Raw genomic sequence first — 57,671 nt, 5'->3', positions numbered from 1 at the left:
TTTTTCTAAATTTAAAATATATTCTTTCATGTAACTTGACCCCAAAACAACATTCCAAGTTTCAAGATAATTCTCGATAGGTATTAATAAAGAATTGAATTCGTTATAATATGAGCAAATAATCTTGACATTTTTTCAAATTGATATTTAAACTCTTTTATTATTAAGCCTTTTTCTCAATCAAATACCAACTAGGAATGATTTGCTTCATATCATCATACCATTCTAAAATTTCCTTAGCTTGATTTTGCATTACTGATATTTCTTCAGGTCCGTAAGGTACAGCCCAGGGAAGTGATCCAACTAAGTTATTTAGAATATAGATAGCGAGAAGCTTCCAAAATAAATCCGGAACCTTATGATCAAAATATCCATCTATCATACCAGACGCAAAAGAGGGAGAAACTTGAGCAGACCATACAATACGATTGAATTCCTCCCAAGGATCTCCCAGATCAAATCGATCAAAGTCAATGACATAAATTTTATGATCTTCACCAATCATGAAATTCCCGATGTGATAATCTCCATGTTGGAAAACCTGAGGTCTATCTTTTAACAATTCACGATTTGCATTTAAAAAATCAATAAAGATCTGACCATTTTTATATTGAACGGGACATTCTTTGTATTTGGAGATTTTGTCATCAATTTTTCGATTATAAAAGACCTCCCAATCTTCACGAACTTCTGTAACAGGGAGTGAATGAATTTTTTGAAGGATTCTTCCTGCTTCTACTCCGTAAATGTATTGTTGTTCTTTTGAAACAGTTAAAATGGTTTCTCGAGCATCTTTCCCATCTATCCATTCATGTAAAGAATGTACTTCGTCATCGCATAGTTCTATGTTAATCGGTTTACACATCGGAACTCCAAGAGAAGCTACTTTCTCCATCATATCAAATTCAAATTTTTTAGAATCTAACTTCTCCTTATCAGAAACACGCAAGAAATATTTTTGTTGATTTTGATCTGTCACACAATATTTTTTATCATCTGACCAGCCTTTATTTATGGCTATCTTACTACTAAAATCCATCAATAACTCCTCGATTAACTTTACAACATTACTATATTCTTAACTAATGAAAAGTAATTCGTAGTCCGTCCATTCTTTTACACTTCCTAAAGATACATAAATTTTGACCACGTTCTGAAATTATAATTTCTTCTTAAAGTGAATAATTCTATTTGCCTCCTGAAATCCAATATTGAGATGAAATCTTATAGAATCCGTATTCGTTAAAGTACAGTCACTTGCAAATTCCTTACATCCTTTATTTTTCGCCCATTCCTCACATTTTGTACAGAGATTTTTAGCTATATCCTTTAAACGATATTCCTCGTCGACAATAATCCCTTCTAAGAATCCAACAGGACTATATTTACAACCTTCAACATAATCGAATCTGAGTGAACATAGTGCTAGACCTACAATTGTGTCACCTTCAACTTCAGTAAAGATTGCAGTATTTTTGCCATTCGTATATCTTTTTACTTCATCAATAGCTTCTTTATCGGTCAATTGGGGCCATAATTGTTTCATTAGTTTAGCCGTTTTTATAGAATCTTTTGTTATTCCATCCATATTGATGTTCCTCCGCAAATTACAAGCAAATGTTTCGAATCATGCTGTTACTTTGTTACTCATTGATTGATACCAATACCATCCCCTTCTACTTTTCGACTGTCTCAGATCGGAAGAGCAGATCCACGCACTCAGCGGTTCGGACTTACCGTATCATTTCGTCGGTTTCCTTCCTCATTCTGCGAGTCATATACCCGAGGGCACCTTCTCGACCTTCGGTTTCACCTTGTCGCATGGGCAGATCATCTACTTCTACTTCGCTGATGCCTCGGCTCGTACAAGCAGTGATACTGCCTCAACATGAAACGAGTAAACACTAAGTACGTTAACTCAACCTGTCTGTATGTGGGAACATATCTATGAACCTTTAACGATAGCTTTAGGTTATCGTTAAAAGGTATTACCTCGGCAAACTGGAATTTTCCAGTTCGACAAGCTGGTTTTTAAGCTTTAGTTATCGGAATCCAAAGTTCCATTTTGTAGTCTTTGCTGTGCATATCACCTTCATAGTAATATTCAAAGTCAGGTTTTTCTGAATGAATATAGCCATGCTCAGGGAAGAATACTTCCATTGCATATTTCCACCCGTTATGAATGCACTCCGGAACACTTCCTACTAATTCTACAACTGCATACTCTGCTTCTTCCACTTAAAAAACATCTAAGCCCATACTTGTGGCTTTATCTACATCATTAACGATATAACCAGCCATATAATTTATTGTGCTTGAATTTTCCACATCATGACAAACGCCCATACTTTGATCGCTTCCCAAACTTGCAAGTTCATCGTGGCTATATTTTTTATATAGCTTATTCCATACACTCGGACATAATGATGAATTGATGCTTTGTTCATTTACTCCTGAGACTGCAAAGGCTTGTTTCTTTTGTATTGTAATATTCATGCTTCTTCCTCCTCTTACACTTAGTGCTAATTGCACCCGTGAGACTAATTTGAATGGTTTCCCATTTCTCACCTCCGAAGGAGTAAATCCATGAAAATTTTTAAACGCTGTTCCAAATGAATCTGATGACTCGTATCCGAATTTGAAGGCAACATCAATAATCTTTTCGTTCGTATCTTTTAATATCAGGGCTGCTTCCGTCAATCTTCTGCTTCTCAAATAGTCTGAGAGTGTTGTTTCGGTTAGAATAGAAAACAAGCGGCTGAACATCGAATAAGAGTATCCGGATAACTGAGTTACTTTCTTTTCGTCAATTTCATCATCAAGAACTGTTTCAAGATAATCAATCGTATTGTTAAACGACTTAATAATATTCATTTTGATTCCCCCTTTCTTTTGGTTTATTTTAGTATAGAGGAAGATTTCTTTTCTTACCCTACAGTATCCGTACAAATTTTATAGGCTTCATCTCATAGAAACTTATACCTTGCTAAGTTCAACAAACTGAGCTTGTTTGTCTCATTTAGCTTTCTTGGGTTTCTTTTCTGGCAGTTCCGCATACATACCTTTCAGTAGTTCAGTAATCAAATCCATATCCTCAAATCTGTCGAATGCATACATCAATGTCTTTGAACCCTCATACGGATAACGCAATTCTGAGTCTGCAAGAAGTTTGTCCGATGTCGGCGTTCTCTTTAAAAATAGTTCATTATCGCAAATGTCACCTATCAGCTTACCGTTAAAATATATAAGGTATCCGCCCATCATGGATCTTATGACAATATCACCTGCTGCGGAAAAAATCTCACGAACAAATTCATTAAATTCATTCACTATGATTACCTCCTTCAAAATCAAATATTCCTTACATTATGGCATACTCTTTCCCTATTTATCCCCAAAATTTCAGCAATCCATTTTCATCAAATTGAAAATTTGGTCCCCATGAAACTTCCCAATAGTATCCATCTAAATCCGAAAAATATGCGTGATATCCACCCCAAAAAACTTCCTGTGGCTCTTTTACAATTTTTCCACCTGCTTTTCTTACTAATGCAATTACAGTCTCTACATCTTCTTTATGTTCAACATTGTAGGCTAATGTAATTCCTGAAAATCCATTCCCTTTTGGTGGATTATTTTCATCAATATCTTTTGCTAATTGTTCCAAAGGAAATAGTTCAAACTTTGTTCCTGGAGTATCAAAAAAGCATACTGACGGATTATTTTCTCTGCAATCAGTCTTATATCCTAAACCATCTCTATAAAACTTTATTGACCTTTCCATATCTTTCACACCTAAACAAATACAAGTAATCTTGTTCATCGTTACCTCCTATGAATTCTAATTGTCACTTAATAAATTTACTTGCTAACTTGTATACTTGTTATATCTCTTTACTATTGTTTCTACAATTATTTTAACTATCTAAAAAATCTTTCAAAATTTCAAAAACTTCATTTTGATTCAACAAAATATCATCATTTTGAGGAATAGTTGATATCACAGACTCAAGTTCTATCACAAAACGGTGCATATCTGCTTTCACCGTGTCACTAGAGGTTATATTTGACAGTTTTTCACTCCCTACTAATAGAGCTGTTAATCGAGTAATATCGTTCAAATGTTTTTTTATGGCTTTACTTAAACCTTGAATACCTGTGGCAGAGCGTTCTCTCATATCCAACCAAGCTTTAGCCTTGAAAATAATTAAACCACGATTACTCAACACCGAGTATCCCTGAATGGATTCTTTTTCATGCACCAATATATTATAATAATCCTTATCCAATAATAAGGCCGACAAACTAGCATCTTCATCAAAATGTAAGGGTGTTTCTCTCCCCTCCTTCTTTAATGGGTATTCTGGTAAAATACTAAATAGTTCAATCATAGAAGGAAACTCAGGTTTATTTGTTGTAAATCGAAATAATTGCGCTTTTTCATCCTTCTGACTTCCTTGATATTCTCCCAATTCTAAAAAGTGATTCAAGGTATCATAAAATTCCTTATTTTTTAATTCATCTATGATGACCATATCATAATCTTTTGTTGTCCGACTTTTAAACCCTTGCGAGTCCAATACAATAGAGGTTGCAGTCCCTCCAATCAAAACATAATAGTCTTGAAAATTCGCAAACATTTCTTGAAAAATAGCTTTCGTATTAGCTGGCATCATCTTCTCCTAGATACTGTAATATATTATTTTTAAGTACTTCAATCTCTTCCTCCACACGTGGATCATCATCATCTTTTAAGGTCAAATAAAGAGAAATAGGATCTACAAACTGTCTATCTTGATTTTCTTTAAAATCGTTCCAAAATTCAGATACAAAAGGACTATATCGCCATATCTCTAATACCTTGCCTTCTAAAACATGCTGAGATAATGGCAAGGATAATTTATTGAATTGTCTATGTGATATGACATAGCTACTATTTTCATACGATTCAGCTAAAAAAGTCAAATAGGATAAAGCATAAGTACCACCGTATAGAAGACTAGAAGCAGATTTTATATTCTCTAGATCTACATTGGGCAATAAGAGCCGTTTTTTGATTGGATTAAATAAATAGGACTCTGATTTTAAGAATAATTCTTTCTTTGATGCAGTATAGGTGTAAAGTTTATTTGGCTTATTTAACCAATCTAAAGTTTTAAAAGTCCTCAAGCACCTATAAATCGTTGAGTTTGGAAGTCCAGTTACCTGTGAAAGCATATCAACATCTACTATTTTTTGTCCTTTTGTCAATAAAAAGGCAATCCAAGTTAATTGTTCGCTAGGTGTTAATTCTTTAGATGTTGCAACATCATCATTAGCATTCAATACTAATCCCAATGGAGGAAAAAAGAGATTTCCCTTGAAGTCTACAAAAGGAACTCTAGCTTGAAGGAGTTGTTTTTTTTCAATGTCAGATAGCTTTGAAAATACCAAAATAACGTCCATGCTAGCTTTTTCACCCATAATACGAGCTTGAGTAACAAATGAGTCTAAACTTCCTCTTCTCTTTTCTTTAATCAATAAAAATGACTCCTTATGAAACTTCATTTGGACATATTGAAATCTTTTTTCAAAACTAATTGGTAAAGTTAAAGCTATTTTCTCAACACTTACATTAATATAAAACGATTGAAAAATAGAAATTATCTTTTGAACATTCATTGTTTTTCCTTTTTATCATTTTTTACGTATTTTATCAATTTAAATGATAAAATGCAAGTTTTTTGATAATAAAAAGCGACTTACAAAAACTATAAGTCACCAAAATATTAGAAAATTTCAAGTAAAGACTCTCTGTTTCGTCGTATAAGCAAAACCCATGGCACTATCTGCCTGAGAAAACCGTCTTCCATCAACATTAGTTTCCGATACCAGAAATCAATCATCCGGATAGACCTCCTTAACAAAAGACACATGACCATAAGTAACAAAGGTCCTATGATTGTCACCGACAAATGAGATAATAACTTCAACTCTTGGAATAGAGCCTGTTTCACCACCCAGAATTGCTGTGATTGCCACCATGTCTTGAGCATTTCCCATGGTGTTGATATTAGGAATCTTTTCCCCATTTCTGCCCTTGAATTTTATTCCTAACTGCTTGATCCGAGCTGCTACTTCCCAAGTACACTAGCCATAGCATCGCCACCTCCTGGAAGCAAGTTATCATAAAGCTCCCTTCGAACACTTTCCAAAGCCTTAGAATCACTTTGGACTGCGCCTTCGCTTGCCTGACAAAAGCCCTTTTCAATCTGATAATACCACTCTATCTCTCTTGTTTGGCCTACTAGTAACTTGTCTCCTGAATTACCCTCCCAGTAGGTTAGAAATAGCTGGACGAGACACCCGTATTTCCAAAGAAATCATTAAGCCAATTGGTATAATGGGGATTGTCCTCCCCCAAAAGCTCTAGACGAGTTTTAAGAAGTGCATAAGCCACCTTGACTTTCAGCTTCATGTCCTTATGCTGTTCATCCTCCAAAAGAATCTTTATGAGCTTGTAAAAGCGCTCAGACTTTTGATATTGATTTACTGTAATCCATTTCATGAGATACCTACACACTCTTTTTCTCCAATTCACCACTTGGTTGGATTTGAACCAAGCCACTCTTTTCCAAATCAGCCATCACAGTTGTTGCTTCAACAATATCCAGGTCCATTCGTCGGACTATATAAGAAATCACGATATGATGTGATGACTGCATTTTTTCTACAAAATTTCTCCTTAAACGCAAAAAAAATCGAGAACCATATAGAATAGTTCTCGGTTGAGATATAAATATTTATTGTTGTATTCATTTATCCGATATGTGAACGATATCCACATATACATTTACTTCTATGTACCATTTTAGGACTTTTTTGATGTCAAAATTGCCTTTATCTACAAAGACAAAACGCTTGAAATAAAAGATTTTCATCCTTTTACTCTTCGCAACAACGCTACTGCCTCAGTATGATGCGTTTATGGGACTCAAATGGTTTGGGGAGTTTAAAGCTCCAGTGGAGCTTTGAAACCTCTCGCCTTGAAATGAAAAAGCGAGATGTTTAACTAAGTTTCTATAACAAACTCACATATTCTAATTGAAACGAGTGCTCACTAAGTATGTCAGGTAGTCTTGTCTGTATCTGAAAACATATTCACATACCTTTTAATGATTAAATAAGGCTATCGTTAAAAGGTATTACCTAGACAAACTAGAATTTGTTCATTTCATTAAATCAGCTATTTCTTTCTTCCCATACGCCTTTACATTCTGAATTACATTCTGTTTCCTCTTTATTGATTCAAACAATGATATATCTAGTACGTTTGCGAATTCTTCAAACTGAATCTGCCCGATTCTTCTTATTTCTTTAAGTTTCTCAGCATCTCTTACCTTTCTCTCTGCCTCACTTTTTGGGTATCCTTGCCCAAATGGCTCCGAGAAAAGAGCTTCTATTGTTCTTTCGAGATTTTCAGTACCTGACCATGTATAATCTTCACCTAATGGTAATGATATCGCATTTCCATTATTAATCTGAGCAAATAAATAGGCATCATTCGGTGTAGGTGCATACCCGCAAATGACATCAGGCATACTATTACAAACAAGCATCATTCCTTGTCCGGAAGAACAGCCCGTAACAACGAAATCAACTGTCCTACTTGCCAACAAGATACCTACAAGAATAGAAATCTCTATATACGAATATTTTTCATTTTCTTCTATCGTACAGCCAAAATTTATAACCTCAGATTTCTTTGGAGCGTACTTTACTACAGCATCATAGATTATTTGATTTTTGGGCGCTTGTGAACTTGCTTGAATAACTCCGATTCTCATACTCCCCCCTACAACTTCTAATTAATTATTTCTTTTTCTTTGGTTTTGGTGCCAGTAATTCATCATACATTGAATTGAACAAGCCTTTGTTTTCTACAGTTTATTTACTTAGCGAGTTCAACTTTTGACATCAATCCAACAAATTCACACACTCAGCGGTTCGGACTTATCGTATCATTTCGTCGGTTTCCCTCCTCATTCTACGAGTCCTATCCCATGGGCAGATCTTCTACTTCTAATTTGCTTATGCCTCAGCTCGTACAAGCAGTGATACCGCCTTAACATGATGCGTCTGTGAGACTCAAAAGGTTTGGGTGAACCTTTTGAGGATTATCTGCATTTCACTAACAAGCTTACACACTCGGCGGTTCGGACTTACCGTATCATTTCGTCGGTCCCCCTCCTCATTCTACGAGTCCTATCGCATGGGCAGATCATCTACTTCTAATTCGCTGATGCCTCAGCTCGTACAAGTAGTGATACTGCCTCAACATGCTCATTATTGTCCAAACTTATATTTAAATCTTCATCGATGATAGGAAGTTTAAAAGTAATTGATTTTAGCCATTGCCCATTCGGTTGCTTTTCTTCGTAAATTTGAATTTCAGAAATCAATGATGTAATTAACTGCCTACGCTCTACATCATTCATTACATTGTAGAGTTTATCAAAATAAATCAGAACCTTATATATATTGTCTCCTGTAAGTTTTTCAGCTTCAATAGTTTGTTTCTTTGCTTTCGCATCAATTAACAGCGACTCTAATTCTTCAATTTTGTCATACATACGATAGAGTCTATCATCTAAGTCCTGTTTTCTTCGCTTATAGTGCCTATCATCAACATCTAAATTATCGATTTCCTCAATTAGCTTAAATTTTGTGGAATGGCTTTTTCGCAGTTCTTTTTGATAATTATCTATTTCTTTTTCTATTTCAGAGGTATCCACCTTCATGTTGATTTTTTCTTGCATCATAGAAGCAAATTTGGGATTGCTTACTATCTTTATAATTACCTCAGCAACTGCGTCATCTAACAATTCTTCTCTGATCTGCTTACTGAAAGTACACTTATGACCTCTTATCATCTGCCTATGTTTACAGCCATAATAATAAAAATCTTTATACTTTGTACCATCTTTCTTTTTCTTGATACACTTGTTTCCAAACATTCCCACTTCACATATCGGGCATTTTACAATTCCTGATAACAAATGAGTTCTAACATCTTTTCCCTTATTCACATGCTCATATTTCTTTGCTTGAGATTTTAACTTAACCTGAGCAGCCTGCCACAACTCATCAGAAATTATTGCTTCATGAATACCTTCAGCTATTAAATATTCATCTTGTTCAACTTGCTTATATTCATTTCTTGTACCATGAACTTTTTCTAAAGTTCTTCTTCCAAAGGCTATCTTCCCGTTATATACCGGATTCTTTAATATCTTTCTTATAAGACCCGCATCAAATAATGGATTTTTCCCATTCTGTCTTGGAATTTTTCTTATTCCATGATTTTCTAGGTATTTAGAAAGTCCATTCGCTCCAATGGTTGTGTTAACATATTGATCGAAAATAGTTCTTATAGCTACAGCTTCTTCTTCATTGATAAACAGTTTTCCATCGACAAGCTGATACCCATACGGGGCAAACCCTCCGTTCCATTTTCCCTCTCTTGCCTTTTGAATGCGACCTTCCATTGTTTGAACACGAATGTTTTCTCTTTCAATTTCAGCAACAGCTGATAAAACTGAAATCATCAATTTGCCTGCATCTTTGGATGAATCAATCCCATCCTCAACACAAATTAAATTGACTCCAAAATCTTGCATTGTTTGTAGAGTTGATAAAACATCAGCAGCATTTCTTGCAAATCTCGATAATTTAAATACAAGAACGAAAGACACTCCATCCTTTCCGGTTTTTATATCTTCCATCATACGAGTAAACTGAACTCTACCTTCTATAGATTTTCCAGACTTACCTGCATCTTCGTATTCACCAACAATCTCATAATCATTATAGAGAGCAAAAGCCTTCATTCTTGATTTTTGTGCCTCTAAAGAATAACCGTCTATCTGTATTGATGTAGATACTCTTGTATAGAGGTATACTTTTATTTTTTCTTTTGACATAGCATTAACCTCAATATCCTTTTTTCTATATCTTTATATTTATACCAATTATGGTTTGGACTCATATATCAAGTATATTATATCACTTTTATTACTTATTCTCAATCTGCGTTTTTGCCATGTCAAATTTATTTTTACCTTCTGTACTTTTTACTGGAGTTGGATTTGGAAGATTATCTAAATCTAAAACTCCAGCATACTTTGTAATCAGATTTGCTATCAAATCAGCCAATCCATTCCAGCCATTATCCACTAATACACCCCCTCCGATTTAAATTCTTTATAATCAAGTATTATTTTTCTTACTAAGTTTTATGACATTGGTAGGTGCATTGGCTGCTACATAGGAATCTCACCTCTGCCCCTTATTCCAGACGAGGCAGCTTAAACTATTGAAGTATCATTATCACTACTTGTATCATCGAACAGATTGCCACCTCTGTTTTTTATGTATTCTTATTTACCGCTCGCTTTCTTGTATCCTTGGTTAACCCAGTATTCATAAAACCGAAATTACTTTCAGCAGAAAGGTCATGGCGTAAGTCATAATTCTCCACAAGTAGATAAAGTCCTACCTTGGTCTATTCAATTGTCAAAGAGCAATATTTGAAAGGGATTGTTTTCTTTGCATTTTCCTATTTGCCATAAGCAGGCGTATCTCTTACCCAAAAAAAGTAAATGAGGTCAAACTCCCCTTCACTTTACATAAGGAAAATTTGACCCCTTTGGTTACCGAAGTTTTAAAGTTCTTCGATATTTTTTTTTAGCTTTTCAAGAATTTTGTTTCTTCTTTTGATTAAAGCTGGATGTGTAATACTTTTGAGCTTTGCCACTGAACGAACCGTTTCATCATTGAAATATAAGCGTTCAATAATATCTCTTTCTTCTGCATTGAGCCTTGATATAGCATTTCTGACTGCTTCAATCATCATCTGTGTTTCCACAATCTTTTCTACATCAACGCTTTCATCAATAATGCTATCTGCAAAATGTCCGTCATGATCCAATGATGAAAAAAAGAGCAAGTGGTTTTTCTTATCCACCTGCTCTAAATACTTTTCGTGTTCTTTTTCTCGCCAGTAGACTTTATATATCTGCTCGCTGACTTTAACCCTTTGTCCGTTGACATAAAGGTAATATTCTTTTGACATTTTATTTCCTCCATTTCTTTTTTGTCTGCGTTTTTAGACAAAAAAAGGAGGACTTCTACACTTAGGCATACGAAGTCCTCTAAAACGGAAGAATAAGAATACTTCTTTAGCTACACTTACGTGTTTCAGCTTGTATCTGAAACAATAATCTACTATAGAGATTATTGAAAAGAGGAATGTTTTGTTTCTTTGGTATTTCTAACATTAGATGTTTAGATTCTTTCATATTTGTTTCCTCCATTTTATCAATAATCTAAATAGTCAATATCTTTATCTTCTTCATACATAATTGATTTTTATTCATTTTTTTTAGTTTCTATTCTATCAAATAGTTTGATAATCTCAGAATCCGAAAATCCTAAGGCATATAGTTTTTCAAACAATATTTTTGTTAGCCTGTTCAAATGCTGATTTCTTAACTCAATTATTTTCTTCTCACTTTCAGTAACAAAATATCCTTTACTTCCACGACTAACAATCAACCCCTCTTTCTCAAGAATTTTTAATGCTTTTTGGACGGTTGCAGGATTACATTCTTCCATCTCTGCTAAAGTCCTTATGGGAGGCATCTGTTGCCCCGGTACATACTTACCTCTTAAAATAGTTGCTCTTATCACAGATGTTATTTGTAAATATGGATACATATTCACTTAACCTTTTTATTTTTCCTTCCTCGTATAAATTTCCAATAAGCAGAATACGGAATAACCGTAGTAAACAGAAGATAATATTTATTAGCAAACATATCAGGGGTTCCTTTTGCATTGAAATGAACAGGAATTTCCTCCGGGAGAAATATGCAAATAATAAATATTACAACAATCATTAACATCAAGACCAAGACATCTTTTAACAGTCCAACTTTCATACAATTTTCCCTCCTTAAACTAAATAAAATTTGACTTGCTAACTTTTATATAAACTTCACTTGAAATAACAAGTAAAGTAACTGATATTATCTGCAAAACCGGTGTTATCGGAAGATTTAAAAACCAATTAAGAAAAATTGGTGTAATGAGTGCAATTATCCCGACAAGCCCAGACACAATAACAGGCAGGCTCTGCTTTACAACCATCATCTCGCTTTCCCATTCATAATTTGGATACTTTTTATTTAGGGAAATTCCTATCACTGTTATAAAGATCGAATAGCATATAGGAACAATTATTAGGTTAATAACTTGAATAAAGTTCATATCAAGTTTTAGCGTAAATGCAAATATGGAAATCATATACCCAATCAAATGAAGTGTAAGGTTTACAGCTATCTTGGAATTTAAGATCATTTTTACCTTAACAGGAGAGCTTTGCAAAATCCAAATGTTTTTTCCTTCTAAAGATATCGCTGAAGCTGCCGGGCAACTGAGCGAGAGCATAGATGCAATAAATAATGGAGCAAAATTTGAGAGATATTCATTTATATTTTCTATCCCTGAAGACTCTCCTATTTGTTCTACAGAATTAAAAAGCAAAAATATACTAAAAACACATAAAAGTATTACACCAAGGCCTGCATTCAAGACCGCCATGTACGAGCTTAAAAAGCGTCCCATTTCTTTTTTATACAAGGCAAGAAATATCGATTTTCTATTATAAGATTTTTTGTTATCAGAATATCTTGATGTTGTTTTAGCAAGAGTATTAAGCAATCCATACTTCATCGCAACAATTTTTACAAATATATAAAAAACTGCTGTTGAAAAAACAATAAATAATCCCATTCCAATATACATTGGAAAATTTGTGTGTTGCACGAATAACCCGGATATTGGGTACAGTTCTGTAATTTGCTTAGAAAGCATGATCTCAATGCTGTCTTCATTACCTGATTTCATAGCTGACACTGCAATATATCCAATTATGCCTATCATTGCAAATGAAAAGATTAGAGCAATAACATTTTTCCTCTTAAAATAAGATGAAACAGCCACAACAATCATTCCCATACATGCTGCTATGCACATAGGTATCAATGGAACAAAAATCATGGAGGTAAAATACAATATAATCTGTAATACATTTAAGCTTCCGTTTAACGCCCAAACAATGCCCCCCGGAAGCATAAATATGAATCCTATTAAAAAGTTCAATAAATACATAAACATAAACTTGCTACTTATAATGTCTGAGCTTTTTAAAGGTAGCGATAAAAGCGTTTCTATATCACGACTACCAAATAAAATTCCATTAGAATAAAATATTGTCAAAAATAATATTGAAAAACTTGATACCGCAACCATATAAGCCGGTATCAATTCCTGCTGTCCAACTTGTACCAGTGTTTTGGCTGTCATAATATTATAGACACAGAAAAATATAGCAAGAGTTATTATTCCAAAACTTGCAATAACAACAGAGCTTTGCTTTTTATTTCTCGGCTCTCTAATTTCGTTGATTGGAAAAAAATTTATCAATTGGGCTCTAATTAGTATCCAAATTTTGCTCATTATCTTGTACCTCCATGAAAAAAGTTTCCAAAGTTTTATCACCTTTGACTTCTTCTGTATTTCCGCTTGCAATTAACTTTCCATTTTTTATAATTGCAATTTTATTACATAATTTTTCTGCAACATCCAAAACATGTGTTGAAAAGAAAATAGCTCCTCCATCTGACACGCATTCGTGCATCACTTTCTTTAGTAGAAAAGCCGCTTTTGGATCAAGTCCTACAAAAGGTTCATCTAAAATTAGTAACTTTGGAGAATGCACCAGTGCAGAAATAATCGCTGTTCGTTGCTTCATACCATGTGAATACGAAGATATCATCCCCGAAAGATGCTTAGTCATTTCAAATAAATCACTATATTTTTGAATTCTTTCTCTGCGTATTTCAGTAGAAATTTCAAATAAATCTGCAATAAAATTGATGTACTGAAAACCCGTCATATGTTCATATAAGTCTGGATTATCCGGAATGTATGCCATCATTTTTTTACAAATAACAGGCTCCTCTTTAATGGAATGCCCATTAATCGTTATACTTCCATTCTCAAAATCATGAATCCCAACTACTGCTTTTATTGTTGTAGTTTTTCCAGCTCCATTTGCACCAATGAATCCATAAATATCTCCAGACTGTACTGAAATGGATAGGTTATCAACAACTTTTTTGTCTCCATAAAATTTGCTAAAATTATTTATCTCTAACATGCTTTTACCTCCATTGACATTTTGTCAGTTATTATTTGAAATAATACCGATAGCTTGTTTAGCATTAGCTATCGGAACATTATTATTTTTACAAACATTCTATTCTTTTTCAATTGCTAAAGAGTTTTTTTGCATTTAAGCTTTGTTCAAGCATTATCTTAAATGCGTTTAAATACTCATTGACAGACTCTTTTTTTGAATATCTTATACTTATGTTATTTGAAACAAAAACATAAGCTGTCATAAGAAATTCCGCTGTTTCAGACGGATATTTTACAAAAAGTGTTTTTTCTGATATTCCTTGGTTTATTATCCTTTCAAAATATATTGTCAGTTTTTCAATAATCTTATGGGATAACTTATCTATCATATATCGATTTTCTTCAAGATCAACTGTTTTTTGTAACTCTGTTCCCTCTGCTGAAATATTTTCCGAAGATATAATTGTGGCATCTATAAAAGCTCTAATTTTTTCAACGGCGGTTTTACCTTCATCATAGACAATAACATGAATATCTTTCAATAATTTATCTGTATATTGTTCCACAAGACAATATAAGATATCTTCTTTATTCTTAAAGTGATAGTACAGCAAGCCTCTTGATATATTTACTTTGTCAACAATATCCTGAGTTGTTGTATTAGTATACCCTTGCTCTATAAAGAGTAGCATTGCAGCATCCATAATTTCAGCACGTCGTATTTCCGGTTCTTTCACATCTCGCATTTTATCCCTCCTATTTAAAGGATATCACTCAACTGACAATTTGTCAATTGTGTTTTATCATTTCTCTTGAATTTTATGGTATAATATATTTACAATTTTAGAAAAATGCTTAATGCTTGCTTGACTTTTGTAGCAAGCACAGTAAGTGTACGGACACTTACGGAAAATTGACGAAGCAGCCCTTGGGGATCTGCTTCTTTTTTTATCAATTTTTAGCTTGTTAGGGAGAACCCTAAGACCCCGAAATACATTCAAAGGAGGAACTAACTATGGCAAATAGAATAAGAAACGAAAGACTTGAAATTAAACTAACTGAAGAAGAAAAGGCTCTTTTTGAAGAGAAAAAAAGATTTGCGAAGTGTAGAAACATGAGCCATTTCATCCGCAAATGCGTTTTGGAAAAGGAAATTTATCAAGTGGATTTAGAGCCTTTCAGAGATTTACAAGGCTTACTTTCTAATGCAACAAACAACATCAATCAGATTGCAAAGCGAGTAAATTCGACAGGTGTAATCTACAAAGAGGACATAGGTGATATAAAAAAAGAGATTGAACATTTCTCAAAAGAGCTGTGGCAAATTCATTCACTACTTCTGAAAAGAACATCTGAAACGGAAGGTGAATAATAATGGCTATTACAAAAATACACCCAATAAAATCGACTCTTAATCTTGCTATCGACTACATTGTAAATGGAGATAAAACAGACGAGCAGCTTTTAGTAAGCACTCATAAATGCCACGAATCAACTGCTCACACTCAGTTTTTAAGGACACGAAATGACGCAGGAACAAAAGGAACCGTTCTTGCAAGACATCTCATTCAATCCTTTTTACCGGGAGAAACAAGCCCTGAATTGGCTCACCAGATTGGTATGGAGCTGTGTAAAAAGATACTCAAAGATGAGTACGAATTTGTCTTATCTACTCACGTAGATAAGGGGCATATCCACAATCACATCATCTTCAATAATGTAAATATGGTAACAGGTAGGTGCTACCAGTCTAACAAGAAAAGCTACCACCAAATCCGTTATCAGAGTGATAAACTCTGCAAAGAAAATAGCCTATCTGTCATTGACGAGTTTTACGAAAGCTATAAGAAAAAATATAAGATTAACGGTAAATCTTGGTATGAAAACGAACAGGCAAAGCATGGCACTTCTTGGAAAAGTAAACTTCAATTTGACATTGATAGAATAATAAAACAGTCAAAGGACTGGGACGAATTTTTAAAGAAGATGGCTGATCTTGGCTATGAAATCAAATACGGTAAGCACATTGCTTTTAAGCCAAAAGATAAGGCGAGATTTACAAGGACTAAAACAATCGGAGAAGATTATACCGAGGAAAGATTAAAAGAACGAATTGCAGAAAGAGAGTTTATCAAGACTCCCGACGTCAAAAAACGCATCGGCAATGTTATTGACATGAACACCAATGCAAAGGTAAAGGAAAGCAAAGGCTACGAATATTGGGCAACCAAACATAACCTTCATACAATGGCTGAGTCTGTTATTTGTATCAGAGAACATGGCATTAAATCCGTTAAACAGCTTGACGAGTATATTCAAAAAGCAGCAGATGAAAGGCAAAATATACAAGAGAAAATCAAGGCTATTGATAAGGAAATGCAGAAGCTTTCCACCACTATGGAGCAAGTTCAAACCGTTAAAAAATACAGAGCGTGCTACAAGGAATATACTGCTAATCCGTCTGACAAGGCATTTTTTGAAGAGTACAAAGCTCAGATTACCCTATATGAAAATGCTCTCTCAGAGCTTAAAAAATCTTATTCCAAGCTCCCAAATTCAAAGGATATTTTAGCTGAGCTTGATAAATTACAAGAAAAAAAGAATAGCCTTATGCAAGAGTATTCTTCCTCAAAATCCACTATGGACGAGCTTTATAAGATACGAAAAAATTACGGAATTTATATGGATAAGGAGATGGAGAGATAATCTTTGTCTCCTTTTTTCGCAAATAAAAAAAGAGTCGGTGCAGTCCCAAGACCACACCGACCATAAGTTTATCTCTCTGCTTCTTTTGATGTTTCTTTCTTTTCTTTAGGCTTTTCCTTATCTTCAGCCTGATATTTTTTGATAGCTCCAAGTACAGACTCTTTCTTTTCTTCTTGCCCTTTCATCTGTTCTTTTGCCTTTAACAGTTTTGAAGAAAGTACCCTGATGTTGGTATGTTCTTTACCGTTGTCATCAACAGAAGTTCTGATTTGTCCAAAAAGCTTAACAAAATCTCCCTGCTTAAAGTCCTTTGGAATATCACTCTTTTCTCCGTATGCAGAGCAATTATGATATACTTTATCTCCTTCATCATTTTTTGAAACAACGGAGAAATTCGCCACCTTAAAGGTTTCTCCGTTCTTATTCTCCCTTTCAACTATATCGACCTTTTCTACAATATTTCCAACGATATTGACAAGGTTATCTTTTTCTGTCTGTACATAAGGCAGGTCTTTTATCTGCCCCTGTTCTCTTAATTCTTCAATCATATAGTCAAATTCCTCATGTAGCAAATTAACGGTGTCATTGTCCATATAAGCGTCATATAGCTTGTCCAAAGCACTTTCATCATTGATGCCTTTTTCCATGCTTATAATCGCCTTTACAAAGTCCTTGTGGTTATCATTTACCATATCTTCTATTTGATTTCTCATTGCTTTGTAATCCATGTTTTTATCTCCTTTCATGGCAAAAGGGAGATTGCCCTCCCCTTATCTTAAAATTTCCTGTTCTTTTGTTTTTTGCTTTTCTTCTGTTTTACTTTCATTTTGATAGGCTCTTATCTGATCTAAAATAGACGGCTTATCCTCTGATTTTTGTGTGTTTTCTTCTTTGATATGAAAATTGTCCTCCACATCATAGGTTGACTCAAAATAATCACTGTCCTTAAAGTCATTATCATATCTATCCGGAACACCGTCATTATCGAGGTCTTTTGCAAGTGGATCATAGAAGTTTCCTTCATCATCAATATCGAGTCCCGTTGCTGCTCTTAAATCTTCGGAATCAACATAAACTAAATCACTAAAAGAGGACATTTCTATTTCATTTTTCATATTCTTTAGAGCTTCATTTTCTCCCTTATTTTCGTAATCAAAGCTCTCTGTTTTGATTGGTGTGTCATCAATATACTGAGTCCATGTCTTATCCTCTAAATTCAGTTCATACTGAATACCATGCCTTTCATCGGGTGTATTGGTATAGGCGATGCCTATATGCTTCAAATCAGGGTACAAGGTATTAAATTCATCATAGCTATGATTTTCTTCGTACTCTCTATTACAGAAGTCAATGATTGCTCTTTTTACTTCTTCTATAAGCGGATTATCATTTCTCTTTTCTTCCACTTCTCCCATATCAAGGAGCTTATTTAACTCAGCAAGTCTTAACACCTTATTTTTTAGTTCATCTGCCTTTTCAAAAGGCTTTTTGAGTTCTTCTTTGGCATTTTCAAGCTGTTCTTTTGTGCTTGTAAGCTTCTCCTCCAGTCTTTTCAGTTTTTCAGGCATTTTCTCGAGGGCATTATCCAGTCTTATGATATTACCGTCTGCACTTGTGCCAAGCTCTCCTGAATGCTTTGCAGCACCATTTAAGCTGAAATTATGCTCATTGGTAAAGAAGTTATAACTGACCTCTAAATCCATATTTCTATACTTGCCTATCATCTTACTTTCATTGATTTTTATGGTCTTGATAGCTTCAAGTAGCTTTTCTCCTGCAATCTTTTTATCAAATATTCTCTCGTCTTTTATGGTAATCGAAGTAAACTTTTCCTCACCCTCTGCTTTAGGTTCTACATTTGCCATATCTTTCTTTACAGCTTCAATGAGTTTTTCCGTCCTTGTGATTTCTTCCGGATAGTTTTTTGCGACCTTATCCTCTAACCTGTAACGATTGGACTTGAAGTTTGCTTCCAGCATTTTAAGTTTTGTAACCTCATTATCCAGATCCATCTTTTCCTTGATTTTTGGATCACCTGTTGCAAGTGCTTTTATTTCAGCATAATTTAAACTGCTTTCGTCCACATCTTCCGCTACTCTGACAGGTGTTTTACTTGTCATAATTTGAGAAATGAATTTTTGCTTGTTCTCAATGGTCTGCCAAAGGTAGGCATCAAAGGTGTTCTCGGTAATGTAACGATAGATATTAACTTCTTTATTTTCATTTCCCTGACGGACAATTCTACCCGCACGCTGCTCCAAGTCGGCAGGACGCCAAGGGACATCGAGGTCATGAAGTGCAATCAGCTTGTTTTGCACATTCGTTCCGGCTCCCATCTTCTGAGTAGAACCAAGCAAAATCCTCACATCTCCTTTTCTTACCTTTGCAAAGAGTTCATCTTTTCGCTTATCAGTATTGGCTTCATGGATAAAGGCGATTTCTTCTTTCGGTATACCCATTGCTAAAAGTTTTTCTCTAATATCATCATAGATATTAAACTCCCCATCGCCTTTTGGTGTAGACATATCGGAAAATAGAAGCTGTGTTAACCTATCTTCTTTTGTCTTATCCCAAATGGCAAACACATTTTTCACGCATACATTGACCTTACTGTCAGGATTATCGGGTAGCAAAGGATTGATTAAACGCTGATCTAAGGCAAGTTTTTTACCGTCATTGGTAATCTTCAGCATATTATCTTCATCAGGTTCTACCACTCTATTTCTAACATCATCAGCTCTTTCGGATAGGCTCTTTAGAATTTCCTTTTGTTCCTCACTTGGCAAAGTCTTAATAACTTCATAATGCGCCTCAGGTGTTGGAAGATTAAGCATATCCGCTGTTTGAATATCTGCAACTTCCTTAAACATAGACATAAGCTCAGGTAGGTTGTAAAACTTTGAAAATCTTGTCTTAACTCTGTACCCTGTTCCCTCCGGAGATAATTCAAAGGCAGACTGTGTTTCACCAAAGGTAGATGCCCAGCTATCAAAATGCTCCAAATTATTTTTCTTTAGGCTTTCATACTGAAGATAACGCTGCATGGTATAAAGCTCTGTCATGGAATTTGATACAGGCGTTCCTGTGGCAAATACAATACCTTTTCCACCCGTCATTTCATCCATATATCTACACTTCATAAACATATCGGAGGACTTAAATGCTTCACTTTGACCGATACCTGCTACATTCCTCATTTTTGTGTATAGATAGAGATTTTTGTAATTGTGTGCTTCATCCACAAATAGCTTATCTACACCCAGTTCCTCGAAAGTAATAACATCGTCTTTCTTAAAATCATCATTTAATTTTTCAAGCCTTGTTTCCAACTTTTTCTTTGTCTTTTCAAGCTGTTTTACCGTAAAGTTCTGATTTCTGTCATGCTTATATTCCTCAACATAATTTATGATTTCATCAATCTGATCCTGAATATGCTTCTCTTGATATTCCTTACTCATCGGAATTTTTTCAAACTGCGTATGCCCGATTACTACCGCATCGTACTCTCCTGTGGCAATTCTTCCGATAAATCTCTTTCTGTTCTTCGGCTCAAAGTCTTTTTTATCTGCCACCATAATATTTGCCGATGGATATAACTGCATAAATTCTCTGCCTATTTGACCTGTTAGATGGTTCGGTACAACAAAGAGTGATTTACTGCACATTCCAAGCCTTTTACTTTCCATTGCGGAAGCCACCATTTCAAAGGTCTTTCCGCTACCAACCACATGGGCAAGAAGCGTATTTCCTCCATACAAACTTCTTGCAATAGCATTTCTCTGATGAGGTCTAAGCTCTATTTTAGTATTCATTCCCTCAAAGGATAGGTTACTGCCGTCATATTCACGATTTCTGATGGAGTTAAAACGCTCATTATATAGCTTTACAAGCCTGTTTCTTCTTTCCTGATCATTAAATATCCAGTTCTTAAATTCTTCCTTTATAAGCTCCTGTTTCTGTCCTGCAAGAAGCGTTTCCTTTTTATTTAATACAGAAGTTTTCGAGCCGTCCGGATTTACAATCTGGTCAAATACCTTTGTTTCTTTTAAGTTCAGTGCATCTTCAATCAGCTTATAGGCATTTACCCTTGAGGTGCCGTAGGTCATCTCTGCAAGGTCATTTCCTATGTCCCTGCTCTTTCCTTCTACATTCCATTCACTTGTCAGATTTGAAAATTTAACCTTAATATCCCATTTGGCATATCCCGGAGTTTTCAGCGTTTCAAAGATGAATTTTTCAATATCTTTTATCGGTATCCATGTTGCACCAAGTCTTACATTGATTTCACTTGCTTCAAGCTCCTTTGGCAAAACTTTTGTAAGCTCTGCCTTTTGGTATTCCAATCGGTTCATCTCATAGCTTATCAGCTCTTTTTCTTTTCCATCTTCCGCATAGCCAAGATGAGGTAGCTCTCTTTTCGTTTGTCTAAGTTTTGATAGATAACTGTCAACAATCGCAATCTTTTCTCTGATATTCCCTGATAGGTACTCATCTTTTGTTACATAGCCATATTTATATGAATTACTGTCATTTGCACAGGCAAAAGGTAAATCCCCATCCTCCAAGTTAAAGGATAACGGTCTGTAAAAGTTTTGTTCTTCTCTGATATTTAAGTAGATTTCTCCTCTAAGTTCTTCTATCAAAGTAGGTCTGTCTTTTCCTGTAAGACTTCCCATATAGTCAAAGTCCACATAACCTTTTTCAGACATAGATAACACAAGAGCTTCAAGGGAAGTGTCTACATGGTCGATTGTCTTTGCCTTTGTGATTGTTCTTTTTGAAAAAATATCTCCCTTTGCCTTAAAGTTTTCTTCTTCATCAAGGATTTCTATGGAGGAAACAAGTGGAAAATTACTATCTTCTTTTAAGACTCTGGTATTACTTAGGTTATTGACATACCCATGCTTTTTAGAAAAACTGTCATAGACTTCATTGAGCTTTTCTTGAGCTTTCTTTACCTCATCATCGGAATAGTCCTCTTTCTGCTTGTAGATAACATCTTTAAGGGCAGTATTCAGTTCAAGATAGTCCTTAATCTTTTCCTTATTCTTATCCGTTATCTCTTTCTTGACGAAAAGGGAGTTTTCTCTGTAATAGACTTCATCATCAATAACGGTATAGGAAAAGTTCTTAACATCATCCGTTGCAGGCATTGTGCTGATTTCATCATCAAGCAGTTCTATTTCCTCATACTTTGCGTTCTTTGATATTTCTGTGCCTGCTTTTGTAAGAAGTTCCTTTATGTCTGTATTTTCTTTCGGCAGGCAAGCTATTGTATTCCCAAATCTTCCAGATATTTCTTCCATAGAACCAAGCACCTGTTCAGGATGATCAACAAAGTATTTGTTATATAAAAGCCCGTTTTCATCTTCAGCAAGATGAATCCAGTCCTCATCTCTTTCTCTGATACTGTCTCTTTTCTTTAGGAATATAATATCTGAGGTTACTTCTGTTCCGGCTACGCCCTTAAAGGTATCATTTGGAAGTCTGATTGCCCCTAAAAACTCTGCTCTTGCTGCAATGTATCGTCTGACACTCTCGTCCTTTTTATCCATTGTGCCACTTGATGTAATAAAGGCGATAACACCACCATTTCTTACTTTATCAATGGACTTGGCAAAGAAATAATCGTGAATAAGGAAGTTATTTTTGTTATAATCCCTGTCATTTACCTTATATTCTCCAAAGGGAACATTACCGATAACTGCATCAAAAAAGTTATTGGAAAAGCTCGTTTCTTCAAACCCTTTAATCTGCACTTCACTTTCAGGGTATAAGAGTTTTCCAATACGACCGCTTACTGAGTCAAGTTCAACGCCATAAAACTTTGACTTACTCATTTCATCGGGAAGATTGCCGATAAAGTTTCCAACTCCCATACTTGGCTCTAAGATATTACCGCTCTTAAATCCCATACCTGCAAGTGTCTTATATACACTGTCAATCACTGTTTTCGGTGTGTAAAAAGCTGTTAGGGTAGACTCTCTTGCAGCTTCATATTCAGATGGTGATAAATTTTCCTTTAAGAAACTTCTTGCAACTTCCCATTGTCCCTCTTTACTTTCGTCAAATACATCAGCAAGTCCGCCCCAACCGACATACTTTGAAAGGACTTCCTGAGCGTTAATATCTAAATCTCTCTCACCTCTTTCAATTCTATTTAACATAGAGATTGCTTCAAGGTTGCTATTCAGTCTTTCGCTTGGAGATAACTTTTCAGGAAGTGTTTCTTCTGTGATTTTAAAGTTATGAGCCTCAGTTTTCTTTACTTCTACTCCCTCAATAGTCTTTTCATGTTTCGTATAGGTCAGATTTTCAAATAGCCTATCAAGGTCGCTTTCAAGACGATAAGGGATTACATCGGAGCCTGTTATCATACCACCAAGATATTCGGTATTGTCCTTAACCGTTACTGTCTTTAGATTATTTCCCATATCATCAAAGCGTGTGATGGTATAGTTTTTATCCTTATATTTAACTTCATCTCCAACAATAAAGTTAGGTCTTTCAAGACTTACCCGCTTTAATAAGTCCTCATTATCTTCAAAGACTACAATGGGGATTTGATGATTACCTTGTCTTACAGGATCAAGCCACAAGTCATTTCTTCCTGTGATTTCATTTTTAGAAATTTCTCTGACTTTGTATTCTTCATGATGAAAATAGACTGCATCACCTGCTTTAACTGCCAAATCATCTAAAGGGTTTTCCTCTTTTTCATTCAGCTCAACTTCTTCTCTATCCTTTAGGTAATCAAATAGTGTAGCCTGAACTGTGTCAACCCGTTTAACTTCTTCTGTTTCTTCAGGTGCTTCAAGTTCTTCTTCTACAAAGCTAAGTTCTCCATTAAAGACAGACTGAAGCTCCTGCTCATCCATCTGCTTTTTAAGTTCACTGTCTTTAAGCTCTCTAAAGGCCTTTGGGAAATCCTCTAAAATAAGCCTTTGGGCGTTTAGTTCCTTCAGCTCCTCAAGATTAAAATATCCCCATTCCGGCTCAATCCCAAGCACAAGTCCAAAGGCATCGCCGCTTTCCCTGTCATACTCCGTCATATACCAAGTCCAATTACTTCTAAACGGAATGATATATGCAGCATGAACCTCTTTATCCGCTAAAGCTACATCCTCCTGTGCGTAAAGCTCCGGCACTCTTTCAAGCATTTCATCTGTCATTAAGTTTTCAGGATCATCTTTGGAATAATATTGTGGTTCTTTTGCTTCTTCTATCTCTGAATTACCTTCTATTTTTTCCTCAAGATAAAGATTTTTAGAAAGCAGCTCATCAATATGCTTTGCCACACTTGACCAAGTAAGAAAAACATCACTGCAATCTTTCTTCTGTAATTTAAGTCCCTTAGCATCGTGCCATTCATCACTTCCCATTGCCCCTGAAACAGCATGAGAGCTTCCCCCGATGCCATACTCATCTTTTAGGAAATTAGTTTTTTCTTGAAGTGTATGGTTTTCTTTGAAGAATTTGGTGATTCGCTCTTTTCCCTTATCTATTCCGCTTCCTCTTGAAATTGCAGCAAAGACTTCATCTTCTGTAATAAATGGATTTGCTTTAGGAAGCTCTATCAGATTGGTACTATATTCCTTTCGTGGCAGCTCAAGTTCCTGTAATCTCTGATAAAGGCTATCTACCTTGTGGTAGTGAAATCTTAGTACATCTCTATTTTCTTTATATCCTGCTAAAAACCTGCTGTATTCTTTGATTGTTTCTTTCAGATACTCAGGATTTTTTAATGCCTCAGACAATTTTTTCGTTTCTTCCGGAAAGCCACCACCTCTTTCTATAAAATCAAAATATCCCTGTGCTTTTCCTTCTTCGCTTAAATCGTGATATAGATACCATAGGGATTCTGAAATTCTATCTCTTTCATAATCAAGGGATTCAGAAAGTTCTACATTTGTGGCAAACTCTCCGGTTTCCAAAAGCTCATTTATCCTACTTGCTGCATCATTCCAGCTTAAAATTTGCGTATCATCTTCTCTTGCTGAAGTCCCATAAGCTAAATGAATGCCTTTATCCGAATACCAGGAAGATACTTCTCTTTCATCAATGTAAAATCCGTTTCCGCCTCTAAATGTATCTTTGAGGTATTCTCCCAATTCTCCATTACTTTTTCCTTTAGAAAACTCTGCAATAACAGGAAGTCTACTTCCATCGTGATTTCCTCCGTTAATAAGGACAGCATCTATATCCTTCTGAGTTAATGGAATGGTAAGTCTCATCTGTCCGTAAGTATTTTCGGGTAAAGAAAAAGAAGCCTTATCAGCTTCTCTTATCTCTACCTCAGTATTATCTTTTAAATTTCCACTACTTCCTTGATCGTCATTTCCTTTAGAGCTGAAATCATCGCCCCATACTGCGGATTGTTCTCGTCCTCTATCTTCCAAGCTGCCATCAGTTTCGGTTTTTCTGTTCTCATAAAGTCCATCGCTTGTTTTTGAATATCCATCAGGTGTCCTGTCAGCTTCTTCTCCTTGTATAGATCTACTAGCATCTCGAAATGGCTCTGCTCCTCGCTCTCTGAAAGATAAGTGAGTCTCATCACTGCGTAAATCGGATTCGGGAATTCTTTCATGAAATCCGTCTGTTCCTCCAAGCTGTTTAGTGTATTCTCCCTGATTTTCTCTATTATCTCGTCCGTACTCTCCATTTCGGAGAACTCGCTCGTTTTCATTTCTTTTCTGATCATCTCGTCGAAGTACATTTTCTTCTACCTCCTCAATTTCTTCTCTAATCTTATTATATCCTGCTTCTTTACCTCTTAAAACTTCTTTGTCAAGCTCTTTACTTTTCTGAATGGTCGCATCAATGATATTTCCGCTAATATCCGATACGGTTTCACCAAGACTCATAAAAGATATGCTATCAAGTCTTTCAAAATTTTCTCTTAAAAGTTCACTATCCATAGGATAATCAAGCTGAAACCTTGAAGATACCGCATAGCTCACTGATTCTCTCACAAACTTTGTAAAAGATATTCTATTCTCATCGGCTATTCTAAGCTCGTTCATAAGACTGTCTATCTTTTCATCTCCGTAAAGCCTGCTTAAAGAAAAGATATTTTCTAAGGTGCTTTCACTTTCCTCATAGCCCTCATTTTTTATCATTTCCTTTAAGACATCCCTATGAGCTTCCTTATCAAATCTCCAAAGATTGACCTCATTGACATCCCTGTTTCTTGAAACCGTCTGGCTTATATCAAAGATATAGTCCACCTTCTTGTATGTGCCGTAGTCCTCCAAAATTGGGATACCCTTTTTACCTCTCATAACGGTACGGTTAAATCGTTCCCTCCAATAGTCGAACTTGGCACAGGCTGTCGCCTCAGGATTTCTATCATAGATACTAAGCTGACTTCTAAAGTCATATCTCTGATTGTTTCCGACAACCTTTAGTAGCTTCAGATATTCTGCTTCACTTTGAAGCACATCTTGTTTTACAAGCTCCAAAATGTTATGAAAATCATTTATTCGCATTTTTACCTCCTTCTTTTTTCCAAACAAAAAAGGTGGTTAGATTTTACTCTAATCACCTTTAAATTCTATGTGCTGCAACTTACTGCAACTTAATTTTTCTGTTTTGACTTACTAAAAATCCTTATTTTACTAGGTTTTATCTCCCATTCATACTGCATAAATCACGATTTTGCAACTTACTGCAACTTAAATCAAGCCCAAAAAGGAATATACTTCATATATCTCGGAGCTGTATTTTCATCAACTGGCTTAATAAGTTTGGCTTCTAATGTATCTTTAATTATCCTCGATGCTTTATATTTATCTTTATCACTTATATCAAATAATTCTCTGAGCGAATTATTCGTTATACTCTCTCCATTGACATAGACAAAGCAAGCCTGCATATAACAAGTTCTTATTCTATCTTCTTTACTAATCAAGTCAAAAGGAGCTTTCAAATAGAGAGTTACTTTTGTGAATTTATCACTTTGATTTTCGATTTTAGGAGCAAGCATAGAATTCTTACTTGTCGCATATACTATCTTATCAAAACCACTTCCTCTTTCTTCACAAATCCCACATTTGTGCATAAATCCTGCAAGATTTTCATTTCTTGAAATCGGAACTGTATCAACAATGCGGTCTATCGAAACCAATGGCGAACCTGCATTTGAAAATTCTATCCTATCTTTGAATAACTCAACCATAGGACTTGTCCCTTTTTGTTCAATAGCTTGATGAATCATGATATTGGCAATTAACTCACGAATGGCTATCTCCGGATAACCCAACTTGGTTTTTCTTATAGAGTCTTCAATTATCTCTTCCTGTGGAATGACAGTCAAAACATAATCTACAATTTTCTCATATGAAATAGCATAACCTTCACTGAATACTTTTTCCCGTATCGTGTCAAGTCTATTGTTCTCTTTATACCAAATTACTCTTATAGATTTATGAGCTAAACCCTCAAAATTCTTTAAATCTTTTGAAATAAGTAATGCTCCTAAATTAGTAATATCATAGCTTCCGGAATCATTTCTTTTTATAAACTTTTCATTAGTAAAATCATCCAATATTTTATTGTTATTTTGTGGTAATGCAAACCCCATCTTTTCATAATATCCCGCTACATTCAGTACATCTAACACCTCATGAAACGAAATATTATCTTTTGCATTTCTTAATTCAAACGGAGTTGTATCAAAAGCTGCCCATAGAGATCTCTCTTTATCAGGATATTCTTTCAACTTCTTCTTATTTGTTCCAATTCTAATATACTCTTCACCTGAAAACTTAATTGGCTGCTTTTCTGCACATGGAATTTCGAGTAATACTACATTTTTATCCTCAATTTCTGTTTTATAAAATCTGAAGTCTATTCTTGGATTTGTCATTCGAGATAACCATGCTTCAAGTTCTTCCGAACCTTTTTTACTCTCCCTATAATCAAATGTAGTTCCTACAATTTTATGTGTATTATCATCAATACCCCAGAGTAAATATGCTTTAGGTCTTCCCCATAAAGTTGCAGAATTACCCAAAGCAGAAATATACTCACCTATCATCTGAGGTTCATCGTTATTATGCTTAAATTCAACCCATTCTGTTTCACTTGGCAAAGAAATCAACTCTCTGATTAAATTTTTTATATAATCTTGATTTTTTATTGCCATCTTAATTCTCCTAACAATTACAAATAAATTGCTTATATTATAGCATTTTTAGAGGATTTTTTCCACTCTGAAATTAGTTACCTCTTACTTTGCGTATGTCAGAACAGCCTCTTTTAGCTCATTTTCAATCGCTTCTAAAAATTCTTCCTTTGAAGATTTTCCCTGAGCAATATCCGATAATTCCATTTCCCATTTTGCGGTTGTTTCTGCTGATTTAAAGGTATCGGATACTATTGTTACAAGGCTAATCCCTTTATGCGTGGCTACAAGATTTTTCTTATCCCTTTCTACAAAGCCCTTAAAGATTAGATTTTCAATAATTCCTGCCCTTGTTGCAGGTGTGCCAAGACCTTTTCTTTCCACTTCTACACCTTTTTCAAGTGCGTCATTTCCCGCAATCTCCATAGACTTTAGAAGCGTATCTTCTGTAAAGTGCTTGGGAGGTTGGGTAAATTTTTCTTTAATCTCTTTATTTTCAATGTTTAAAGCATCATCAACATTTACATTAGGAAGTTCTACATCTTCATTCTTCTTGGACTTATACTCTTTAAGATATTTTGTAAAACCCTCGTCTTTAATTACCTTTCCTGAACTTGTAAATTCAAAGCCGTCAAATTCAGCTACTATCTTCGTTATATTTTCAATGAGTGGATAGCCTACACTTGCGTGAAATTTATCGGATATAAGGAAATAAACTTTTGCTTCGCTTGGAGGAAGCTCCGAAACATCTTCCTTTAATGAACTGATTGTCGGAATAATCGCATGATGATCCGTAACCTTTTTAGAGTTAAATACCGTCTTAATACGCCCTGTGTCAAAGTCATTCTTACCCAAGATGTTATTGACCGTACTTACAATCATATCTTCCGTTAAACATCTGCTGTCTGTTCTTGGATAGGTGATGAGCTTTTTCTCATAAAGGCTTTGGGCATAATCAAGTGTCTGTTTAGCACTATATCCGAAATACTTATTGCACTCTCTTTGAAGTGTTGTAAGGTCAAAGGGTAAATCAGGTTTAGTAATCTTTTCTTTCTGAATGACATCGGTTATTTCAATCTTATCGCCTACTAAACTTATAAGCTGTTCAGCAGCAACTTCATCATCAATTCTGTCTGTGGAGAGTGTAAATCCATTCATAGAAAGCTCTACTGTGTAATATTTTTCTTTCTGATAATTTGCTATCTCATCATCTCTTTTTACAATCATGGCAAGGGTAGGTGTCTGCACTCTGCCAACACTGTAATTCTGCTGATACAGACAAGAGTAGAGCCTACTAATATTCATTCCGACTAACCAATCCGCAATAGCTCTTGCCTGTGCTGATTCAAAGAGATTATCATAGTCTTTTCCGTCTGTTAGGTTATCAAAACCCTCTTTAATGGCACTATCTTCCATTGAAGAAATCCAAAGGCGTTTCATCTTCTTTTTACAATTCACTTGATTATATACAAGTCTAAAAATACTTTCTCCCTCACGACCTGCATCGCACGCATTGATAACCGTATCAACCTCCTTATCATTCATCAGCTTTTTAAGGATGTTAAACTGCTTCTTGGTTGCCTTTGCTACTTCATACTTGTAGTCGCTCGGAATAATCGGTAAATCAGCCATATTCCACTTGGCGTACTTTTCATCATAAGCATCCGGATTTGCCATTTGAATTAGGTGTCCAACGCACCAGCTCACCCTATATCCGTTTCCTTCATAATATCCGTCTTTCTTTTTATTTGCTCCAATGACCTTTGCAATGGAGATTGCAACACTCGGCTTTTCTGCAATAACTAACTTCATCTGTGTTTTCCTCCTGTTATAAATCAAAATAGGGCGAAAGATGTTACTCTCCCGCCCTGCATTTGCACCAAATACTGTATTGTTTTTGATGCAGCATTACTGCTCATCTTCTGCTTCATCTGCATCATTTGTTTCTTCTTCACTTTCAGATTCAGAAAAGAAATCATCATCTTCCTCCTCTAAGGCTTCAAGTTCTTTATCTTCTTTCTTTTTCAAAACCTTAAAATAGTAGCCTGCTCCTAATGCACCACCTACTACAAGAAGCAAAATAATATAGGTTCCTAAATTACTCTTTTCGTCCTTCTTCTCAGGCTTTACTTCTTCCTTAACAGGTTCTTCTTTTACTACTTCCTGCTTTGGTGCTTCTTTTTTCTCTACCATGTTTAAGAGATCATCTTCAGATACTTCCGTAAGAAGCATTACATTCTCACTATCTTCATCATGATTGATGATTAAATGAAAGGTCTTACCGTTTTTAGTTTGAAAGGTAATAAACTGCCTTGCATCAGCGGAATATTGATCCGTTTCTTTGTTATCGCTGCTATCCCCATGATGAATCGGGTAATCTTTATTCGCATTATCCTTATTTTCCGTAACGGAAGCTCTTGCCTTTGACGGTGCAGAAGCTACTCCCTTATTGGTATTTACACTCTTACTTGTGTCATCCATAGCTGAATCTTGGCTGTTATTGTTAGCAGGCGTTTTAGCTGTCAGCTTATTAGGATAACGAATTTCCTTTTCTTTATCTTTTGATTGTTTAGTATTTTCATCTTTTGTAGTATTTCCAAAACTTGTCTTTGGTTCACTTCCCTTACCTGTATTTACAAGTGGCTGAGAATTTCCTGCACTTGTTTTTATAGTGCTATTTGGTGGAATTGGTGTAACAACATTAGATGATGCCGGAGCTTTATTCACTTCATTAGCCTTTTTTTCAAGATCTTTAATCTTTTCATTTAGCTTGTCCATTTCCTTTTTAATATCAGAAGATAAATCTTTGTTATCCTTTTCTTTTTTCAGTTTTTCTTTCAGACTTTCAATTTCATCTTCAAGAGCTTTGATTTTTTCCTTCTGCTTATCGCTTAACTTATCTTTATCCTTAATCTCACCATTTAGCTTATCAAGCTCCCATTTAAGTTCTTTTGCCTGCTTTTCCATCTTGGAAATATCCTCTTTGGAAAGCTCTGTCTGCGTTGACTTATCTTTCGTCTTTTTATCTTCCGTCCGAATGCTTTTGTCCTGCTGTGGCTTTTTTTCTTCCGTCTTAGTTTCTTTATCCTTAAGTTCAGCCTTTGCTACCTTTCGGATAATCTCATCTTTTCCATCTCCCTTTACCTCATAAAACAGAAACTCATCAATGAATTTCATATCATCTGGGAGCATTGGAAGATCTCCGCTATCAATAAGTTGTCCTTTCTCAGCCTTTATCTTTTCTTCCTTAAAGACCTTTTCATCTTCAAAGATATACCTTACATTTACTTCAACTTCCGTTTGAACAGCTTCGTTTTTTGTTGGAGCTTCAGATTTTTGCTCCTGTGCATAAACAACCGTCCAAAGACCTAAAATACAACTAATACTTACAATTACCGCAAGTGCTACCGTCCAAAACTTATTATTCTTTTTCAAACTGGTTTTCATTTGTTTTCTCCTTTTTTATTTCTGCTTTTTGTCTGTTTACCTTTGCCATCAAATCGCTGATTGTGATGTTATTCTTTCTGCAAATGGCAATGATCTCTTCATTTTCAAGCTCTTCTTCACGAATGAATAAAGGCTCCAATTCTTCATCAATCAGAGCCTTTTTATCATTTAACTTCTTTATTCTGTTTTTTACTGCTATCAGTTCCTTTTTCAAATTGTTACCTCCTATTTCTTTACATTTGGCGGAAAACCGAATCCTACGGGATGGTGCTTACAAAATGTTGCTATCCAATCATCTAAGGTAGTTACTCTTATTCGACCGATGTTATCAATCACTTTTCCATCTCCAATGTAAATACCTACATGACCATAGGTAAGCCCTGCACTGCTTCCGCTACTGCTGCTTTCGACTGCCACAAGCATTCCGACCTTTAGCTTTGACCTGTCTGATGTAAAGGTATAGTTTCGGTACATATCACAGGCATTCCCACCTATATATCCAAGTCCTGCATTTTGATAGACCTGTGATACCCACATGGCACACCATCCTGCACCCGGAGATGGCGTAATGTATGCAGCATTAACAATCTTCTTTTGTACTTCCGTAGATGCCTCATACTCTTTTCCACCGCCGATACCTCCATTTGCACTGATAAGGTCAGAATTACCAAAGGCTTCTCTCATATTGCCTTGTGCAAGGAACAAGGCTTCATAATGCTTTAGATTATCGGGATAGTTTGCAAAGAACTTTCGGATAATGCTGTCCATCTCTTTTTTATGAAGCGTTACGATGAGTTTTTTATACTCATAAGGTTCTTCGTGGCTTTCTGTATATTCATTACCATCTTCATCGGTATAGTTTTCTGTAACTGTCCTGTATCTGATTTCAATTTCTTCCCTATACTCAAGGTCATACATGGACTCAAATAATTCTTTTAATATGGATTCTACTTCCGATACACTCTTTACCTCTCCGCACCTTGATGTAATGTAGGATAAAAGCTCATGGACATTATGACCGATGTATTCTGTATTATTTAAGATATATTCATCATATCCGGGATAATTTTCTTTCACATGGTCAACTTCACTTTGAAGCTCACCCTCCATATCTGAAAATTTCTGATTGATTTCACTTAGGACATTTGGCTTTGATAAATAGCTTGTTGTAAGCACAGAGCTTGTAGAGTTCATAAAGCCTGTCATTCCCGTTCCTGCAAAGTTAATCACAAAAGTCCCTAAGATAATGATACCTATGAAAATAAGCATTAGTCCTTTTGCTTTTCGGATAATCATATCCTTTGAGCTTTTCAGTGTTCCGATAAGTCCCTCTTTAATTCGATCTCTAAGCCTTGACTTATTCTCACGAGAAATTGCTGCCTTTACCTGATTTTTCTTTTGAAATCTTTTATATGCACTTGCTCTTTTATACTCATCCGTCTTTTTCAGTTCCTTTTTGGCATCACGAAATTCCAACTTTGACTTACGCTTTCTGATTTTATAGTCCTTATTTGTAAGGTCATAGCCTCTTTTAGCTCTTTTCTTATCAGAATACTTCTTTATGTCATGAATGAGCTTGGAGCTTGTATCTGCTGTCTTTTCTCCTGCTTCCACTCCTTGATTTTCATCACTTCCATGAGAAAGGTAATCTCTTACAGTTTTACTTCCTTTGGCAAGTCCAGAAAGTGCAGATACTTTTACCATATCTTTCTTTAGCTTTTTCTTCTGCTCTTTATAAATACTGCTATGAACTTTTTTGCTTGCAGTATCTTTTCCAGTCTTTTTATCATCAGGCTTATTCTCCTTTAACACATCATCCTTTTTCCTTGTATAAAGGCTTTCAGTATAGTTTTTTCTCTTATAATTTTTCTTTTGAGCTTTTTGGCTTTTTGAGAAACTATTTGTATTTTCTGCTTTATGATGAAGATTATCCTCCACATCATAGGTCGATTCAAAATAGTTGCTGTCTCTAAAGTCATTATCGTATTTGTCTATAATCCCGTCATTATCAAGGTCTTTTCCTAAAGGATCATAGATTTTTCCATCCTTAACCTCCGTAATATAATCTGATCTTCCCGTTTCAATTGCGGAATTTACGTCTCCCTTATCTGAAGCTCTATATTTTTCGTTTCTCTTGGATGTTCCATAAGACTTTTCATTATCAGCACTTACCTTACTTGTTTTTTCATGCACTTTATCCTGAAACCGTTCTTTCTCATGAACGATTTTTCCTCTGTAATCATCGTTATCCTTTAGCTTACTTTCTTCAGGTATCGTATATGTTTTACTATGAAACATCTCTCTTTCAAGGCTTGCCTTATGCCTTTCCTTAAAATCCTTTTTCAGTTTCTTTCCCATAGGCTACCTCACCTCTTCCGGCTTGGTAGTCATCTTCTGATAAAGGATTGTATCTTTCGGAAACTTATCAAGAAAAGGCACAATGGTATTTCCAAAGAACAGTAGTCCCTCACCCTCATTAGAGTTAGTTACATACCTAAGCTGAGGAAGTGAGATTTTAAGTTTTCTTGCAAGTATCTCTCTATCCCCCGAAGCCTGATTTAACATTAAGACAAAGTCCGTATTATCAAAGATATTTTCTATCTCCTTACTCATAAGTAGGTCTTTGACATTTTGCGTAATACCTGTTGGAATACCTCCCCATTTTCTAAAACGCTTCCAAATCTCAACCGAATACGATGCTGTCTGCTCATCTTTTAAAAGTAAATGAAACTCGTCGATATAGTACCTTGTAGACTTGTTTCCTCTGTTTTGTGACACCTTATTCCACACCTGATCCTGAATAACAAGCATACCTATTTTCTTTAATTGACTTCCAAGCTCCTTAATATCAAAACAAAGGAGCTTCTTATTTAAATCCACATTTGACCTGTGATTAAAGACATTAAGAGAACCTGATACATAGATTTCCATCTCTGTTGCCAGCTTCTTACCGACCTTTTCTTCCTGCCCTTTTAACATATCGTATAGGTCTTGAAGTATCGGCATATTGTCAGGAGTAGGATGTTCAAAATACTTTTCATAGATTTTAGGAAGGCACCTATCTATAACAGACTTTTCTTCTGCCGTAAGACCACTACCACCTACTACAAGCTCAAGCATACTCATGATAAAGTTTGCCTTGTCTTTCAGCGGTGCATCCCCATCACCGTAGTTCATGTTTATATCAAGGGGATTCAGGTAATCCTTTGACTTACTGCTGACCTTAATGACTTCTCCCTTAAACTGCCTTACGAGGTTTCCATACTCTCCTTCCGGATCGCAGATAATCACATCATCATCTGTTACTAAAATCGCATTTGCCATTTCTCTTTTGGCACTAAAGGATTTACCGCTGCCCGGAGTTCCGAGGATTAGACCGTTTGGGTTCTTTAATTTCTTTCTATCTGCCATAATCAGGTTATGGCTTAGGGCATTTAGTCCGTAGTAAAGACTATTACTTGAATTGATAAAAAGCTCCTCTGTGGTAAATGGCATAAATACTGCAGTTGATGAGCTTGTCAGTCCTCTATCTATTTCAATCTTATTTACACCAAGAGGCAGCACGCTCACTAAACCTTGTTCCTGAGAATGGTCAAGTCTTTTCAGCTTACAGTTATGCTTATTTGCAATGGAGCTTATTTGAGCAATTGTGTTATCGAGCTTTTGCACTGTCCTTGCAAAGTTCATAAAGACAATACTTACCACAAACATTCTCTCATCTCTTGTCTGTAAGTCTTTTAATAGGCTCTTTACATCCTCACCATAGGTAATTAAGTCCGATGGAAGAATGTCCATATCATAACCGCTTCTTACCGCCTTCTTATTTTCCTCAATCTTCATCTTATCAATATCAGTGTTTTTTCGTTTTACCATCTTAATGGCTTCTGACTGATCAATTGCCTTAATATGAAAAGAGATATTGATGTTATCATCAATATCCAAAAACTCAGATAGCATACGGTCAGATAGCTCACTTGCAAGGATTTGAAAGTGGCTGACTGCACCGATAAATTTTCCAAACTTAAAATATCTGCTTGGCATAAAGTTAAATTCATCAGGAGCAATATATGTCTTGGTGCTTTCTCTTTTCTTTAAGTCCTTATAGGAAAACTCAAAGGTCTTATTCGGATTTAATATATCGTGAAGTATCTTTAGCCTTTCTTCTCCTGTAAGACTTTCAGCACGAACCCCCATACTTTTGAGATTAGACAATATATCTATCTCCAGTCTTTCAAGTTTTGATGTAGCCTGCTCTAAATTGTCTGCTTCTACTGTAAAGGTTATATATTTTGATTTTTTAAGTCCGTTATTTCCCTTTACAATCTGACTTTTAAGCATCTCTCTAAATTCAAAGCGTATATCGTCGAAACCGTCCTTTTTATCCGGTATCTGAATTGCCGACTTCATTTCTTCGTTTCGTCCGAGCTGATTGATATATGAAAACTCAATGCTGATACTTGGATCAAAAGAGTTTAGGAAGTTTGCAAACTGATTAAAAATCAAGTCCCTATCTTCATCTAAGGCAAGCTGATAGTTGATGTCCTGAAAGGCTATACTTTTACTGAAGTGCTTTTCATCAAGCTGGCATATTCCGCTTTTTAAAAGCCTTAGATAGGGAATGGTATCTTCTACCGTATATCTTTTCGGTTCTTTCTTAAAGATAAGGTCAAGGATTCCTCCCTTATCTTTTTTTGACTTGCAATTACTTTTCTTTAAGTCCCGCTTTTGACTTCTCAATGCCTTTTCGTTTTGTATGAGTTTTATTTGCTGAATTTTTCTTTTCTTGTTCAAGGTAAACCTCCTTTCTCACTCTCTTTTGCGGTTGATAAAACTTATGAAGATAAATGTTCTTAAAGTATTTCTCAAATGTCAGTCCGTCCTTTTCAAATAGTGTGATGAAAAAGATAGGAAGCGTGGATACGATAAGGAATATGACAGCTATGTCATTTAGCACAAACTTCCTCATAAATAAATAGACTGGTATTCCAACCAGTCCTGCAATGGTAAATCCTATGAGCTGCCTTTTTGTAAGGTTAAAGGCTACCTTTGTCTTTACCTTCTTTAAGTCCTTGGGTATTGGTACATACGCCATAACTTACCTCCCATCTTCTTTGTCCTTTGACAGCTCCTCAAAGTGTTCATATACAGATCCGATTTCATCCTGAATAATTGCAAGTTGTTCATCTGTATTCTTGTTATATCTTTGCTGCATTAAGCAAAAATCATTATGGCAGCAACCAATGTCCTCTGTTTTTTCTTTCAATTCTTCTACCTTGTTATGAAGTCTGATTCTATCAATTACCGCCATAACGCCTGCTCCGATTACTACTGCTGTAAATACTGTTTTTCTTTTATTCATACTATCTTTCCTTTCTTTTTTAGTGTGCATTTAATACGCTTTTGGCCAGTGTTCCGCTCTTTAGCATCATTAACCCCAGCAAAACCGCATAGCCAAGTATCGTCATTGTACTTGTGTGTATATCTGTTATCTTAATCGTCTTAACTAAAACTGCGTAAATTCCAAGACAAACCATTAAAAAGAGTCCTTGTAATCCAAGTGCAAATAGTCCTTTGATGTAGTTTGTTCCAATCTGTCCCCACTCCTTGTTTCCCATTGTGGCAAAAGGAATAGCTGAAACCGATGAGTAAACATAAATCTCAAACATTCTTCCGTAAACTACAAGCATAATCACAACGGATATTACCTGTATAGCAACCTTGATGAGTGAGGTTTCAAAGAGAATCATGACAAGCTCTCCAAGCCCCTTTTCTTTTAGGGTATCCATCATTGCCACTATCTGATCTCCGGAAACGGCGGCAGAGGTATTTATCACCCCTGCCGCCTTATTTACCATGTGCTGTGCCACATCAAAAACTGCCATTGAAAACTCAAAGGCATGGGATACTAACCATACAGCAATCCACATCTTGATGATGTACTTGAAAAATTCAAAGGTATCTGTATCGTGCATATTGTTCTTTTGCATTACCATATTGATAAGCTCGATACAAAGAACTGCTGTGATGATTAGTCCCGCTATTGGAATGATAACGGAATCGTTAATGCTTTTTATAAAGGCAAATACATCTCCGTTCCACCCCATAGGCGTTTTACCTACATCTGTTGCAACTGCACCAACTTTATCGTTGATGTCAAGAAACATGGACTCTAAGTTTGCTTGAATACCGCCCAATAGAAGTTCCTTAAAGAATTCTTCTATCTTGTCAAATATTCCAAACATCTAAGCTCTCCTTTTCTTCTTAATTGAGTACATTGGCAAGTAGTGGAATGAGCTTAAGTCCGATAAGAACGATCCCTCCTCCAGCCATAAGCTGCTTAATACCTTGGCTCTTAGCACCGGGATTGTCATTACCATATCCTTCCATCAAGTTGATAACGCCCCATGCTCCAAGTCCTGCACCTACTGCCATAACCAAAATCTTTAATACATTAACTGCCTGTGTAAAAAATGCCATAAGTTATTCCTCCTCGTTTTCTTCTTTCTTTTCAATCTTGTTATATGACTTCACTACAAAGTTTTTGTAAGTCTTTCCCTCTTTTTCACGCTTCTTAAAGTAACCAAAGATATGAATTAAATCGCCCTTTTCAAACTCCTTTGCTTTCTCAGCTTTTTCTCCATAGGCTGCACAGTTAATATACTCCTTGCCTTTACCGTACTTTTTTACAAGCGTGAAGTTTGCAATTTCTACCGTTTCTCCGTCTTTTTCAAAGTTTGAGAAAGTAGGTTCCGCCACTAAGTTGGCGTTGATGTTAATCATTTCTTGTTTCATCTTTTTAAATTTCTCCTTTTCATTTCAATAAAAAAAGCGACCAGAAGTATTACTTTTCCAATCGCTGATGCTCTTACTATTTAGTTTTTTCTTAGTGGGACTTCTGATCCTTATCATCTTGCCTCCTGATTTTGAATAAAAAAACAGCAAATCTTTTTAAGACTTACTGCATTCTTGTTATAACCGTTTCTCTATTTAATTTTGCTTTTCCTTTTCGCTTCATATAGCTTTCTATGTCAAACAAATTCTTCTTATCATAGTCCTCAAGTAATCTATAGTTCTTATGCTTTGTAATATCGTATTTATCTGAAAGAAAAGGTCTGACACCTCTAAGCTGAAAGATACATTTACTACCGTCCATTACAGTAATCTCATCTTGACTCATCAGTTCTTTGCCTGTCTTTTGGTAATTAAGTCCAAAGCTCTTTTGATTTGACCTTGTTTCCGATGTGTTATATAAATCTATCGTTTCTTTTCCCAGTGTTTCAGACAATTCTTTTAGTGTCGTTTTCTCCTTGCCACCAAGAAACAAGGTACTATCACAGTTACCTACGATTGTATCGGCATTATCCTTATAGATTGCCTTTAACTGAGATTGTGCTTGAAGTATGATACTTGCTGATATTTCTCTGGAACGGATTGTTGCTATAAGTTTCTCAAACTTTGGAATTAAGCCGATGTTTGCAAATTCATCAAGCAAGCATCTCACATGGACAGGTAATCGTCCGCCATATACATCATCTGCCTTATCACATAAGAGATTAAAAAGTTGTGAGTACATAATGGAAACTACAAAGTTAAAAGTATCGTCTGTATCAGAGATGATAACAAATAGTGCTGTCTTTCTATCTCCGAGGGTATCAAGCTCAAGTTCATCTTCTTTCATTAAGTCCCTAAGCTCTTGAATATCAAACGGAGCAAGCCTTGCACCACATGAAATAAGAATAGACTTTGCTGTTTTTCCGGCAGCCAATTTGTACTTTTTATATTGCTTCACTGCAAAATGTGCAGGCTCTTTCTTTTCAAGTGCTTCAAAGAGTCTATCTATCGGATTCATATAGGTTTCATCATCTTCTCTAACTTCTGAAGCATCTATCATATCGAGAAGTGTTGCAAAGTTCTTTTCTTCTCTTGGAGCTTCATAGAAGATGTAGCCGATAAGGGCTGTATAGTAGAGCTTTTCAGCTTTGACCCAAAAATCTTCACCTGATTTTTCTCCCTCTCCCTTGGTGTTTGCGATGATTGTCTGTACTAATTTGAGTATATCTTTTTCACTTCTGAGATAAGCAAAGGGATTGTATTTCATAGACTTTTTGAAGTTAATAGTATTTAGGATTTTTATCTCATATCCGTTATCTTCAAGCATCTTACCGCACTCAAGGACTATAGTTCCTTTAGGATCGGTTACACAATATGACGAGTGCATCTGCATAAGATTCGGTTTTACATAAAATCTCGTTTTCCCACTTCCTGATCCACCGATGACAAGAGCATTCTTATTTCTTGCATACTTAGGATTAGCCGGTCTGCCATTCATAGTTAATCGTTCTGTTTGCGTAAGCAGGATATTGTTTTGAAACTTTTCATCCATGTATGGCTCTATATCTTTTTTTGTTCCCCATCTTGCTGAGCCATACTCTTTACCCTGTCTAAACTTTTTAGCATTTTTCCCTTTGGTATATACGATGATTTTGATTAAAACTGCTACTACCACGCCCATTATAATATCCGTAGGATGAAGGCTTGGAAGAAAGCTCATCGTATTAATCTCTAATACCCCTTGAAAAATTTTGTCAATAATATCGCCACCTATATAGGCTCTTACATGATGTGAAAAGATATTACCTATATAGAAAAATGCAAGATAGGGAATGTTTTGCTTTAGAAACTTTACCTTATCTTGCACCTTAAATAAGCCTTTGATGTCCTTTAATATTTTATCTATCATAGGCTCTGCTCCTTTTGTTTATTCTTGATTTTATCTTTGGAAACAGAGTTTTTAGCCATCTCCTTAAACTTCTCAATATTCTTATGAATGGACTCCTTCCTTTCCGTTTTCTTTTCTGATTCTGAAAGGGCATGCTTAAATGCTTTGTCCATAACCTTCATATCTTTAGCTTGAAAGAATACTGAGTATTTCCCACTTTCCTTATCTTTCATGACTGAAAACTTTACCCCATACCGATTAAGTTCCTTTTTGAGTTCCTTAAGTTCTGCTTCTTCAACTGGAATTTCTTCAAGCTGCCCCTTTTTAACCATATCTTTTAGCTTTACTTCATTTCCGTTAGTATTAACCAGCTTTTCAAGTCCTCCAAGTTTTTCTGCTTCTTTCATCAATTTCTTTAATAAGTTCAGAATTAGCTTTCCTGTTACTTTAGCAGCTCTAACTTCCATATTCAGTGTTTTTCTTGCTATTTCTTCATTGATCAACTTCTCTCACCTCCATTCAGCAGTCTGTCCTTATTCCGATTCAGTTTGTCCTTTTGAATAACCTTTCTAAAATCTTTTCCTACAACCATAACAGGAATACACATCTCTATGATTCTTGAGTAGATTCTTTGATACTCTACGCTATCCTTACAATTTTGGATTGTGTCGTAGGAAAGATTAGTAGTGAAGATAGTCGGTTTCTGTTTTAAGTACCTGTTATTCACGATGTTATATACCTGTTCTTTGGCATAGCTTGTATCTCTTTCTATTCCCAAGTCATCTAAAATCAGAACGGAAGTATTTACAAGGGATTCAATATATGCGTTCTTATCAAAATCAAAACCTCCCTTTTGCAGCTCATTGATAATCTGTGCAAAATTTCTTATTTTAACGCCTATTTGATACTGTTCAATAAGGCTATTTGCAATGGAGCAGGCAAGATAGGTCTTTCCGCTACCTACTGAGCCATAAAAAAGAAGTCCGATATTTTCTTTTTTCATTTCCTCATAGTCTTTTACAAAGTTCTTTGCAATGATAAGGCTTTGATTTTCTTCTCCCTGATAATTTTCAAATGTGTATGACCACTGAATAATCGAGTTAAAGCAGCTACTCTTTAATCGTTCAATCTCCATCTGCTTTTGTCTTTCTTTTTCTCTTTCCTCTCTATCTCTGTCGCATTTGCAAGAAATCTTAAATATCATCTTGTTATCAAAGAACTCCATCACTTTTCCGTCTTTTCTTTCATGGCAAACTTTACAAAATGCGTGTCCATCCTTGATATATTCTTTTTCAGGATCGTAAGAATACTCTACATCTTCTATCATTACTTTTTCTAATTCTTTCATCATAGGTGTTCTCCTTTATCATATTCTTCCCATGTCGGGATATTTGATGTTTTCACTTCTTTTCCTCTCCCCTGATCTTTATAAAACCAAGAAAGGATTGTCGCTTTATGGTCCTTATAGGTCTTTCCGGTGCTTTTGATATATGCAGATAATCTCTCAATGTAATTATCAAGCTGTGAGTTCATTATGATTTGTAAATCGGATATATCTTCTGCCGTTAAAAATACATTTTGAAATGTTCCAAGCCCGTTTTCACCAAAACTATATTCTCTCTTATTATACTTACTCTTATTATTCTCTATATAGTTAGAGTCAAGATTTTGAACTTCCTGAAGTTCATTTTCTTTACTTCTGAGGTTAAAATCTTTTACTTCTGAAGTTAAGTTTTTTGACTTCTGAAAGTCATTTTCTTTTACCGCTAATATGCTCATAAAGTCTTTAACATATATGACATTCGGCTTACCAAGCCCAAGCCTTACTCTTTCAATCAGTCCGATTCCTTTTTTCATATCGAGTTCATCTAATGTTTTTATAGCTGTCGGCTTTGAGATATTTCTTCTTCTCATAATTTCTTCAACAGTAAAATAGATAAATACTCTGCCTTCCTTGTCTATCCAGTTATTCTTAAAAGACATTCCTGTGCGTTTCAGAAGCATGGAATAAAGGATAATTGCTTCTGCTGATAAGCCCCGAAATTCTTCTCCATCAACTAATATCTCCGGTACTTTTAAGAAGTTAAATCTTTCCGCTTCTCTGTTATAGAAATAGTCAAAGTCCATCGCTTCACCTCCTCCCCAAAAAATTTGCAAAGAAAAAGACGATAGTTTTTCTTCTATCGCCTTTGGTAACCGTTTTTATGAAATTTTTTAGATTGATTTTATTGCTTCATTGATTCCCTGAAGGAATGCTATAACAGCTACTCCGACCATCGGTATTCCATAAGGACTTAACAAAAATCCTAATACCAACGCCTCAATTCCAAGTGATATATCTTTTTGTATAAATGATCCTATTGCAGCAACGATACACATCAGCATCAAGAAATATAGAATAGTTGTTCCTATGCCGAGCAGGAATGTCAGAAATGCAGTGAGGATACTTAACAGCAATCTAATTGGAAATAAGATTATTTTTAATATCCATCTCATAAATACCCTCCATTTCTATTAAATCATCTTAAAATGCCTTAACGCATCCATGATAGCTTCCTCTTTTTCCGGTGTGCATTGTGGAATAACCTGTTTCTCTTTTTTTGATTTATTATAATGCTCCCTCAGTGCAATTCCACATTTCTTTTTAATCTGTGCAATATAGAGTGTCGAAACCTTTAAATCAAACTTTTCCAATATATATTTCTTGATTTGTGCATAAGTCGCTTTACTTTCAGCACTTGTCAAATCAAGCTCATCAAGCTTAATTTCAACATCTATATGTTTATCGACATCAAGTTTGGACAATAACGCTACCGTCTCAACGTGATGCGTCTGCGGAAAAAGATCCACCGGCTGGACTTTCTTCAATTCATAGCCCAACTCTTGGTAGAGTTTGATATCACGCGCCATGGTGGCGACGTTACAGGAGATATAGGCAATGCGGTCAGCTCCTGTTTGGGCACTTGCTTTGATAAAGCTTTCGGTCAAGCCCTTGCGTGGTGGATCGACCAGGATGGCGGTTGGTTGGACGCCTTCCTTGAGCCAATTCTTCATGGCATTTTCAGCTGTGTCACAGACATAGTGGGCATTGGTGATGCCATTTAAGCTGGCATTCTTCTGGCTATTCTCCACGGCTTCGGGGATGACTTCTACTCCATAAACTTCCTTGACATGCTTGGCAACTGATAGGCCAATGGTCCCGATTCCTGAGTAGGCATCAATCACGACATCCTCTTCTCTTAACTCCGCAAAGTCAATGGCTGTCTGATAGAGCTTCTCTGCCATTTCGGTATTGACCTGATAAAAGGCTGGTCCAGAGATTTGGAAATCATTTCCAAACATTTGATCCGTAATATAGTCTTGACCATAAAGCGTACGCCATTCTTTTCCAAAAATGGCATTGGTATTCTGATCATTGATATTTTGCATAACGGATTTGATGGCTGGGAATTGCTCGATCAACTGCTCGATCAACTGGTCCACACGGAACACCTTGGGACGAGTGGTCACCAAAATAACCATGATTTGACCTGAATGATGTCCTCGACGAACCACAAGATTCCGAATCAGGCCAGACTGTTCTTTTTCATCATAAGGCTTGAGGTCAAACCGACGAATCAAATCACGAAGCGCCAAGACCACTTGGTCAACGACTGGATCTTGGATGTAGAAATCTTCGATCGGCATCAAATCATGAGAGTTCTTCCGAAAGAAGCCTGTCTCTACCTGACCATTGACGCGACGGACAGGGACTTGGGCCTTGTTGCGGTATTGGACAGGATGGTCCATCCCCAAGGTCAGGGGCACTTCCATATCAGTGATTCCCGCCATCTTGTAGAGGCTATCCTTGACCTGCTTGGCCTTGAATTTCAGTTGCTCGGGATAAGCCAGGTGCCCCAAGTCGGCGATTCCGCTTCGTAAATAGGCAAGATCAAGCTCTTCATTGCGGTGAGGCGATTTTTCTAGGTACTCCTCTACTTTTCCGTAGCCAATCTTTTTGTTGACTTTAAGCACTCGCATGCGGACAACTTCTCCTGGCAGGGCATTCTCCACAAAAAAGACCAGGCCATCGACCTTAGCCACTCCTGCTCCTTCGTGGGTCAAATCGACAATCTCAACGGTTACAATTTCATTTTTCTTTAACATGGTGTTCTATCTTTCTACAAATTAAAAGGGGTGAAGTCCAAAACTCCTATCCCCTTATTATATCATCTCAGTCCCATTTGGTACAATTTCTTTTTATAAGCATCGAAATCGACGAGCAAGCCTTGGCCACCATACATATCGTAGGCATCGACCCAATCCCCATTTTCTGGGATGGTCACTCGTTCAATTCCTTTTCCAGCACTTCCAACCAGGCCAAGTCCATTGGTCAATAGGAAGGAGAAAGGTACATTGGTAGACGTCATAGCAAAGACTTTCCCGAGGGCTTCTGATCCCGTAAAGAGTTTGGTTGGATCCTTGATCTGGTGCATAATGGCAGACATGACCTCTTGTTGGCGACGGGTCCGACCAAAGTCCCCTTCATCATCCTTACGGAAACGCGAGTAATTGAGAAGGGTCCGGCCATCCATCCGTTGTTTTCCAACCTTGATGGTTTGTTGCGGAACGACACCGTCTTTCATGTTCAAATCGTCTGGTACTTCTACTTCACTGACCTTTTCGCCATCAACCGTTGAAAACTGCGCATTCATCTCGACCCCATTTGGGAAGAGGGTATCGATCGCTGTCGCAAAGGTCTTGAAATCGACCATGGCGTAATATTGGATGTCAATGTCAAAGTTATCTTTGAGCATCTGACGCACCAATTCAGCCCCTTGGTTGTTATTTTGCTCCCCAATGGTAAAGGCAGTATTGAGCTTCTGGTCATAGTAGCCATCATATTCAGGAATATTTTGCTGGCTGACACCATCTATATGGACCAGTGTATCCCGCATGAAGCTGACCATCTTGATCTTGCCTTCTTTATTATTGACATTGACCACCATGATGGAGTCTGTCCGGGTTTCATCTGACTTCTCACCGATCCGACCATCTGTCCCCAAGATCAGGATATTGACCCCATCTCGCGACTTCTTGCCGTTAAATTTCTCGACGACAGCAGGCTTGGCATCTTTACCAGCTGGTTTACTGTTCAGGCCTTTCACAAACATAAAGACCATACCACCGATAATGAGCAAGAAAAAGAGAGCAAGCCATTTGAGGATTCTCTTCACACGAATTTTTCTGCGGGGTTTCTTTCTTTTCTCCGCACCACCAGCTACCGCAGTTTTTTTCTTAGACTTTTGGCTACGTGACTGGTAGACAGGAAGTTGACCGATTTGCTCTGAAACCTCACCTTGAACTTCTTCAGTACTTGCTACTTCAGGCGTAGTAGGTCTGGATTCCTCATAAGCTCCTTGACTCTTCTTGAGCAGGTACTTGTATTCTAGTTGTTCTCGTTCATTCAAATAATGAAAATTTGAGTATAAGTACTCTAATCGCTTTCGCTCATGGTGAGATAGAAAGTTTGATTCCTTACTCATCTTTTCTCCATTCCATTTTCTTTTAAGGTATAGACCTGATACTGACCCAAGACTTTTGTCTGAATGCCCAAACAGTCTAATTCTTGATAGGCAAACTGCAGAAGATCAGGCGCTTCGTTTAGGAGGTCAATAATGAAAAAGTATTCTCCTAAAGCTGTTTTTAGTGGTCGACTTTCAATCTTGGTTAAATTGATCCCCCGCCAAGCAAAGGTAGACAAACCTTTATAGAGGGCTCCTGCCAGGTTACTTGGTAAGGTCAAGGCCAAGCTAACTTTTTGAAGGGCCGGACTTAAAGTTTCTGAGATCGCTGGCTCTTTGGCCCCTAAAATCCAAAAACGTGTATAATTGTCCTCGATTTCTTGGATGTCTTTTGCCTGGACTTCCAAGCCGTACTCACTAGCTGCTGCCAGAGGGGCAATCGCTGCAATTTCCAAGTCTGGATGTTCTGCTACATATCGCGCTGCATAGGCTGTTGAAGCCGTCATTTCCATAGCCACATTTGGATAATGGGCCCTGAGAAAAGCCTTCCCTTGGGCCAAGGCCTGTGGATGCGAATAGACCGTTCGAATAGGTCGATCTTTCTTTGCAACCAAGAGCTGTTGCTTGATGGGATAGACCACTTCTGCAACGGCCTGAATCGTCCCTTGATGAAAGAGGTAATCAAGGGTCTCATGGACACTGCCTTCGATAGAGTTTTCAACGGGGACGACTGCAAAATCGATCTCTTGATTCTCATAAGCTTTGATGACATCTGTGATCGTCCGATAGGCAATGCGTTCAGAAGTTGGAAAGCTATGAGTGGCCACATCATGGGTAAAAGATCCCTTGGGACCAAGATAGCCTACAAGCATCGAATGATCTCCGCAATTTCTTCAGGTGTTTTGTCCTCAACATCCACAATATGGGTAGCAATATCCTCATACAAAGGCAAACGACCATCAAAAATCTTCTTAAATTCTTCTTTTGTGTTGTTTAAAAAGAGGGGACGTTGCATGGCTTTGTCATTTTGAATCCGGCTGTACAAGGTCTCAAAATTCACTCGCAAGTAGATATTATGCGGATTTTTTTCCAGAAGGGCACGGTTATGAGGATTGACGACAATCCCGCCTCCAGGGGAAATAATGGCTGCCTCGTTTTCCAACAAACGCTCCAGCATTTCAGCCTCGCGACGACGAAAGGCTGCTTCTCCTTCCACTGCGAAATAGTCATTGATCGACATACCGATCTCTTCAACAATTAATTCATCCATATCATGGAACTTTGGATCAAGAATGCGACCAACGGTCGTTTTCCCAGCTCCCATAAAACCAAGTAAAATTTTAGCCATGCAGTAATGTCTCCAAATCTTCAAAAAAACTAGGGTAACTGGTGTTGATGGCCTCTGCCCGATCCAACACCACATTTCCATCTCTCACCAATAAGGCAGCAATGGTAGCCATCATCCCAATTCGGTGATCTCCAAAAGTCTCTAAGTCTGCTCCATGTAGGGGAGTCGGTCCAGTGATGATCATGCCGTCTTCCGTTGGCACGACATTAGCTCCCATGGCATTAAGGCTATCTGCTACGACCTGGATACGGTCTGTTTCTTTCACGCGAAGCTCTTCAGCATCCGCAATCACAGTCTGACCATTTGCTTGTGTCGCTAGTAAAGCAATAATCGGCAATTCATCAATCAAGCGTGGAATCAACTCCCCATCAATTCGAATCCCTTTTAAGGATGAAGTCTTGACAGTGAGACTCGCAGAGACCGCTTTTTCATCGCGATCCTCCATGGTGAGATCTCCCCCCATTTCTTGAATCACATCGAGAATCCCTGTCCGCGTTTGGTTGATGCCAACATTTTCAATCTTGATCACACTATCTGGCAGAATGAGGCCTGCCACTAACCAAAAGGCTGCACTGGAAATATCTCCAGGAACGATGACTTCTTGACCTTGGAACTCTTGTCCACCCTTGATTCGGATGGTTTTTCCATCCACCTGGATCTCTCCACCAAATTGGCGAATCATATCTTCCGTATGGTCACGCGTCTTTTCCTTCTCGATAATCGTTGATTCACCCTCAGCCTGTAAAGCCGCAAAAATTAAAGCAGACTTAACTTGGGCCGATGCGACTGGCAAACGGTAATGAATGGGTTGAAGCTGATGTGTCCCTTTTTCATGTAAAGGCGGGCAATCGCGCTCTCCCTGACCTGCAATCTCTACTCCCATCTGACGCAGTGGGATCGCCACACGATCCATGGGGCGTTTGGAAAGACTATCATCTCCAACCATGGTCACTGCAAAATCCTGACCTGCTAGGACACCTGAAATCAAACGTATAGACGTTCCTGAATTGCCCATATCAAGGGGAGCGGTCGGAGCTTGAAGACCTTGAAAGCCTACCCCTTGAATCCGAATCACATCCCCGTCATCTTGGATGGAGACTCCTAAATCTCGAAACACCTGGATGGTAGAAAGCACATCTTCGCCTCGCAAGATATCATAGACCTTGGTTTCGCCCTTTGCAAGACTTCCAAAAATAATGGATCGGTGACTGATGGATTTGTCACCAGGGACACGAATGGTTCCCTTTAGACCCTTGCTATTGGTTCTTAATTTCATTGCCATCTCCAGAGTGCTTTTCCACATATTCTATCATAAATAGGACATGAATTCAATTTTTGATCAAAAATTTGGAACAAAAAACGAATGTTTCCAAGCATTTTTTGCGTTTCTTTTCTTCTACTGGCGAACGAAAATACCAGAGTCGAAATTACAACTCTGGTAGAAATTTCTACTTGTATAAATCTTGAATCGGCTCAAAGATGATCTTTTCAAGATCTGCAAGATAAATAGACAATTGTTGTTGTTTGGTGAAAAATTCATTCACAATCGGACTTGCTTGGATTTTTTCCATGTAGTCCTTCATTTCTTGTTGCACAGCTTCTGTTGGAAGTTGACCGGATTGCATCAAGCCTTGCAGTTTATTTTGGAAAGCGACATATTCGTCAAACAGCGTTTTCGCTTCTGGATTTGCTTCGATCGCTTGCTTGCTTTCTACGACAGCCTTATATTCAGGAAGGTCTCGCAGGGTCCGAGAGAGTTCGTTTGCTAGATCATAAATATTTGCCATTTTCTAGGCTCCTTTACTGATAAGATACTTCTATTATACTGCTTTTCCTTCAATATTCCTAAAATGAAGCAGGTATTTTGACGCAAATCCTTCTGTAGACCTAGCGAGCAAGGGCAGTATAAGACGTCGCCTGGCTGATCAATGTTTGAGCCCGCTCTTGATCCTCTGCATTTTTAAAGGTCAGCTGCAAAATCCCGTGGATATCTTCACGATTCTCTTCATTGATGTGAATATTGACCAAAGAAATCCCTTGTACAATTTGCAAAATCTCAAGAATGACGCCTTCCTTATCTGGAACATCGATAAAGAGATCATAGGCACTATCGCGTCCAGCACGCTGATGGATCTGCATTTCTTTTCGGTGCTTCCGCCCTTCATGGAAAAAGGACCAAATAGCCTCTTCGTTATCTGCTTGAATGGTCTCAGCCACCTGATCCAAACGGTCTTTGAAATCTTCAATCCGCTCTAATATCGCTTGAGGGTTGGACAAGAGAATAGAAGTCCACATGCCTGGCTCACTTTCCGCAATCCGTGTCATATCCCGAAAGCCACCAGCCGCAAAACGGCGGGTCATTTCATGCTCTTCCCCATAAGCTACGGCCTGCTCGACCAGAGTGGAGGCTAAAATATGAGGAAAATGGCTGATCTGGGAAGTCACTCGATCGTGTTCCGCGGCATCGATTTCAATAAAGCGGGATCCCAATCCACTCAGAAGCTCTTTCAACTCTTCCGTGGCACCTCCTGTCGTCAAGCTGGAAGGGGTAAAAATATAATAGGCATTTTCAAATAAGGTTGCATCTGCTGCTGCTGCACCTGTCTTATGACTACCAGCCATGGGGTGCCCTCCCACAAAGCGAACAGCCTTATCTGTAAATACCCTTTCAGCTTGTGCAACAATTTCTGCCTTGGTGGAGCCAGCATCTGTCACCAGTACCTGGTCTTTCAAATTCAGGCCAGCTAAGGTTTCTAAGTAAGACTTGGTTTGCTTGATGGGAAGGGCCAAAATAATGATATCTGCTAAAGGGGCAAAGGCTTCGAAATCATCTGTCACTTGATCCACCATTCCCCTTTCAAGGGCGATGGTTCGAGAGGCTTCACTACGATTGTACCCAAGAACGGTCGCATTTGGGTGGGCCCTCTTAATGCCTAGCGCAAGTGAAGCACCAATCAAACCCAAACCTGCTATATAAACAACTTTCTTCTCCAAAGGAAAACTCTTTCTCTTAAAAATTCTTCGTAAAGTCCCGGTGCTTAGCAACAGCTTCTTTCAATTCTTCCAAGTTATCGGATGAGAATTTTTCAAGCACTTCTGTCGCAAGGACCGTTGCGACCACGGCTTCCATCACCACGCCTGCAGCGGGTAGAGCCGTTGGGTCGCTACGCTCAACCGTCGCCTTATAAGGCTCATGAGTTTCAATATCCACACTCATCAAAGGTTTGTAGAGGGTCGGAATAGGCTTCATGACACCACGAACTAGAATGGGCTCACCGTTGGTCATCCCCCCCTCAAAACCACCAAGATTATTGGTGCGACGGGTATAGCCACCTTCTTCAGACCAGATGATTTCATCCATGACTTGACTACCTTTTAGGCGACCTGCGTCAAAACCAAGACCAAACTCAACTCCCTTAAAGGCATTGATAGAGACCACTCCTTGAGCGATTTTGGCATCCAATTTCTTGTCCCATTGTACATAGGATCCTAGTCCAACAGGTACACCGCCAACCAAGGTTTCCACAATTCCCCCGATGGTATCGCCATCTTTTTTCACTTGGTCAATGTAAGCCTTAACGGCTTCTTCTTGTTCTGGCACAACGATCGAAACTTCCGACTTCGTTGCCTTTTCCTTGATTTCTGAAACGGTTAGATTCCCGGGAATTGCAATCTCGATTCCCCCAAAATTAACAATGTGGCTGGCCACTTCAACGCCAATCTCTTCTAAAATCCGTTTAGCAACCGCACCAACGGCTACACGCATCGTCGTCTCACGGGCAGAAGAACGCTCTAAGGAATTACGAAGATCGTCAAAACGGTATTTAATCCCTCCGACTAGATCGGCATGACCAGGACGTGGCTTGGTGATCTTACGCAGATTTTTCTTTTTCTCTTCGACCGGTGCTACATTCATGATCTCCAGCCATTTTTGGTGATCCAGATTGGTCACGTTCAGAGTAATCGGACCTCCCATGGTCAAGCCATGACGGACACCTGATGTGATCTCAACACGGTCACTCTCGATTTTCATCCGAGCACCACGACCATAGCCACCTTGTCGACGTTTGAGCTCTTTATTAATATCCTCTTCAGATAAAGGAAGGCCTGCCGGAACCCCCTCGATGATGGCTGTTAGTCGAGGCCCATGGGACTCTCCTGCTGTTAAATATCTCATACGACCTTATTCCTTTCTTTCTAAAAAGTCCTTCATTTCTTGAAGAGGGATTTTATGAATCGCTGCTTGCCCTAACTCTGGAACAATTACTAATTTCAAGCTAGTTCCACGCGCTTTTTTGTCATGGGTCAAGGCTTGATAAAGGGCTTCTTTATCCCAGTTCTCATAGGTCACCGGAAGACCAAATTTCCGGCACATTTCTTCGATTTTTTGACTGATTCCCTTTGGCATCAAGCCCTTTTCTTCTGCAACTCGGGAGAGCTGCACCATGCCCATACTGACGGCTTCTCCATGCATAACTTGCCCATAACCAGCTGTCGCTTCAATAGCATGTCCAATAGTATGACCAAAATTGAGATACAGTCGAATACCATTGTCCAGCTCATCTGCCACAACATGGTCTCGCTTCACCAGGCAAGAATGGGAAATGATGCTCTCTGCATGCTCTAAAATACTCTCGATGGAACCATCCATGGCTTCCAATTCTTCCCAAAGTTCCGTATCTTGGATGAGGCCGTACTTAATGACTTCGCCCATCCCTTCGATCAATTCACGTTGCCCCAACGTGCTCAACACTTCAGGATCAATAAACACACCATCTGGTTGAGCAAAGGTCCCTACCATGTTTTTAGCAAGTGTTGTGTTGACTCCCGTCTTTCCCCCGATAGAAGAATCCACCTGTGCGGTCAAGCTAGTCGGGATCTGAACAAAGGAAATTCCCCGCATATAGGTCGAGGCAGCAAAACCAGCCAAATCACCAACTACGCCACCCCCAAGAGCAACAATTCCATCACTGCGCGTCATACCTTGGGTAGCTAGAAAGTCATAAACTTTTGAAACAGTGGTTAGATTCTTACTGGCTTCCCCTTGAAGAAACTCAAAGCGCACCACTTGAAAACCAGCTTTCTCAAGGCTCTTCTCTACGATTGAGGCATATAGCTTAGCCACGCGGTTATCGGAAATGATAGCGACTTTTTTATCGCCCCAAAGAGTGCGCAACCAATCTCCAACCTGGTTGAGACCACCTCTTTCAATCACAATATCATAGGAATGTCCTGGAATAGGTACCGATACGTTCATAGGAATCTCCTTTTCAGCATGTTCTCTATTTATCTTACCATGAATCCATCTCCTTGTCTGCATTGAAAAGGACTTATGCAAGAAAAAAACAAGACACAAAGGTCTTGTTTTTTTCAATGTATAAAATGACTGTATTCATTTTTTAAGGCTTCCCAAACTGCGTCCGCTGGGAAATCCTTCTCCGTCATTAGCTCAAAGGCTTTTTCTGCCTGATAAAACAGCATTCCCAGTCCATTTAAAGTCTGATTGCCTTGTTGGCGACCCAATTTTAAAAATGGAGTTTCAGCTGGAAAATAAATCATATCAGCAATAATCGCTTCTTTTGGAAATTGAATGCTCTCAGGAATGGGGAGGGACTCACCATCCATGCCCACACCTGCCGCATTCAAGATCAAATCGGATTTATTTAGAATCGTTTGAAGTTTCTCTGTATCCTTGATATAGTGCAATTGCAAGTCGAACTGAAAATTCTTTCCTAATTGGTCCAAGCGTTGTTTGGAAGTCTCATAGCCTTCCGAGCGCTCAAACAGATGGATCTCTGCTGCCCCTTGCGCAATTGCATGCGCCACAATCGCAGAAGCCGCACCCCCAGCACCCAGGATCGCCATGACTCCATTTTTCATCGAAAAGGTCATCGGTAAACTGCGAAAGAAACCAATCCCATCCGTATTATAGCCTTTAAGCTGGCCATCACGGTGAACAATGGTATTGACAGAGCCGATCTTTCGGGCCATCCCATCCACTTCGTCTAGATAAGGAAAGACCTTTTGCTTATAGGGCATGGAGATGTTGGCCCCAATCATATCCAACTTACGAATTTGGCTGATGGTGCTTTCTAAGTCTTCTTCAGCAATATCCCAAGCTAGATAAGCAGCATTGGTCGCTGTTAATTCATAGGCTAGATTATGGATAAAAGGAGAGATACTATGACGAATAGGATGGGCAATGACTGCTGCCATCCGAGTATAGCCATCAATCTTCATTCAATAACTCCCGAATTCTTCTCATATTTTCAAGAGGGATTTGACCTGGAGCACTTTCTTCTCCAACTCTAGCATAAGACCAAGAAGAGCCTGTCAAATCAGCTGTCAAACGTGAAATTTTCCCGATCTTACCCATGGAAATGGTGACATACTCTTGCTCAGGATTCAACGTCTTGAAACCACGCGTATAATTCATCAAATCAAGGACATCTTGTTCATTGTGGGCCATAACGGATACCTTGACTAATTTTGGAGAAAAACTGGTCAATTCCGATAAGATCTCCATCATATTTTCCGGTGTCTCTTGGAAATTGTGGTAGCTGAGAACAAGATTTGAAAATTCCAACATCTCTTCAAAGACTTCACGGTGACTATAATACTCGAAATCGATATAATCCGGATGATAGATAGATTGAATATCTTTCAAAATCCCAACATATTCCTCGTTGGTCAGCTCCATCTCTCCACCTTCAGCTCGAGTCCGCAAGGTGAATAAAATCTCGCGTCCAGCAAATTTCTCAAAAACTGCAGGAGCAACAGTTAAGATCTCGCTTTTTTCTAAAAAGTCCGCACGCCACTCAATAACATCTGCATCCTCGTAACGCGAACTATCTAGTTGTTGCGCCTCTTCTAAGGAGCGAGGCATAATCGAAACAACTAACTTCATACATCCACCCTAATCGTAAATACTTTTAAGTAATTACTACTTTCTTCTTTCTTGTTCCATCGAAAATCACCCGGAAGTCCGTATTCCGCTACATAGCGATGCTTACGACCTTGAAATCCCTTTTCGATTTGTTTTTTAAATTTTTCTTTGTTGACATTTGCCGCATTGGTACTGAGAATCAAGGTCCCACCTGGATTTAAAATCTCAAGAGCCTCGCTGACCAATCGATGATAATCTTTAGCGACTGAAAAGGTCCGTTTTTTATTCCGCGCAAAGCTAGGCGGATCGAGCACGATCACATCATAGCTTAGGTCATGGCGTTTGGCATATTTGTAATAGTCAAAGACATCCATCACGACAAAACGATGAGCATCCAGCGCCAAGCCATTTGCCACGAAATGCGCTTCTGATAATTCTCTACTTCTCTTAGCCAGATCGACTGATGTTGTCTCAACTGCTCCACCCATTGCCGCAGCCACAGAGAAGGCTGCCGTATAGGAGAACATATTGAGCAAGGACTTGCCAGCTGCTAAGCCCTCTACCAAGCTACCTCGAACTTCATGCTGATCCAAAAAGATTCCCGTCATCAAACCATCATTGAGAAAGACTTGGTAAGAGACCCCATTTTCAAGAACCAAAAATTCTTGCGGAGCTTCTTCTCCATAGACATGAGCCGATTCATAGTCCAAGCCTTTAAAGCGAATCTTTTCATAACCGCCTCGAACTTCTGGGAAAGCCTCTTGAAAGGCCACTAGAATGGTTTCCTTGATCTGAAATACAAAGGGATTGTACCAAGCAAAGACAACAAACTCACCATACAAGTCAACCGTGAAGCCACCAAAACCATCTCCCTCTTGGTTAAAGAGACGAAAGGCTGTCGTCGTTTCATCTGCATAATAAGAACGACGGTATTGCTTGGCCTTGATGAAAAGCTTTTTAAAAAAGTCTTGATCAAAAGCGACCAACTCTTGCGAAACAAACCATCCAATCCCTTTATTTTGTTCAGATAAGTATCCGACTCCGAGGGATTGTCCATCTCCTGAAAGCAATTGAACCGCTTGATCCAAAGCAGGAAGTGAGTCAAAATCTTGCTTTTCAAGAAGAGATTGTCCTTGTTTGATTTTTGTTGCGACTTGGCGACTGACTGTGAGTTTTTTCATACCCTCTATTATAGCAAAAGTCTGAGGTTTTCACAAAGGGAGGCTTTATTTACTAGAACTTTTTTTGCTATTTTATTTCAGCTCTTATCCTTTAGCTTTTTACGATTTCATATACCTGATCTTTCCTATTTCTTTCCTCTGCTTTACAGTCATTTTTTTCTTTCTCCATAAAATTGTGGTATACTTGTATATGAAAATTTTTAGGAAATAAGACAAGGAAGTAACATTTTGTGAAAAAAATTACGAATTCGATACTCAATTTCATGAGTACCAGACTAGGATTTGTCTTGACCCTTCTGTTGCTCTACTGGTTCAAAACCATGTGGGCCTATTCAGTTGATTTTAATTTAGACATTCAGGGACCGTATCAGATTTTTCTAGCAGTGATCAACCCATTGCCGATCAGTTTGCTCTTCATCGGTCTAGCACTCTATATCAAACGAACTAAGCTCTTTTATAGTTTGGCCTTTGGGATCTACCTTCTCTTATTTATTTGGTTGATTTCCAACTCCATCTATTATCGAGAGTTTACAGACTTCGTAACGGTCAATACCATGTTGGCTTCCAGTAAGGTTTCTGCCGGTCTCGGAGCCGCGGCTTTAGAATTGTTCCGACCTTGGGATGTGATCTACATTCTAGATTTCCCTATTCTAGCTTTCTTCTTCTTTAAGAAATGGATTCGAATGGACAATCGTCCCTTCAATAAACGAGCTAGTTTTGCGGTTACCTCTTTATCAGCCATGCTCTTTTCGGCCAACCTTTTCCTTGCAGAAATTGACCGACCTGAGCTCTTGACTCGTGGGTTCTCAAACTACTATGTCGTTCGTGCCCTAGGCTTACCAGCCTTTCTAGGTTACAGTGCTAATCAGACCTATGCTGCCAACAAAGAACGTTCCAAAGCTTCCGAAGCAGATTTAAAACCGGTGGAAGAATATATCCAACAGCATTACGCCAAGCCTAATCCTGAGTACTTTGGAATGGCAAAAGGCCGTAACGTCATCTACATTCACTTGGAAAGTTTCCAACAATTCTTGATCGATTACAAGTTGAAAGTAGATGATAAAGAATATGAAGTAACGCCATTCTTAAATTCACTTTACCACTCGAAGGAAACCTTTGCCTTTTCAAACGTCTTTAACCAAGTCAAGGCAGGGAAAACGTCTGATGCTGAGACCATGATTGAAACAGGCCTCTTCGGACTCAACCAAGGTTCCTTTATGGTGAACTATGGTGGAACCAATACCCAACAGGCTGCACCATTTATTCTTTCAAAAAATGGTTACAACTCGAGCGCTGTTTTCCATGGGAATGCTGGAAGTTTCTGGAATCGAAATACCGCCTATAAACAATGGGGCTACAATTACTTCTTTGATGCCAGCTACTTCACCAAACAAAACAGCAGCAATTCCTTCCAGTATGGTCTTAATGACAAATACATGCTCAAGGATTCCATCAAATACCTAGAAAGATTGCAACAACCTTTCTATACGAAGTTCATTACGGTTTCCAACCACTATCCTTATACGACCAGCTTGTCAGGAGATGATCTTGGCTTCCCTCTAGCTAAGACACAGGACGAAACCATCAATGGCTATTTTGCGACCGCTAACTACCTAGATTCTTCGATCAAAGCCTTCTTTGATTACCTGAAAGAATCTGGTCTTTACAAAAATTCCATCATCGTTCTCTATGGGGACCACTACGGAATTTCAAACTCCCGCAATCCAGCTCTTGCTCCTCTACTTGGTAAGAACTCTGAAACATGGTCAAGTTATGACAATGCCATGTTGCAACGAGTACCTTATATGGTAGTCATTCCAGGTATGGATAAGGGTGGCATCATTGATACCTATGGTGGCGAAATTGATATGCTCCCAACCTTGGAACATTTGCTTGGGATTGAATCCAACAAATTCCTCCAAGTTGGTCAAGATATGCTCTCACCAGAACATGATCAAATCGTCGCCTTCCGCTCCGCTAACTACTTTGTAACTCCAGAGTATACGAGCTATAGTGGCCGGACCTATTACACCAAAACAGGTGAGGAAATTACGAACCCAGACGAAAAAACCAAGGAAGAACTGGACAAGATCAGGGAAGCTGCTAACCTTCAATTGAAGATTAGCGATAGCATCCAGACCGGTGATCTCCTTCGCTTCTTCAAGGGCAATGATCTTGGAAAAGTCAATCCAGAAGATTATTCCTACACCAATTCCTTCAAGGCATTGAAGAAGATTGAAAAGGAAAAAGGTGACAAATCAACCAGCCTTTATAACCAACGTGGCAACCAGTCCACCGTTGATCTCTTCAAGGCACCAACTTATAAAGAATTGCACCCAGAAGATGATAGTTCTTCCTCAGCCGAGACCAGCAGCAGTTCTTCTAAATCATGACCACCCGTCAAACGGGTGGTTTGTACCAGGGCTATAAGCCCAGATAACTAGCCAGCGCCTAAAGACGCTGGCTTTCACTTTGTTCAAGCCTTATTGCATTTGACTCGTCACAGACCTC

50 protein-coding genes and 5 pseudogenes (1 of these 55 running past the window's edge) are annotated in these 57,671 nt (G+C 37.7%); 3 read left to right on the top strand and 52 right to left on the bottom strand.

Annotated elements, in window-relative coordinates; all coding sequences use genetic code 11:
* The 22 genes and pseudogenes from PCY07_RS05035 to PCY07_RS04930 form a co-directional block, all read right to left on the bottom strand.
* Positions 1-30, bottom strand: the start of a protein-coding gene (locus PCY07_RS05035; RefSeq protein WP_215195018.1) for a DNA alkylation repair protein. It extends 588 nt beyond the left edge of the window; the window shows 30 of its 618 coding nt (coding positions 1-30); its start codon is at positions 28-30; its stop codon lies beyond the left edge, outside the window.
* A gap of 133 nt (positions 31-163) precedes the next feature.
* Positions 164-1,039: a phosphotransferase gene (locus PCY07_RS05030; protein ID WP_195311484.1), complete on the bottom strand. Its 876-nt coding sequence runs from the start codon at positions 1,037-1,039 to the stop codon at positions 164-166.
* 120 nt (positions 1,040-1,159) lie between these two features.
* Positions 1,160-1,588, bottom strand: coding sequence for an aminoglycoside 6'-N-acetyltransferase (aac(6'), locus tag PCY07_RS05025; RefSeq protein ID WP_002912789.1), 429 nt, complete (start codon positions 1,586-1,588; stop codon positions 1,160-1,162).
* Positions 1,589-2,031: 443 nt separating this feature from the next.
* Positions 2,032-2,874, bottom strand: a pseudogene (locus tag PCY07_RS05020) (GyrI-like domain-containing protein).
* A gap of 141 nt (positions 2,875-3,015) precedes the next feature.
* On the bottom strand, positions 3,016-3,330 hold the full coding sequence (locus PCY07_RS05015) for a TfoX/Sxy family protein (RefSeq protein ID WP_006153684.1): 315 nt from the start codon (positions 3,328-3,330) through the stop codon (positions 3,016-3,018).
* A gap of 58 nt (positions 3,331-3,388) precedes the next feature.
* Positions 3,389-3,823: a VOC family protein gene (locus PCY07_RS05010; RefSeq protein ID WP_195311483.1), complete on the bottom strand. Its 435-nt coding sequence runs from the start codon at positions 3,821-3,823 to the stop codon at positions 3,389-3,391.
* A gap of 94 nt (positions 3,824-3,917) precedes the next feature.
* Positions 3,918-4,178 carry a hypothetical protein gene (locus tag PCY07_RS05005; RefSeq protein ID WP_301356092.1) on the bottom strand — a complete coding sequence of 87 codons (261 nt, stop codon included), beginning with the start codon at positions 4,176-4,178 and terminating at the stop codon, positions 3,918-3,920.
* Positions 4,179-4,208: 30 nt separating this feature from the next.
* Positions 4,209-4,673, bottom strand: a pseudogene (locus tag PCY07_RS05000) (hypothetical protein); the annotation flags it as partial.
* Positions 4,663-5,661 carry a hypothetical protein gene (locus tag PCY07_RS04995; protein WP_301356040.1) on the bottom strand — a complete coding sequence of 333 codons (999 nt, stop codon included), beginning with the start codon at positions 5,659-5,661 and terminating at the stop codon, positions 4,663-4,665. The gene PCY07_RS04995 and the pseudogene PCY07_RS05000, both read right to left, overlap by 11 nt.
* 117 nt (positions 5,662-5,778) lie before the next feature.
* A pseudogene (locus PCY07_RS04990) lies at positions 5,779-6,415 on the bottom strand (CHAP domain-containing protein); the annotation flags it as partial.
* Positions 6,404-6,547 (bottom strand): annotated as a pseudogene (locus PCY07_RS04985) (replication initiator protein A); the annotation flags it as partial. The pseudogenes PCY07_RS04985 and PCY07_RS04990, both read right to left, overlap by 12 nt.
* A 7-nt stretch (positions 6,548-6,554) precedes the next feature.
* Positions 6,555-6,704: a hypothetical protein gene (locus PCY07_RS04980; RefSeq protein ID WP_301356042.1), complete on the bottom strand. Its 150-nt coding sequence runs from the start codon at positions 6,702-6,704 to the stop codon at positions 6,555-6,557.
* A 504-nt stretch (positions 6,705-7,208) separates the two neighbouring features.
* A complete protein-coding gene (locus PCY07_RS04975) occupies positions 7,209-7,826 on the bottom strand; it encodes an RpiB/LacA/LacB family sugar-phosphate isomerase (protein ID WP_301356044.1) in 618 nt (205 codons plus the stop codon).
* A gap of 25 nt (positions 7,827-7,851) precedes the next feature.
* Positions 7,852-7,923, bottom strand: a pseudogene (locus tag PCY07_RS04970) (competence protein TfoX); the annotation flags it as partial.
* A 347-nt stretch (positions 7,924-8,270) separates the two neighbouring features.
* Positions 8,271-9,962, bottom strand: a complete 1,692-nt coding sequence (locus tag PCY07_RS04965) for a recombinase family protein (RefSeq protein WP_301356046.1) — start codon at positions 9,960-9,962, stop codon at positions 8,271-8,273.
* Positions 9,963-10,053: 91 nt separating this feature from the next.
* Positions 10,054-10,215, bottom strand: coding sequence for a hypothetical protein (locus PCY07_RS04960; RefSeq protein ID WP_301356048.1), 162 nt, complete (start codon positions 10,213-10,215; stop codon positions 10,054-10,056).
* Between the two features lie 487 nt (positions 10,216-10,702).
* Positions 10,703-11,113 (bottom strand): sigma-70 family RNA polymerase sigma factor, encoded by a 411-nt coding sequence (locus tag PCY07_RS04955; protein ID WP_301356050.1) that lies wholly within the window; start codon positions 11,111-11,113, stop codon positions 10,703-10,705.
* Between the two features lie 296 nt (positions 11,114-11,409).
* A complete protein-coding gene (locus PCY07_RS04950) occupies positions 11,410-11,757 on the bottom strand; it encodes a GntR family transcriptional regulator (RefSeq protein ID WP_223339681.1) in 348 nt (115 codons plus the stop codon).
* Positions 11,758-11,759: 2 nt separating this feature from the next.
* Entirely contained in the window at positions 11,760-11,981 is a 222-nt protein-coding gene (locus PCY07_RS04945; protein WP_125411856.1) for a DUF1648 domain-containing protein, read from the bottom strand.
* A gap of 19 nt (positions 11,982-12,000) precedes the next feature.
* Complete coding sequence (locus tag PCY07_RS04940) at positions 12,001-13,560, bottom strand: hypothetical protein (protein ID WP_301356054.1); 1,560 nt, start codon at positions 13,558-13,560, stop codon at positions 12,001-12,003.
* A complete protein-coding gene (locus PCY07_RS04935; RefSeq protein ID WP_125411854.1) occupies positions 13,535-14,263 on the bottom strand; it encodes an ABC transporter ATP-binding protein in 729 nt (242 codons plus the stop codon). Before PCY07_RS04935 ends, PCY07_RS04940 begins: the two co-directional genes overlap by 26 nt.
* Positions 14,264-14,372: 109 nt before the next feature.
* Positions 14,373-14,990 (bottom strand): TetR/AcrR family transcriptional regulator, encoded by a 618-nt coding sequence (locus PCY07_RS04930; protein WP_301356055.1) that lies wholly within the window; start codon positions 14,988-14,990, stop codon positions 14,373-14,375.
* A gap of 269 nt (positions 14,991-15,259) precedes the next feature.
* On the opposite strand from PCY07_RS04930, the gene mobC reads away from it, so the two are divergent.
* Both mobC and PCY07_RS04920 read left to right on the top strand, forming a co-directional pair.
* Complete coding sequence (gene mobC / locus PCY07_RS04925; RefSeq protein WP_301356058.1) at positions 15,260-15,616, top strand: plasmid mobilization relaxosome protein MobC; 357 nt, start codon at positions 15,260-15,262, stop codon at positions 15,614-15,616.
* A gap of 2 nt (positions 15,617-15,618) precedes the next feature.
* Positions 15,619-16,950 (top strand): relaxase/mobilization nuclease domain-containing protein, encoded by a 1,332-nt coding sequence (locus PCY07_RS04920; RefSeq protein WP_301356059.1) that lies wholly within the window; start codon positions 15,619-15,621, stop codon positions 16,948-16,950.
* Positions 16,951-17,018: 68 nt separating this feature from the next.
* Here the strand turns inward: PCY07_RS04920 and PCY07_RS04915 are convergent, their stop codons facing one another.
* From PCY07_RS04915 to PCY07_RS04770, 30 genes are all read right to left on the bottom strand, one after another.
* Positions 17,019-17,678: a DNA-binding protein gene (locus PCY07_RS04915; RefSeq protein ID WP_301356060.1), complete on the bottom strand. Its 660-nt coding sequence runs from the start codon at positions 17,676-17,678 to the stop codon at positions 17,019-17,021.
* 42 nt (positions 17,679-17,720) lie between these two features.
* Positions 17,721-26,438, bottom strand: coding sequence for a helicase-related protein (locus PCY07_RS04910; protein WP_301356061.1), 8,718 nt, complete (start codon positions 26,436-26,438; stop codon positions 17,721-17,723).
* Positions 26,439-26,629: 191 nt separating this feature from the next.
* Positions 26,630-28,096 (bottom strand): RNA-binding domain-containing protein, encoded by a 1,467-nt coding sequence (locus tag PCY07_RS04905; RefSeq protein ID WP_000985639.1) that lies wholly within the window; start codon positions 28,094-28,096, stop codon positions 26,630-26,632.
* Positions 28,097-28,180: 84 nt separating this feature from the next.
* Complete coding sequence (locus tag PCY07_RS04900; RefSeq protein WP_301356063.1) at positions 28,181-29,887, bottom strand: DNA topoisomerase 3; 1,707 nt, start codon at positions 29,885-29,887, stop codon at positions 28,181-28,183.
* A 96-nt stretch (positions 29,888-29,983) separates the two neighbouring features.
* The gene (locus PCY07_RS04895; RefSeq protein WP_301356065.1) at positions 29,984-31,522 is read right to left on the bottom strand and encodes a CD1107 family mobile element protein; all 1,539 of its coding nucleotides are present in this window, start codon (positions 31,520-31,522) and stop codon (positions 29,984-29,986) included.
* Complete coding sequence (locus PCY07_RS04890) at positions 31,497-31,736, bottom strand: conjugal transfer protein (protein ID WP_187327789.1); 240 nt, start codon at positions 31,734-31,736, stop codon at positions 31,497-31,499. The genes PCY07_RS04895 and PCY07_RS04890 overlap by 26 nt, the downstream gene beginning before the upstream one ends.
* 11 nt (positions 31,737-31,747) lie before the next feature.
* Complete coding sequence (locus PCY07_RS04885; protein WP_301356068.1) at positions 31,748-33,880, bottom strand: CHAP domain-containing protein; 2,133 nt, start codon at positions 33,878-33,880, stop codon at positions 31,748-31,750.
* Between the two features lie 3 nt (positions 33,881-33,883).
* Complete coding sequence (locus PCY07_RS04880; RefSeq protein WP_301356069.1) at positions 33,884-36,313, bottom strand: VirB4-like conjugal transfer ATPase, CD1110 family; 2,430 nt, start codon at positions 36,311-36,313, stop codon at positions 33,884-33,886.
* Entirely contained in the window at positions 36,225-36,614 is a 390-nt protein-coding gene (locus tag PCY07_RS04875) for a PrgI family protein (RefSeq protein ID WP_301356071.1), read from the bottom strand. The genes PCY07_RS04880 and PCY07_RS04875 overlap by 89 nt, the downstream gene beginning before the upstream one ends.
* 3 nt (positions 36,615-36,617) lie before the next feature.
* A complete protein-coding gene (locus PCY07_RS04870; protein WP_301356072.1) occupies positions 36,618-36,881 on the bottom strand; it encodes a conjugal transfer protein in 264 nt (87 codons plus the stop codon).
* 19 nt (positions 36,882-36,900) lie between these two features.
* Positions 36,901-37,764 carry a VirB6/TrbL-like conjugal transfer protein, CD1112 family gene (locus tag PCY07_RS04865; protein ID WP_301356073.1) on the bottom strand — a complete coding sequence of 288 codons (864 nt, stop codon included), beginning with the start codon at positions 37,762-37,764 and terminating at the stop codon, positions 36,901-36,903.
* Between the two features lie 19 nt (positions 37,765-37,783).
* Entirely contained in the window at positions 37,784-37,999 is a 216-nt protein-coding gene (locus tag PCY07_RS04860; RefSeq protein WP_000863833.1) for a Maff2 family mobile element protein, read from the bottom strand.
* 3 nt (positions 38,000-38,002) lie between these two features.
* Positions 38,003-38,314: a single-stranded DNA-binding protein gene (locus PCY07_RS04855; RefSeq protein ID WP_301356074.1), complete on the bottom strand. Its 312-nt coding sequence runs from the start codon at positions 38,312-38,314 to the stop codon at positions 38,003-38,005.
* A gap of 163 nt (positions 38,315-38,477) precedes the next feature.
* Positions 38,478-40,262: a VirD4-like conjugal transfer protein, CD1115 family gene (locus PCY07_RS04850; protein WP_301356075.1), complete on the bottom strand. Its 1,785-nt coding sequence runs from the start codon at positions 40,260-40,262 to the stop codon at positions 38,478-38,480.
* Positions 40,259-40,744 carry a PcfB family protein gene (locus tag PCY07_RS04845; protein WP_004832485.1) on the bottom strand — a complete coding sequence of 162 codons (486 nt, stop codon included), beginning with the start codon at positions 40,742-40,744 and terminating at the stop codon, positions 40,259-40,261. Before PCY07_RS04845 ends, PCY07_RS04850 begins: the two co-directional genes overlap by 4 nt.
* On the bottom strand, positions 40,741-41,592 hold the full coding sequence (locus tag PCY07_RS04840; RefSeq protein WP_301356076.1) for an ATP-binding protein: 852 nt from the start codon (positions 41,590-41,592) through the stop codon (positions 40,741-40,743). Before PCY07_RS04840 ends, PCY07_RS04845 begins: the two co-directional genes overlap by 4 nt.
* The gene (locus PCY07_RS04835) at positions 41,589-42,368 is read right to left on the bottom strand and encodes a replication initiator protein A (protein ID WP_301356077.1); all 780 of its coding nucleotides are present in this window, start codon (positions 42,366-42,368) and stop codon (positions 41,589-41,591) included. Before PCY07_RS04835 ends, PCY07_RS04840 begins: the two co-directional genes overlap by 4 nt.
* 87 nt (positions 42,369-42,455) lie before the next feature.
* Positions 42,456-42,737, bottom strand: coding sequence for a CD1845 family protein (locus PCY07_RS04830; RefSeq protein WP_006526032.1), 282 nt, complete (start codon positions 42,735-42,737; stop codon positions 42,456-42,458).
* Positions 42,738-42,755: 18 nt separating this feature from the next.
* Positions 42,756-44,387 carry a 23S rRNA (uracil(1939)-C(5))-methyltransferase RlmD gene (rlmD, locus tag PCY07_RS04825; protein ID WP_301356078.1) on the bottom strand — a complete coding sequence of 544 codons (1,632 nt, stop codon included), beginning with the start codon at positions 44,385-44,387 and terminating at the stop codon, positions 42,756-42,758.
* Positions 44,388-44,449: 62 nt separating this feature from the next.
* Entirely contained in the window at positions 44,450-45,766 is a 1,317-nt protein-coding gene (locus PCY07_RS04820; RefSeq protein ID WP_301356079.1) for an LCP family protein, read from the bottom strand.
* The gene (gene pheA / locus PCY07_RS04815) at positions 45,763-46,617 is read right to left on the bottom strand and encodes a prephenate dehydratase (RefSeq protein WP_301356080.1); all 855 of its coding nucleotides are present in this window, start codon (positions 46,615-46,617) and stop codon (positions 45,763-45,765) included. Before pheA ends, PCY07_RS04820 begins: the two co-directional genes overlap by 4 nt.
* Positions 46,608-47,093, bottom strand: coding sequence for a shikimate kinase (locus PCY07_RS04810; RefSeq protein WP_101770513.1), 486 nt, complete (start codon positions 47,091-47,093; stop codon positions 46,608-46,610). The genes pheA and PCY07_RS04810 overlap by 10 nt, the downstream gene beginning before the upstream one ends.
* Positions 47,086-48,369 (bottom strand): 3-phosphoshikimate 1-carboxyvinyltransferase, encoded by a 1,284-nt coding sequence (gene aroA / locus PCY07_RS04805; RefSeq protein ID WP_101770512.1) that lies wholly within the window; start codon positions 48,367-48,369, stop codon positions 47,086-47,088. The genes PCY07_RS04810 and aroA overlap by 8 nt, the downstream gene beginning before the upstream one ends.
* A 172-nt stretch (positions 48,370-48,541) precedes the next feature.
* Positions 48,542-48,880, bottom strand: coding sequence for a YlbF/YmcA family competence regulator (locus PCY07_RS04800; protein WP_101770511.1), 339 nt, complete (start codon positions 48,878-48,880; stop codon positions 48,542-48,544).
* Between the two features lie 100 nt (positions 48,881-48,980).
* Positions 48,981-50,087 carry a prephenate dehydrogenase gene (locus PCY07_RS04795; protein WP_101770510.1) on the bottom strand — a complete coding sequence of 369 codons (1,107 nt, stop codon included), beginning with the start codon at positions 50,085-50,087 and terminating at the stop codon, positions 48,981-48,983.
* A 16-nt stretch (positions 50,088-50,103) separates the two neighbouring features.
* The gene (aroC, locus tag PCY07_RS04790) at positions 50,104-51,270 is read right to left on the bottom strand and encodes a chorismate synthase (RefSeq protein ID WP_301356084.1); all 1,167 of its coding nucleotides are present in this window, start codon (positions 51,268-51,270) and stop codon (positions 50,104-50,106) included.
* A 6-nt stretch (positions 51,271-51,276) separates the two neighbouring features.
* On the bottom strand, positions 51,277-52,350 hold the full coding sequence (gene aroB / locus PCY07_RS04785) for a 3-dehydroquinate synthase (protein ID WP_301356085.1): 1,074 nt from the start codon (positions 52,348-52,350) through the stop codon (positions 51,277-51,279).
* Positions 52,351-52,463: 113 nt separating this feature from the next.
* Positions 52,464-53,333 (bottom strand): shikimate dehydrogenase, encoded by an 870-nt coding sequence (gene aroE, locus PCY07_RS04780; protein WP_301356086.1) that lies wholly within the window; start codon positions 53,331-53,333, stop codon positions 52,464-52,466.
* Positions 53,323-54,000, bottom strand: a complete 678-nt coding sequence (gene aroD, locus PCY07_RS04775; RefSeq protein ID WP_049489247.1) for a type I 3-dehydroquinate dehydratase — start codon at positions 53,998-54,000, stop codon at positions 53,323-53,325. The genes aroE and aroD overlap by 11 nt, the downstream gene beginning before the upstream one ends.
* Entirely contained in the window at positions 53,997-55,160 is a 1,164-nt protein-coding gene (locus tag PCY07_RS04770) for a class I SAM-dependent rRNA methyltransferase (protein WP_101770505.1), read from the bottom strand. The genes aroD and PCY07_RS04770 overlap by 4 nt, the downstream gene beginning before the upstream one ends.
* Before the next feature lie 230 nt (positions 55,161-55,390).
* On the opposite strand from PCY07_RS04770, the gene PCY07_RS04765 reads away from it, so the two are divergent.
* Positions 55,391-57,553: an LTA synthase family protein gene (locus PCY07_RS04765; RefSeq protein ID WP_301356090.1), complete on the top strand. Its 2,163-nt coding sequence runs from the start codon at positions 55,391-55,393 to the stop codon at positions 57,551-57,553.
* The last annotated feature ends 118 nt before the right edge of the window (positions 57,554-57,671 follow it).

This window comes from Streptococcus sp. SP1, assembly GCF_030440005.1.
Taxonomy (GTDB): domain Bacteria; phylum Bacillota; class Bacilli; order Lactobacillales; family Streptococcaceae; genus Streptococcus; species Streptococcus parasanguinis.
Note: the sequence above shows the minus strand (reverse complement) of the source record. Positions and strands in the feature narration are given on the sequence as shown.

What these genes read in the sequence shown, in the direction of transcription:
- PCY07_RS04810 (WP_101770513.1), bottom strand. Translation starts at nt 47,093, where the DNA reads ATGGCTAAAATTTTACTTGGTTTTATGGGAGCTGGGAAAACGACCGTT.
- PCY07_RS04915 (WP_301356060.1), bottom strand. Translation starts at nt 17,678, where the DNA reads ATGGATTACAAAGCAATGAGAAATCAAATAGAAGATATGGTAAATGAT.
- PCY07_RS04930 (WP_301356055.1), bottom strand. Translation starts at nt 14,990, where the DNA reads ATGCGAGATGTGAAAGAACCGGAAATACGACGTGCTGAAATTATGGAT.
- PCY07_RS04830 (WP_006526032.1), bottom strand. Translation starts at nt 42,737, where the DNA reads ATGAGATGGATATTAAAAATAATCTTATTTCCAATTAGATTGCTGTTA.
- PCY07_RS04920 (WP_301356059.1), top strand. Translation starts at nt 15,619, where the DNA reads ATGGCTATTACAAAAATACACCCAATAAAATCGACTCTTAATCTTGCT.
- aroC (WP_301356084.1), bottom strand. Translation starts at nt 51,270, where the DNA reads ATGAGATATTTAACAGCAGGAGAGTCCCATGGGCCTCGACTAACAGCC.
- PCY07_RS04855 (WP_301356074.1), bottom strand. Translation starts at nt 38,314, where the DNA reads ATGAAACAAGAAATGATTAACATCAACGCCAACTTAGTGGCGGAACCT.
- PCY07_RS04840 (WP_301356076.1), bottom strand. Translation starts at nt 41,592, where the DNA reads ATGATGAAAGAATTAGAAAAAGTAATGATAGAAGATGTAGAGTATTCT.
- PCY07_RS04820 (WP_301356079.1), bottom strand. Translation starts at nt 45,766, where the DNA reads ATGAGTAAGGAATCAAACTTTCTATCTCACCATGAGCGAAAGCGATTA.
- rlmD (WP_301356078.1), bottom strand. Translation starts at nt 44,387, where the DNA reads ATGTTAAAGAAAAATGAAATTGTAACCGTTGAGATTGTCGATTTGACC.
- PCY07_RS04870 (WP_301356072.1), bottom strand. Translation starts at nt 36,881, where the DNA reads ATGAATAAAAGAAAAACAGTATTTACAGCAGTAGTAATCGGAGCAGGC.
- aroA (WP_101770512.1), bottom strand. Translation starts at nt 48,369, where the DNA reads ATGAAATTAAGAACCAATAGCAAGGGTCTAAAGGGAACCATTCGTGTC.
- PCY07_RS04860 (WP_000863833.1), bottom strand. Translation starts at nt 37,999, where the DNA reads ATGGCATTTTTTACACAGGCAGTTAATGTATTAAAGATTTTGGTTATG.
- PCY07_RS04995 (WP_301356040.1), bottom strand. Translation starts at nt 5,661, where the DNA reads ATGAATGTTCAAAAGATAATTTCTATTTTTCAATCGTTTTATATTAAT.
- PCY07_RS04940 (WP_301356054.1), bottom strand. Translation starts at nt 13,560, where the DNA reads ATGAGCAAAATTTGGATACTAATTAGAGCCCAATTGATAAATTTTTTT.
- PCY07_RS04910 (WP_301356061.1), bottom strand. Translation starts at nt 26,438, where the DNA reads ATGCGAATAAATGATTTTCATAACATTTTGGAGCTTGTAAAACAAGAT.
- PCY07_RS04885 (WP_301356068.1), bottom strand. Translation starts at nt 33,880, where the DNA reads ATGGGAAAGAAACTGAAAAAGGATTTTAAGGAAAGGCATAAGGCAAGC.
- PCY07_RS05030 (WP_195311484.1), bottom strand. Translation starts at nt 1,039, where the DNA reads ATGGATTTTAGTAGTAAGATAGCCATAAATAAAGGCTGGTCAGATGAT.
- PCY07_RS04965 (WP_301356046.1), bottom strand. Translation starts at nt 9,962, where the DNA reads ATGTCAAAAGAAAAAATAAAAGTATACCTCTATACAAGAGTATCTACA.
- PCY07_RS04955 (WP_301356050.1), bottom strand. Translation starts at nt 11,113, where the DNA reads ATGTCAAAAGAATATTACCTTTATGTCAACGGACAAAGGGTTAAAGTC.
- PCY07_RS04800 (WP_101770511.1), bottom strand. Translation starts at nt 48,880, where the DNA reads ATGGCAAATATTTATGATCTAGCAAACGAACTCTCTCGGACCCTGCGA.
- PCY07_RS04905 (WP_000985639.1), bottom strand. Translation starts at nt 28,096, where the DNA reads ATGGCAATAAAAAATCAAGATTATATAAAAAATTTAATCAGAGAGTTG.
- PCY07_RS04865 (WP_301356073.1), bottom strand. Translation starts at nt 37,764, where the DNA reads ATGTTTGGAATATTTGACAAGATAGAAGAATTCTTTAAGGAACTTCTA.
- mobC (WP_301356058.1), top strand. Translation starts at nt 15,260, where the DNA reads ATGGCAAATAGAATAAGAAACGAAAGACTTGAAATTAAACTAACTGAA.
- PCY07_RS04875 (WP_301356071.1), bottom strand. Translation starts at nt 36,614, where the DNA reads ATGGCGTATGTACCAATACCCAAGGACTTAAAGAAGGTAAAGACAAAG.
- PCY07_RS04980 (WP_301356042.1), bottom strand. Translation starts at nt 6,704, where the DNA reads ATGCAGTCATCACATCATATCGTGATTTCTTATATAGTCCGACGAATG.
- PCY07_RS04975 (WP_301356044.1), bottom strand. Translation starts at nt 7,826, where the DNA reads ATGAGAATCGGAGTTATTCAAGCAAGTTCACAAGCGCCCAAAAATCAA.
- PCY07_RS04900 (WP_301356063.1), bottom strand. Translation starts at nt 29,887, where the DNA reads ATGAAGTTAGTTATTGCAGAAAAGCCGAGTGTTGCAATCTCCATTGCA.
- pheA (WP_301356080.1), bottom strand. Translation starts at nt 46,617, where the DNA reads ATGCTTGTAGGCTATCTTGGTCCCAAGGGATCTTTTACCCATGATGTG.
- PCY07_RS04835 (WP_301356077.1), bottom strand. Translation starts at nt 42,368, where the DNA reads ATGGACTTTGACTATTTCTATAACAGAGAAGCGGAAAGATTTAACTTC.
- PCY07_RS05010 (WP_195311483.1), bottom strand. Translation starts at nt 3,823, where the DNA reads ATGAACAAGATTACTTGTATTTGTTTAGGTGTGAAAGATATGGAAAGG.
- PCY07_RS04950 (WP_223339681.1), bottom strand. Translation starts at nt 11,757, where the DNA reads ATGTATCCATATTTACAAATAACATCTGTGATAAGAGCAACTATTTTA.
- PCY07_RS04850 (WP_301356075.1), bottom strand. Translation starts at nt 40,262, where the DNA reads ATGATAGATAAAATATTAAAGGACATCAAAGGCTTATTTAAGGTGCAA.
- aroB (WP_301356085.1), bottom strand. Translation starts at nt 52,350, where the DNA reads ATGAACGTATCGGTACCTATTCCAGGACATTCCTATGATATTGTGATT.
- PCY07_RS04770 (WP_101770505.1), bottom strand. Translation starts at nt 55,160, where the DNA reads ATGAAAAAACTCACAGTCAGTCGCCAAGTCGCAACAAAAATCAAACAA.
- aroE (WP_301356086.1), bottom strand. Translation starts at nt 53,333, where the DNA reads ATGAAGATTGATGGCTATACTCGGATGGCAGCAGTCATTGCCCATCCT.
- PCY07_RS04945 (WP_125411856.1), bottom strand. Translation starts at nt 11,981, where the DNA reads ATGAAAGTTGGACTGTTAAAAGATGTCTTGGTCTTGATGTTAATGATT.
- aroD (WP_049489247.1), bottom strand. Translation starts at nt 54,000, where the DNA reads ATGAAGTTAGTTGTTTCGATTATGCCTCGCTCCTTAGAAGAGGCGCAA.
- PCY07_RS04935 (WP_125411854.1), bottom strand. Translation starts at nt 14,263, where the DNA reads ATGTTAGAGATAAATAATTTTAGCAAATTTTATGGAGACAAAAAAGTT.
- PCY07_RS04895 (WP_301356065.1), bottom strand. Translation starts at nt 31,522, where the DNA reads ATGAAAACCAGTTTGAAAAAGAATAATAAGTTTTGGACGGTAGCACTT.
- PCY07_RS05005 (WP_301356092.1), bottom strand. Translation starts at nt 4,178, where the DNA reads ATGAGAGAACGCTCTGCCACAGGTATTCAAGGTTTAAGTAAAGCCATA.